The 48,100-nt window shown below is 55.8% G+C and carries 52 protein-coding genes and 1 pseudogene; 29 read left to right on the top strand and 24 right to left on the bottom strand.

Annotated elements, in window-relative coordinates; genetic code table 11:
- Together R6U90_RS10080 and R6U90_RS10075 are read left to right on the top strand one after the other, a co-directional pair.
- On the top strand, window positions 1-389 hold a 389-nt coding region (locus R6U90_RS10080; RefSeq protein WP_410352562.1), incomplete at its 5' end, for a porin.
- A gap of 412 nt (window positions 390-801) precedes the next feature.
- Window positions 802-1,842 (top strand): class I fructose-bisphosphate aldolase, encoded by a 1,041-nt coding sequence (locus R6U90_RS10075; protein ID WP_410352561.1) that lies wholly within the window; start codon window positions 802-804, stop codon window positions 1,840-1,842.
- Between the two features lie 95 nt (window positions 1,843-1,937).
- Here the strand turns inward: R6U90_RS10075 and R6U90_RS10070 are convergent, their stop codons facing one another.
- Entirely contained in the window at window positions 1,938-2,249 is a 312-nt protein-coding gene (locus tag R6U90_RS10070; RefSeq protein WP_410352560.1) for an FHA domain-containing protein, read from the bottom strand.
- 644 nt (window positions 2,250-2,893) lie between these two features.
- On the opposite strand from R6U90_RS10070, the gene R6U90_RS10065 reads away from it, so the two are divergent.
- The 7 genes from R6U90_RS10065 (at window position 2,894) to R6U90_RS10035 (ending at window position 9,247) form a co-directional block, all read left to right on the top strand.
- Window positions 2,894-3,586 (top strand): TonB family protein, encoded by a 693-nt coding sequence (locus R6U90_RS10065; RefSeq protein ID WP_410352559.1) that lies wholly within the window; start codon window positions 2,894-2,896, stop codon window positions 3,584-3,586.
- A gap of 5 nt (window positions 3,587-3,591) precedes the next feature.
- On the top strand, window positions 3,592-4,308 hold the full coding sequence (locus R6U90_RS10060) for a MotA/TolQ/ExbB proton channel family protein (RefSeq protein WP_410352558.1): 717 nt from the start codon (window positions 3,592-3,594) through the stop codon (window positions 4,306-4,308).
- Entirely contained in the window at window positions 4,308-4,718 is a 411-nt protein-coding gene (locus R6U90_RS10055) for an ExbD/TolR family protein (protein ID WP_410352557.1), read from the top strand. Before R6U90_RS10060 ends, R6U90_RS10055 begins: the two co-directional genes overlap by 1 nt.
- A gap of 74 nt (window positions 4,719-4,792) precedes the next feature.
- Window positions 4,793-4,903 (top strand): hemin uptake protein HemP, encoded by a 111-nt coding sequence (gene hemP, locus R6U90_RS10050; protein WP_410352556.1) that lies wholly within the window; start codon window positions 4,793-4,795, stop codon window positions 4,901-4,903.
- 117 nt (window positions 4,904-5,020) lie between these two features.
- Window positions 5,021-7,261 carry a TonB-dependent receptor family protein gene (locus R6U90_RS10045; RefSeq protein ID WP_410352555.1) on the top strand — a complete coding sequence of 747 codons (2,241 nt, stop codon included), beginning with the start codon at window positions 5,021-5,023 and terminating at the stop codon, window positions 7,259-7,261.
- Between the two features lie 241 nt (window positions 7,262-7,502).
- Window positions 7,503-8,909: an SLC13 family permease gene (locus R6U90_RS10040; protein WP_410352554.1), complete on the top strand. Its 1,407-nt coding sequence runs from the start codon at window positions 7,503-7,505 to the stop codon at window positions 8,907-8,909.
- Window positions 8,910-8,941: 32 nt separating this feature from the next.
- Window positions 8,942-9,247, top strand: a complete 306-nt coding sequence (locus tag R6U90_RS10035; RefSeq protein WP_410352553.1) for a hypothetical protein — start codon at window positions 8,942-8,944, stop codon at window positions 9,245-9,247.
- Window positions 9,248-9,296: 49 nt separating this feature from the next.
- On the opposite strand, the gene R6U90_RS10030 is transcribed toward R6U90_RS10035, so the two are convergent.
- The 4 genes from R6U90_RS10030 to R6U90_RS10015 form a co-directional block, all read right to left on the bottom strand.
- On the bottom strand, window positions 9,297-9,875 hold the full coding sequence (locus R6U90_RS10030) for a YceI family protein (protein ID WP_410352552.1): 579 nt from the start codon (window positions 9,873-9,875) through the stop codon (window positions 9,297-9,299).
- Window positions 9,876-9,888: 13 nt separating this feature from the next.
- The gene (locus R6U90_RS10025) at window positions 9,889-10,440 is read right to left on the bottom strand and encodes a cytochrome b (RefSeq protein WP_410352551.1); all 552 of its coding nucleotides are present in this window, start codon (window positions 10,438-10,440) and stop codon (window positions 9,889-9,891) included.
- A gap of 207 nt (window positions 10,441-10,647) precedes the next feature.
- Window positions 10,648-11,511 carry an MBL fold metallo-hydrolase gene (locus R6U90_RS10020; RefSeq protein ID WP_410352550.1) on the bottom strand — a complete coding sequence of 288 codons (864 nt, stop codon included), beginning with the start codon at window positions 11,509-11,511 and terminating at the stop codon, window positions 10,648-10,650.
- Window positions 11,512-11,796: 285 nt separating this feature from the next.
- Window positions 11,797-12,000 (bottom strand): cold-shock protein, encoded by a 204-nt coding sequence (locus R6U90_RS10015; RefSeq protein WP_322563992.1) that lies wholly within the window; start codon window positions 11,998-12,000, stop codon window positions 11,797-11,799.
- A 313-nt stretch (window positions 12,001-12,313) separates the two neighbouring features.
- Here R6U90_RS10015 and R6U90_RS10010 point away from each other — a divergent pair, with 313 nt between their 5' ends.
- From R6U90_RS10010 to htpX, 3 genes are all read left to right on the top strand, one after another.
- Window positions 12,314-13,174: a tetratricopeptide repeat protein gene (locus R6U90_RS10010; protein ID WP_410352549.1), complete on the top strand. Its 861-nt coding sequence runs from the start codon at window positions 12,314-12,316 to the stop codon at window positions 13,172-13,174.
- 430 nt (window positions 13,175-13,604) lie between these two features.
- Window positions 13,605-15,686: an elongation factor G gene (gene fusA / locus R6U90_RS10005; protein WP_410352548.1), complete on the top strand. Its 2,082-nt coding sequence runs from the start codon at window positions 13,605-13,607 to the stop codon at window positions 15,684-15,686.
- 845 nt (window positions 15,687-16,531) lie between these two features.
- A complete protein-coding gene (htpX, locus tag R6U90_RS10000) occupies window positions 16,532-17,416 on the top strand; it encodes a protease HtpX (protein WP_410352547.1) in 885 nt (294 codons plus the stop codon).
- A gap of 277 nt (window positions 17,417-17,693) precedes the next feature.
- Here htpX and R6U90_RS09995 read toward each other — a convergent pair.
- Window positions 17,694-18,035, bottom strand: a pseudogene (locus R6U90_RS09995) (Rrf2 family transcriptional regulator).
- Window positions 18,036-18,323: 288 nt separating this feature from the next.
- On the opposite strand from R6U90_RS09995, the gene R6U90_RS09990 reads away from it, so the two are divergent.
- Complete coding sequence (locus tag R6U90_RS09990) at window positions 18,324-18,944, top strand: cation transporter (protein WP_410352546.1); 621 nt, start codon at window positions 18,324-18,326, stop codon at window positions 18,942-18,944.
- A 261-nt stretch (window positions 18,945-19,205) separates the two neighbouring features.
- Here R6U90_RS09990 and R6U90_RS09985 read toward each other — a convergent pair whose 3' ends face one another.
- Entirely contained in the window at window positions 19,206-19,637 is a 432-nt protein-coding gene (locus tag R6U90_RS09985) for a Spy/CpxP family protein refolding chaperone (RefSeq protein ID WP_410352545.1), read from the bottom strand.
- A gap of 168 nt (window positions 19,638-19,805) precedes the next feature.
- On the opposite strand from R6U90_RS09985, the gene R6U90_RS09980 reads away from it, so the two are divergent.
- Together R6U90_RS09980 and R6U90_RS09975 are read left to right on the top strand one after the other, a co-directional pair.
- A complete protein-coding gene (locus R6U90_RS09980; RefSeq protein WP_410352544.1) occupies window positions 19,806-20,519 on the top strand; it encodes a response regulator in 714 nt (237 codons plus the stop codon).
- The gene (locus tag R6U90_RS09975) at window positions 20,519-21,889 is read left to right on the top strand and encodes an ATP-binding protein (protein WP_410352543.1); all 1,371 of its coding nucleotides are present in this window, start codon (window positions 20,519-20,521) and stop codon (window positions 21,887-21,889) included. Before R6U90_RS09980 ends, R6U90_RS09975 begins: the two co-directional genes overlap by 1 nt.
- Before the next feature lie 32 nt (window positions 21,890-21,921).
- Here the strand turns inward: R6U90_RS09975 and R6U90_RS09970 are convergent, their stop codons facing one another.
- The 6 genes from R6U90_RS09970 to R6U90_RS09945 all read right to left on the bottom strand — a co-directional run bounded on the left by R6U90_RS09970 (window position 21,922) and on the right by R6U90_RS09945 (window position 25,616).
- Window positions 21,922-22,431 (bottom strand): GlcG/HbpS family heme-binding protein, encoded by a 510-nt coding sequence (locus R6U90_RS09970; RefSeq protein WP_410352542.1) that lies wholly within the window; start codon window positions 22,429-22,431, stop codon window positions 21,922-21,924.
- 138 nt (window positions 22,432-22,569) lie between these two features.
- On the bottom strand, window positions 22,570-23,103 hold the full coding sequence (locus R6U90_RS09965) for a TlpA family protein disulfide reductase (RefSeq protein WP_410352541.1): 534 nt from the start codon (window positions 23,101-23,103) through the stop codon (window positions 22,570-22,572).
- Window positions 23,085-23,588 (bottom strand): hypothetical protein, encoded by a 504-nt coding sequence (locus R6U90_RS09960; protein ID WP_410352540.1) that lies wholly within the window; start codon window positions 23,586-23,588, stop codon window positions 23,085-23,087. The genes R6U90_RS09965 and R6U90_RS09960 overlap by 19 nt, the downstream gene beginning before the upstream one ends.
- Window positions 23,589-23,732: 144 nt before the next feature.
- On the bottom strand, window positions 23,733-24,542 hold the full coding sequence (locus R6U90_RS09955) for an alpha/beta hydrolase (protein ID WP_410352539.1): 810 nt from the start codon (window positions 24,540-24,542) through the stop codon (window positions 23,733-23,735).
- 64 nt (window positions 24,543-24,606) lie between these two features.
- A complete protein-coding gene (locus tag R6U90_RS09950) occupies window positions 24,607-25,266 on the bottom strand; it encodes a TetR family transcriptional regulator (RefSeq protein ID WP_410352538.1) in 660 nt (219 codons plus the stop codon).
- 146 nt (window positions 25,267-25,412) lie between these two features.
- A complete protein-coding gene (locus R6U90_RS09945; RefSeq protein ID WP_410352537.1) occupies window positions 25,413-25,616 on the bottom strand; it encodes a cold-shock protein in 204 nt (67 codons plus the stop codon).
- A gap of 420 nt (window positions 25,617-26,036) precedes the next feature.
- On the opposite strand from R6U90_RS09945, the gene R6U90_RS09940 reads away from it, so the two are divergent.
- The 3 genes from R6U90_RS09940 (at window position 26,037) to R6U90_RS09930 (ending at window position 27,899) form a co-directional block, all read left to right on the top strand.
- A complete protein-coding gene (locus tag R6U90_RS09940; RefSeq protein ID WP_410352536.1) occupies window positions 26,037-27,299 on the top strand; it encodes a DEAD/DEAH box helicase in 1,263 nt (420 codons plus the stop codon).
- Window positions 27,300-27,311: 12 nt separating this feature from the next.
- Window positions 27,312-27,584 (top strand): RNA-binding protein, encoded by a 273-nt coding sequence (locus tag R6U90_RS09935; protein WP_310692684.1) that lies wholly within the window; start codon window positions 27,312-27,314, stop codon window positions 27,582-27,584.
- Between the two features lie 66 nt (window positions 27,585-27,650).
- A complete protein-coding gene (locus R6U90_RS09930) occupies window positions 27,651-27,899 on the top strand; it encodes a hypothetical protein (RefSeq protein WP_410352535.1) in 249 nt (82 codons plus the stop codon).
- Between the two features lie 68 nt (window positions 27,900-27,967).
- On the opposite strand, the gene R6U90_RS09925 is transcribed toward R6U90_RS09930, so the two are convergent.
- Window positions 27,968-28,174, bottom strand: a complete 207-nt coding sequence (locus R6U90_RS09925) for a dodecin (protein ID WP_410352534.1) — start codon at window positions 28,172-28,174, stop codon at window positions 27,968-27,970.
- Window positions 28,175-28,257: 83 nt separating this feature from the next.
- Between R6U90_RS09925 and R6U90_RS09920 the strand changes: the two genes are divergently transcribed.
- Together R6U90_RS09920 and R6U90_RS09915 are read left to right on the top strand one after the other, a co-directional pair.
- Complete coding sequence (locus R6U90_RS09920) at window positions 28,258-29,169, top strand: carbamate kinase (protein WP_410352533.1); 912 nt, start codon at window positions 28,258-28,260, stop codon at window positions 29,167-29,169.
- A gap of 265 nt (window positions 29,170-29,434) precedes the next feature.
- Window positions 29,435-29,872, top strand: a complete 438-nt coding sequence (locus R6U90_RS09915) for a rhodanese-like domain-containing protein (protein WP_410352532.1) — start codon at window positions 29,435-29,437, stop codon at window positions 29,870-29,872.
- A 43-nt stretch (window positions 29,873-29,915) separates the two neighbouring features.
- Here the strand turns inward: R6U90_RS09915 and R6U90_RS09910 are convergent, their stop codons facing one another.
- Complete coding sequence (locus R6U90_RS09910) at window positions 29,916-30,341, bottom strand: rhodanese-like domain-containing protein (protein ID WP_410352531.1); 426 nt, start codon at window positions 30,339-30,341, stop codon at window positions 29,916-29,918.
- Window positions 30,342-30,535: 194 nt separating this feature from the next.
- Here R6U90_RS09910 and R6U90_RS09905 point away from each other — a divergent pair, with 194 nt between their 5' ends.
- Complete coding sequence (locus R6U90_RS09905; RefSeq protein ID WP_410352530.1) at window positions 30,536-30,925, top strand: hypothetical protein; 390 nt, start codon at window positions 30,536-30,538, stop codon at window positions 30,923-30,925.
- Window positions 30,926-31,099: 174 nt separating this feature from the next.
- On the opposite strand, the gene R6U90_RS09900 is transcribed toward R6U90_RS09905, so the two are convergent.
- Window positions 31,100-31,747 (bottom strand): 2OG-Fe(II) oxygenase, encoded by a 648-nt coding sequence (locus R6U90_RS09900; protein ID WP_410352529.1) that lies wholly within the window; start codon window positions 31,745-31,747, stop codon window positions 31,100-31,102.
- A gap of 247 nt (window positions 31,748-31,994) precedes the next feature.
- Here R6U90_RS09900 and R6U90_RS09895 point away from each other — a divergent pair, with 247 nt between their 5' ends.
- Window positions 31,995-32,762, top strand: coding sequence for an EAL domain-containing protein (locus tag R6U90_RS09895; protein WP_410352528.1), 768 nt, complete (start codon window positions 31,995-31,997; stop codon window positions 32,760-32,762).
- 19 nt (window positions 32,763-32,781) lie between these two features.
- Here the strand turns inward: R6U90_RS09895 and R6U90_RS09890 are convergent, their stop codons facing one another.
- Both R6U90_RS09890 and R6U90_RS09885 read right to left on the bottom strand, forming a co-directional pair.
- Window positions 32,782-35,829, bottom strand: a complete 3,048-nt coding sequence (locus R6U90_RS09890) for an efflux RND transporter permease subunit (protein WP_410352527.1) — start codon at window positions 35,827-35,829, stop codon at window positions 32,782-32,784.
- Complete coding sequence (locus tag R6U90_RS09885; protein ID WP_410352526.1) at window positions 35,826-36,929, bottom strand: efflux RND transporter periplasmic adaptor subunit; 1,104 nt, start codon at window positions 36,927-36,929, stop codon at window positions 35,826-35,828. The genes R6U90_RS09890 and R6U90_RS09885 overlap by 4 nt, the downstream gene beginning before the upstream one ends.
- 269 nt (window positions 36,930-37,198) lie before the next feature.
- Between R6U90_RS09885 and R6U90_RS09880 the strand changes: the two genes are divergently transcribed.
- Complete coding sequence (locus tag R6U90_RS09880; RefSeq protein ID WP_410352525.1) at window positions 37,199-38,731, top strand: diguanylate cyclase domain-containing protein; 1,533 nt, start codon at window positions 37,199-37,201, stop codon at window positions 38,729-38,731.
- Between the two features lie 93 nt (window positions 38,732-38,824).
- Here R6U90_RS09880 and R6U90_RS09875 read toward each other — a convergent pair whose 3' ends face one another.
- The 3 genes from R6U90_RS09875 to R6U90_RS09865 are packed head-to-tail and all read right to left on the bottom strand — an operon-like array spanning window position 38,825 to window position 40,684.
- The gene (locus R6U90_RS09875; protein ID WP_410352524.1) at window positions 38,825-39,082 is read right to left on the bottom strand and encodes a glutaredoxin family protein; all 258 of its coding nucleotides are present in this window, start codon (window positions 39,080-39,082) and stop codon (window positions 38,825-38,827) included.
- Between the two features lie 5 nt (window positions 39,083-39,087).
- Entirely contained in the window at window positions 39,088-39,963 is an 876-nt protein-coding gene (locus R6U90_RS09870; RefSeq protein WP_410352523.1) for a PP2C family protein-serine/threonine phosphatase, read from the bottom strand.
- Window positions 39,938-40,684 (bottom strand): protein kinase domain-containing protein, encoded by a 747-nt coding sequence (locus R6U90_RS09865; RefSeq protein ID WP_410352522.1) that lies wholly within the window; start codon window positions 40,682-40,684, stop codon window positions 39,938-39,940. Before R6U90_RS09865 ends, R6U90_RS09870 begins: the two co-directional genes overlap by 26 nt.
- Window positions 40,685-40,924: 240 nt before the next feature.
- Here R6U90_RS09865 and R6U90_RS09860 point away from each other — a divergent pair, with 240 nt between their 5' ends.
- The 5 genes from R6U90_RS09860 (at window position 40,925) to R6U90_RS09840 (ending at window position 44,532) form a co-directional block, all read left to right on the top strand.
- Complete coding sequence (locus tag R6U90_RS09860) at window positions 40,925-41,131, top strand: cold-shock protein (RefSeq protein WP_410352521.1); 207 nt, start codon at window positions 40,925-40,927, stop codon at window positions 41,129-41,131.
- Window positions 41,131-41,508 carry a hypothetical protein gene (locus tag R6U90_RS09855; RefSeq protein WP_410352520.1) on the top strand — a complete coding sequence of 126 codons (378 nt, stop codon included), beginning with the start codon at window positions 41,131-41,133 and terminating at the stop codon, window positions 41,506-41,508. Before R6U90_RS09860 ends, R6U90_RS09855 begins: the two co-directional genes overlap by 1 nt.
- A gap of 97 nt (window positions 41,509-41,605) precedes the next feature.
- Window positions 41,606-42,367, top strand: coding sequence for a DUF1207 domain-containing protein (locus tag R6U90_RS09850; RefSeq protein ID WP_410352519.1), 762 nt, complete (start codon window positions 41,606-41,608; stop codon window positions 42,365-42,367).
- Between the two features lie 129 nt (window positions 42,368-42,496).
- Window positions 42,497-43,693, top strand: coding sequence for an NnrS family protein (locus R6U90_RS09845; RefSeq protein ID WP_410352518.1), 1,197 nt, complete (start codon window positions 42,497-42,499; stop codon window positions 43,691-43,693).
- A gap of 47 nt (window positions 43,694-43,740) precedes the next feature.
- Window positions 43,741-44,532 (top strand): dienelactone hydrolase family protein, encoded by a 792-nt coding sequence (locus R6U90_RS09840; RefSeq protein WP_410352517.1) that lies wholly within the window; start codon window positions 43,741-43,743, stop codon window positions 44,530-44,532.
- Window positions 44,533-44,627: 95 nt separating this feature from the next.
- On the opposite strand, the gene R6U90_RS09835 is transcribed toward R6U90_RS09840, so the two are convergent.
- The 3 genes from R6U90_RS09835 to R6U90_RS09825 all read right to left on the bottom strand — a co-directional run bounded on the left by R6U90_RS09835 (window position 44,628) and on the right by R6U90_RS09825 (window position 47,675).
- Window positions 44,628-45,941, bottom strand: a complete 1,314-nt coding sequence (locus R6U90_RS09835) for a redoxin domain-containing protein (RefSeq protein WP_410352516.1) — start codon at window positions 45,939-45,941, stop codon at window positions 44,628-44,630.
- A 96-nt stretch (window positions 45,942-46,037) separates the two neighbouring features.
- The gene (locus tag R6U90_RS09830) at window positions 46,038-46,535 is read right to left on the bottom strand and encodes a DUF2452 domain-containing protein (protein WP_410352515.1); all 498 of its coding nucleotides are present in this window, start codon (window positions 46,533-46,535) and stop codon (window positions 46,038-46,040) included.
- Between the two features lie 99 nt (window positions 46,536-46,634).
- Complete coding sequence (locus R6U90_RS09825) at window positions 46,635-47,675, bottom strand: phosphate/phosphite/phosphonate ABC transporter substrate-binding protein (RefSeq protein WP_410352514.1); 1,041 nt, start codon at window positions 47,673-47,675, stop codon at window positions 46,635-46,637.
- 235 nt (window positions 47,676-47,910) lie between these two features.
- On the opposite strand from R6U90_RS09825, the gene R6U90_RS09820 reads away from it, so the two are divergent.
- The coding region (locus tag R6U90_RS09820) for a hypothetical protein (protein ID WP_410352513.1) at window positions 47,911-48,100 on the top strand (190 nt) is incomplete at its 3' end.

Below are 48,100 nucleotides of genomic sequence, written 5' to 3'. Positions count from 1 at the left end.
ACAACCTGCGTCTGACAGCTACCTACACCCTGGATCAACTGCAGTTCGGTGCCATCTACGAGTCCACCGACAGTGATGACACGACTTACGACCGGGACGCATACGGGGTGAATGCCAAATACCGCTTCGACGAGGCGCTGGATATGCGCGTGCAGTATCTTGTCGCGGACGATCACAGCGGGCAGGCCGACTCCGGCGCCCAGCACCTGGCGCTGGGGGTATTCAACCAGCTGGACAAGGCAACCCAGATCTATGCTGCCTATACTCTGACCGACAATGACGCCAACGCCAACTATCAGGGGATCGACGGCGGTCACGGTGACGAGTTGACCACCGACGCGGGCGGCAGCCCCTCGGCCATCTCCGTCGGTGCGGTTTACAAATTCTGAGGTAAACCTTTTAACCGTCGCACGACAGGGCGGATCGGCCTTTCCAGGCTGATCCGCTTTTTTTATTGCATCGCGCTCTGAGCGCTGCGGCTGGTCGCCCTGCCGGGGTAATAAACTGAAATTATAAAAACAGCGATAATCCTGCATTTTCAGTAATGGCTTATTCCCCTGTGCTTAATACCGGATTGTGAGCTCCCTTATTATGCGAACTTGCGTTGCTTTCATGTGCACTGTGAATGCGATTATCCGGCACCCGTGTCTGGCATAAACAATATTTTTTAGCTGTGAGCGATTTTGTGCGCTAGCTTTAGGGGCAAGAAAAATCTGCACGTTACTGTCCCCGACGGTCATCACTGAAACGTTGGTTTCCGGGGATGAAAATGAACGTCAAATAATCAGAGGAGGTCGTACAATGGATTACGCTGCACTGAAGCAGACTGCCCGTGCCATGGTGGCACCCGGACAGGGCATTCTGGCGATGGATGAAAGCAATCCAACCTGTGGCAAACGGCTGCAGGCTGTTGGCGTGGACAATACCGGGGCCAATCGGGTTGCGTATCGAGATCTGCTGCTCGGTACTCCCGGACTGGGCGAGTACATCAGCGGCGCGATTTTGTACGACGAGACCATTCGCCAGAATAATCCGCAGGGGCGCGCCTTTACTGAACTGATGCAGGAGCAGGACATTATTCCCGGCATCAAGGTCGACACCGGGGCCAAGGAGCTGGCGCTGCATCCGGGTGAGAAGGTCACCGAAGGGCTGGATGGTCTGCGCGAACGGCTGGAAGAATATCGGGACATGGGCGCGCGTTTCTGCAAGTGGCGTGCGGTGATTACGATTGATATGAACAAAGGCTTGCCGAGCCGGGCCTGTATGCAAGCCAATGCCCATGCATTGGCACGTTACGCTGCCTTGTGTCAGGAAGCTTCACTGGTGCCGATTGTGGAGCCCGAAGTATTGCTCGACGGCGACCATTCCCTTGAGGATAGTTTTGCCATCACCCGGGAGACCCAGCACACGGTCTTTGAACAGCTTTACCGGCAAAATATATTCTTCGAGGGCATGGTGCTCAAACCCAGTATGGTGATCAGCGGCAAGGAACACGCGCAACAGGCGGGTATCCAGGAAGTGGCCGAGCGCACACTGGAATGTCTGCAACAGACCGTCCCGGCAGCGGTGACGGGGATTGCCTTTCTCTCCGGCGGGCAGAGCGATGAGCAGGCCACGCAGCATCTGAATACCATGAACCGACTGGCCGAGAACCTGTCACTACCCTGGCAGCTGACATTTTCCTATGCGCGCGCTCTGCAGCATCAGGCGCTGACTACCTGGAAGGGCAGTGCGGACCAGATCGGCGCGGCCCGCAAAGCCTTGCTGCATCGGGCCAGGCTCAATGCGCTGGCCAGTAAAGGCGAATATAAGGATGAGATGGAGCAGCAGGAGGCTGCCTGATTTGACTGGTTGAGTTTTTCTCAGGGCTGGCCGGGCGAAGTTGATCCCATCGCCTGGCTTTTTTTATGCTCGTCGGGCTAATGGCATGTTATCTGTCAGACGAGGGTTCTGACCTGATCCGATTCGGGATCCAGGCGAAGCTGATGCTTGCCGATTTTCAGTACATCTCCGGGTTGCAGAACTTTTTTGCGAACCTTCTTGCCATTGACGTAGGTACCGTTGGTACTGCCCAGATCCTCGACGTGCGTGGCATTGAAGTATGTCACGATGCGGGCGTGATGCTTGCTAATCGTTTTATCATCGAGGTGCAGGCTGTTGTCCTCGGCACGGCCGATGGTGAGTGTGCCGGCGGCGAGTTCGCACACCGTGATCTGCTGGCTGTCATGTAATACCGCGATTCTGGTCATAGCTCTGAATCCTGTTCCGCTATATTCCTGTCAGGTCGTTTCCCATTGGTAATTCTCAAATCGCTTTGCTGCCGGGGTCCCATCAGATGTCATGAAACACCGCTTCTTCTGACCTATTATCCGCTTTTCGCAATAAAAGAAAATCAGGGTAATTACCTAGATCAAAACGGGGATACCTGATTGGTGAGTCGGCACGGATAGCGAAGAAGATAAGTATCTGAGCATTCAGCTCAATATTTCGGCAGCAGTCTGGTTTGTCACAACAGTCTGTTTCGACTTCTATATGCCAGACCCCCTGCAAAATGACTTACCGGAATTCGATACGTCACAGCGAATGGCCTGCCTGTTTGCTGCAGAGTGAGCAGTGAAGTGGATATCGAATGGGTCGGCAAGCTGACAACAACCCGAATGAGCTGATCGGCGAACAAAATTCTGACCAATAGCGGGATGGATTTCCACCGGGGTGGCGGTGCTTGTCTTCTGTCTGTTTAGCAGATTTTGCCACTGCTCACCCGCGGATTCGTCCGGCGAAGTGGGATTTTTAATATCTAATTGACAACGATTCTCATTAGCATTACGATTCATATCCAGTTGCCGGCCAGATGCCAGGTGCAGAAGTTTTACTCAATGGAGGCCGTTGGTGCATGGGGATAACAGGAGCAGGTCATTGGGGAGCCCGGTGTCGGGAGCGTCTCCTGTGTCGTCCTGTCAAGGTCCTGTTACTGGGGGCAAGTCTGGTCGCTCACGTGGGGGGACTGGCCTGGATGCTGGGAACCAGCGAAGCGGAAATCTCGCCGGTCAGCAGCAGCACCCGCACCATGCAGGTAACGCTGGTAGAGCGCAAATCGGCGCCTGAATCAAGGCCTGAACCGGAACCGGAACCGGAACCGCAAACGGAGCCGGAATCAGAACCGGAACCGCAAACGAAGCCAGAATCAGAACCGCAAACGGAGCCGGAATCAGAACCGGAACCGCAAGCGGAGCCGGTCGAGTCCGAAGCAAAAGAGCCACTTGCGGAGTCGGTCCAGGAGGCAGATGAACCGGAGCCGGTTACCAGTGAGCCGGTCTTTGAGGCGGACTACCTGAACAACCGCCCGCCGGCTTACCCTCGCGCCTCACTGCGCCAGGGCGAGCAGGGGAATGTCCGGCTGCGGGTTCGTGTGGGACCTGATGGCGAACCGCAGGAAGTGAAACTGGCCCGTTCCAGTGGTTCAGCCCGGCTGGACCGGGCGGCCCTGGAGGCGGTTAAACGCTGGCGTTTTGAGCCGGCGCGACGTGGTGGGACAGCGGTGGCGGCATGGGTCGTTGTGCCCATCACATTCAAACTGGAGAGCTGAGGTTTATGTCACTGGATTATGTTTTTGCACAGGGCGATGCGGTTCTGATCGCTGTGTTTTTGATACTGGTATTGATGTCCGTGGCGACCTGGTACCTGATTCTGGCGGGCATCGTGCTGGTTCGGGGTCAGCGCCAGGCCAATCGCCGTTTCCTGAACAGGTTCTGGGATGCCCGCGATGTGGCCGGGGCGGAACAGATCGCCGAACAGTCGCGCAGCCCACTCGCCCGGATCGCGGTTGCGGGCATTACTGGTCTGCGCCATTACCGCGAGCGGGAGCACGTCCGGCTTGGCGATGCCTGCAGCACCGATGAGTTTCTGGGGCGCACCCTTCGCAATGCCATGAACAGTGAAAACGCTCGCCTGCAATCGGGACTGACGCTGCTGGCCTCCATCGGCAGTACCGCGCCGTTTGTCGGTCTGTTCGGTACAGTGTGGGGGATCTATCACGCCCTGCTGGATATCGCGGCACAGGGATCGGCCAGCATGGAAGTGGTGGCCGGTCCACTGGGCGAAGCCCTGATTGCTACCGCCGCTGGTCTGGCCGCGGCGATTCCCGCCGTGCTGGCCTATAACGCCCGGGTCCGGGCCAACCGGGTATTGATGGATGAGCAGGACGCTTTTGCCCACGATCTGCATGCCTTTTTGATGACCGGGGCGGGCATTTCCCGCCAGCTGACGTTGAACACGCCGCCGTTGCGTGTGGCGGCGGAGGGGGCCTGATGGCCTTCGGCGGATTCGGCCAGTCGAGCGAACAGCCGATGGCGGAGATCAATATGATCCCGCTGGTGGATGTCATGCTGGTATTGCTGGTGGTATTCATTATCACCGCGCCGGTGATCACCCACGCGGTCAGGGTGGAGTTGCCGACAGCCTCTTCGGCACCGAGCGAGCAGGATGAGGAAACCGTGATCGTCAGCATCAAGGCAGATGGTCAGTTGATCTGGAAAGAGCAGGCGGTCTCCTGGGAGCAGTTTGTTAATCGGCTTCAGAGATTGAGTGGATCACAATCGGAGCTGCATTTGCAGGCGGATCGCACCGCTATCTACGAGCGGATTGCCAGGGTCATGGCTGCGGCGCGCCGTCACGGAATTGAAAAAATCGGTTTTGTCACCGAGCCGGAGTCCGGATAACAGGCATGAACGAGAAACGACAAACAAACCGCAACATATCAACTCGTACAGAGAGTGAAGCAGGCGTTCACCTGGTGAGCAGCGAAGTGCTGTTGCCGGCAGGTCGTACGCTGCATATTGAGCATCGGGGCGAAATTTACATGCTGCGCAAAACCCGCAGCGGCAAACTGATACTCACCAAATAACAGGATTCAAGAATTTAAAACGCAACATCCAACATTCACTTACCGCCAGCCAGCTGTGTACCTGTCAGTACCAGTCAGCCAGCCCGAAACAAGTCGTTCAATCAATGGGAGACTGACATGCACACTAAACAATCTTGTGATCTTGAACATCGCTCACGACGGTTCGCACCGCTGGCCGCCGCGGTGGCGATTGCCCTGACCCCGGCCCTGCCGGTATCCGCGATGGAAAGCGCCACGGCATCCTCACGAGTTCTGGAACGGGTGACCGTGGTCGGCAGCCAGCAGGGCGCGGATGCAATCGCCGGATCGGCGCATTTCATCAGCGAGGAGGAGCTGGAAAAACACGAATACAGCGATATCAACCGCATCCTGCGCGAGGTGCCAGGCGTCAACCTGCAGGAAGAAGAAGGTTACGGCCTGCGCCCGAACATCGGTATGCGCGGTACCGGCGTGGATCGCAGCGCCCGGATTACGCTGATGGAAGACGGCATACTGGCCGCACCCGCAGCCTATGCCGCACCTTCCGCCTATTATTTCCCCAGCGCGGGACGTATGGAATCGGTGGAAGTGCGCAAAGGTTCCAGTTCCATCAAATACGGTCCCAATACCACCGGTGGAGCGTTGAATCTGATTAGCCGCTCCATCCCGAACCAGTTTGATGGCCAGGTTGATGTCAGCCAGGGCAGTGACACTACCCGCCGCACGCATGTGCACATGGGGGACAGCGGCGACCAGTTCGGCTGGGTGGCGGAAACCTTCCAGTATAGCTCGGACGGCTTCAAGAATCTGGATAATGGCGGTGATACCGGTTTCGATACCGAGGATTACCTGACCAAATTTCGCGTCAACACTGGCGCTGATGCCAGTACCTATCAGGAACTGGAACTCAAGCTGGGCGCCTATGATGAGGTCTCCAACGAAACCTACCTGGGATTGACGCAGGCGGATTTTGATGCGACGCCGTATCGCCGGTATGCCGCCTCGCAGCGGGATCAGATGAATGCGGATCAGCAGCAGTACAGCCTGCGCCACTTCGCCGAGCTGTCCCCGACCATGGACGTAACTAGTACCCTGTACCGCCAGGACTTCGCGCGTAACTGGTACAAGCTGGACAAGGTCAACGGTAACAGTATCAGCGGGGTTCTGGACGATCCAAATAGCTTCTCCGCTGAAATGGCCGTTATCAAAGGCGGCGACAGCGCGGATGATTATCTGGCGGTCAAGGCCAACAATCGCGAATACTATTCACAGGGTATCCAGTCGGTACTGGGTATGTCGTTCGAGCAGGGCGGCGCGCGGCACGATATCGAGTACGGCCTGCGTTATCATGAGGATGAAGTCGACCGTTTTCAGCATGTCGATCAGTACAAGATGGATAACGGCACGCTGGTACTGACTACCGCCGGTGCACCGGGCTCCGAGAGCAACCGGGTCTCTACTGCCCAGGCGCTCGCGGCATTTGTGCAGGATACGATCACCTTTGATAAATGGACCCTGCAGCCGGGTTTGCGTTACGAATCTATCGACACCGAACGCAAGGATTACGGTACCAGCGATCCCAACCGCACCGGTAGCAGTCTGACTGTGACTGAACATTCGGTGGATGTCTGGATTCCGGGGCTGGGCGCGACTTATCAGTACAGTGACCGGGTCAGCCTGCTGGCCGGCGTGCACCGCGGCTTTACCCCGCCGTCACCCGGTTCTGATACCGACCCCGAAAAGAGCGTCAACTTTGAAGCCGGGATGCGCTATAACGACGGCGTCATGCGTGCTGAAGCGATTGCCTTTTATAACGACTACAGCAATCTGCTGGGTACCTGTACCGCTTCCAGCGGAGGGGGCTGTACCATCGGTGATCAGTTCCAGGCCGGAGAAGTCACTGTGCAGGGTCTGGAAGCATCTCTAAGTCGCGATCTCGTGGCCAACAGCGACAAGGCCTATGCACTGCCTGTCCGGTTCAGTTACACGTATACCGATGCCACCTTCGATAACGGCTTCTCCAGCAGTTTTGATGAATGGGGTACGGTGGAGCCAGGTGATGAGACACCCTATCTGCCGCAGCATCAGTTGTCCGCCGGTATCGGCGTGGAACACGCCAGCTGGAGCATGGATCTGGCAGCCAAGTACATGGGCGAGATGCGGACCGTGGCTGGCCAGGGCAGTATCCCGGCGGATGAGAAAGTCGACTCCCATGTAGTGTTCGATCTCGGCGGTGATTACCGCTTTGCCGAAAACAGCAAAGTCTATCTGAGCGTCGAGAATTTGCTGGATGAAACCTATGCCGTGGCCCGGCGTCCGGCCGGTGTTCGTCCTGGCAAGCCGCGGAGCTTTATGCTGGGGCTGAAGCACGACTTCTGACCGCTTTTCTACTCCTCTGCCATTGGTAGTGACCCACCCGTATCCGTTCTGGATGCGGGTTTTTTTATGTCTGCGCAGGCGGGACGATTGCCGGCTTCAGGGCGTTTGAGTATGGTAGCTGTCAGAGCTCATCCTGGCTGGGTCACGGCCAAAACAGGGGGATATCGTGCGACAGAAGGAAATCGGCTTTAGCCGAAGGCAAAAGATTGGACTGGCTCTCGGTCCTCTATTGTTTGTCATAATGCTCCTGATACCAACCCCGGAGGGCATGTCGCCTGAAGGACAAAAAGCCGCGGCAGTGACCCTGTTAATGGCCACTCTGTGGATTACCGAAGCGATTCCGATACCGGCTACCGCCCTGATCCCGATTGCATTATTTCCTTTGCTGGGGGTGATGCCGACCGCCAAAGTGACGGCCTCCTACGCCAATCATCTGATTTATCTGTTTATGGGCGGGTTTTTGATTGCCATGGCAATCGAGCGCTGGGGGCTGCACAAGCGGATTGCCCTGCAAACCATTCGACTTGTTGGTACTACGCCGAGCCGGGTATTGCTGGGCTTTATGCTGGCGACCGCTTTTCTGTCCTGCTGGATCAGCAATACCGCCACCGCCATGTTAATGGTGACCATCGGTATGGCGGTATTGCGTCAATTGTCTCCGGAACAGCCGGCGGAGGATGAGCCCCTGACACCGAGCTGGTTCGGAGTTTCACTGATGCTGGGCATCGCCTATGCCGCCTCCATCGGCGGGGTCGCGACCCTGATCGGCACGCCACCGAATGCGATTCTCGCCGGGGTGGTGGAAAAACAGTATGGCTACAGCATCGGCTTTGCTGAATGGATGCTGTTCGCTGCGCCTTTGTCGGTTGTGATGTTGTTTATTACCTGGTGGTTCCTGACCCGCGTCGCCTTTCGTCAAACCATGGCCGAAGGATTAAGTGGGGGACGCAATGTCATTCGCCAACAACTGGATGAGCTCGGGCCCATGAGCAAGCAGGAAAAACGGGTGCTGATCGTGTTCGGTTTCGTGGTGGCCGTCTGGTTGTTCCGTGGTCTGTTGACCGACATTCCGGCATTGAGCGAGATTACTGACTCCAGTGTGGCGATCCTCGGAGCACTGTTGTTGTTTGTGATTCCCGCGGACATTAAAAAAGGGCAGTTTCTGCTCGACTGGAAGACGGCAGTACGCATTCCCTGGGATATCATCATTCTATTCGGGGGCGGCTTTGCCCTGGCCAGCGGCTTTGCGGACAGCGGCCTGACCGAATGGCTGGGCGGGCAGCTAATACTGTTGCAAGATGCGAATATGGTTGTCTTGATCCTGGCCGTGGTGCTGCTGGTTATTTTTATGACCGAAGTCACTTCCAATACCGCGACCGCCTCGCTGTTATTACCGGTAATGTCCGGCTTTGCCCTGGCGGCCGAGATTGCACCGTTGGCATTGATGGCTGCCGCCGCACTGGCGGCTTCCTTTGCTTTTATGTTGCCCGTAGCGACGCCACCCAATGCGATTGTGTTCGCCAGTCGCCAGGTCACCATTCCGCAAATGGCACGGGCAGGTGTATTACTGAATCTGATCGGTGCCGTGCTGATTACCGGTTTTATTTCACTGGTATTGCCATCAGTGTTGCAGCTGAGTGTTAACTGATATGCTGTCTTTCTATGTAGAGGAATAGTCCCATGAAAGCATTACTAATTCGCCCTGAAAATCAATCTATTGAACCGGTCGATATCAGCTGTTATGAGGATATCGTCAACCTGATCGGATATGAAACTATTGCTAATGACGAGGTCGATGCCGACGGTGATCGCCTGTTTTTTGATGAGGAGTGTTTTCTGCGTGGCAGCGAAGGTCGGTTCCAGGTCGACAGCCTGATTCCTGTCTCCGGCAAAGGCGTGGTTATCGGGTCAGAGGAAGACGGTTCCGGTTTGCGTGATGTAACTCTTTCTCTGGACGAACTGACAGGCCGAACCCGGTTTCTATAATGCAGCGGAGAGTGTCAAAGAACCGGGCCGGCGCCTGCGGTTAACAGAATTACTGACGAATCCCTTCAATCGACAGTTCCAGCTCGGCATAGGTCGAGGCCGGACCCAGGTCATAATCGATGTTGAAGTCTTTCAGCTTGATGGTCGTGGTGCCGGCAAAACCGCGGCGATAACCGCCCCAGGGGTCCTCGCCATGGCCAACATGTTTTACGTCGATGGTCACGTTGCGGGTGACGTCCTTTATAGTCAGGTCGCCTTGCAGGGTTGCGGTGCCGTCACCATGATCTTCGAAAGCCGTGCTGACGAAGCGGGCCTCGGGATATTTGCTGACATGGAAGAAATCTTCGCCGCGCAGATGTTTGTCTCGTTCGGCATGATTGGAGTCGATGCTGCTCATGTCGATAGTAATATTGACCTTCGACTTGTCAGGATTGGCTTCGTCATAGGTAAAACCGCCGTCAAAATCATTGAAGCGACCGTACAGCCAGCTGTAGCCCAGGTGCTGAATGCGGAACTGAATAAAGGCATGCTGCCCTTCGGTGTCGATCTTGTACTCGGCAGCCATGAGTGGACCACTGGCAAGCAATAACAGGCCGCTCAGAAATGAAAAAAGGCGTTTACGTAACATGGTGAACTCCTTGTTAGTTGTTTTGAGTGAAACGTAACATGCGGCGCAAGGTAGCGTCGCGGTCGATATAGTGGTGCTTGAGCGCCGCCAGAGTGTGACCGCTGCTCAGAATAATCAGCCCCCAGGCCAGCCAAAAATGGATCAGGCCGGCTATATCTTCCTGGTCGGGCAAATCATGCACGGTGGCGGGGACGGAAAACCAGTCAAATACCACGATTGGTTTGCCTTTGGCCGTGGAAATCAGGTAACCGCTGATCAGTACCGCAAACATAAACAGGTAGAGCAGCAAGTGCATGCCGCCGGCCAGGCGTTTTTCCACTGGTGCGCCGAGCGGTTCGGGCCGGGGATTGCCCAGCCGCCAGATCAGCCGTAGCAGGACCAGCGCAAACAGCAGGAGACCGACCGACTTGTGGATTGCCGGTGCCTCGGTATACCAGCTGTCATAGTAGGTCAGTTCCACCATCCATAAACCCAGCGCAAACAGACCGACGATAACCAATGCTGTCAGCCAGTGAAAAATTATGGCAACGGGTCCGTAATCGGTTGTCGTGTTACCAGGGCGCATGAGTTTCTATAGTTCCTGTCTGTTGAATGAAAGGTAGCAGGTCAACGAACCAATTTGTCCCTGTGTTGTTGTTTGTTCAGGTATTCCGAATGTCTGAACATGTTATTCAAAAGGTTGCTTCGCTAGCAATGACAGAAAATAGAGAGCGTCTTGCAAGAAACAACGTGACGAAACAATCTCACTCAGGACTGATATTCGCAAGGCTTATTAAAAAGTGGCGGCCTCCACCTGTAAATAGACCCGCGGCACATCCCGTGGCAGTTTTTCGTCCATCCCCGGATACGTCCCGGCAAAGTCGGCCAGTCGTACGCGGGCCAGCGGCACAGTTTCATAGGTGGCAAGATTGGCGTTATAGCCTTCTTCGACGGCCTGCCACAGTGCGGTCAACAGTGCATGCAGTTGTTCAATCCCATGCACATTCGTGACGCGGCCGTGTCCAGGTATGACTGTTTGGGGCTGCAATTGTTCGAGCTCTTGCAGCAGCGTGATCCACTGCTGCAGGTTTGAATTGTTGGTCGAGGGCATGCGATCGGAATAGATGACATCGCCGCTGATCAGCACTCTGTCATCGGGCAGCCAGAGCAACAGGTCTCCCGGTGAGTGGCTGTTACCGGAAGGAAACAGCACGATCTGTTTGTTACCCAGTTGCAGCTCCCGGCGCGAATCAATGGCGGTATCCGGCGGGATGATTCTGGAGTTACCGGTAGCGCCGTCAGTCATACGCTTGAAGTTGCTAACCCAGTTTTCTCCCTGTGATTTTATCTGGTTGATAACCGTTTGGGTGGCATAGATGTTTTCCACACTCTCTTCGAATGCCGCGTTGCCCAGCCAGTGATCACCATGGGCATGAGTATTGAGAATCCAGCGCACCGGCTGGTTAGTGACCCCGGCAATCGCTGTTTTCAAGGCTTCGCCTATCTCGGTGGGGCTGCCGGTATCCACCACCAGCACCCCATCATCGGTAACGATAAAGGCACTGTTTGAATTCCAGCTACGATTTTGCGCACCGGGCAATTCTCTGGTCGGCGGGATAACCGCGTAAATGCCGGTGGCGAGCTGTTCAGGTTGCATCGAAAAGTCGGGTTCCGCCTGCACGATGGCGGTCCAAAATACAAAGAAGCTGGTTACAGTCCGAAGGAAAAGCCGGGTCATGGCAACAGGTCCTTGCGTCGGTGTCCGGTCAGTTAACACTGTCGGACTATTCAGGCTCATTCTATCAAGCTGCCGTTGGCGGGCAAGCGCGGGAAATGTGTACTGGGTGGAATTTCGTGGAGTATTGAGAGACATTTTCAAACGACAAAAAGAAACGGCAGCCCTGGGGCTGCCGTTTCAATGTGCGGATTGTAGAAATCCGGCTCAGGCGGCGGTAACGCGGGCTGCCTGTGGGCCTTTGGGGCCCTGTTCGACTTCAAAACTGACCTGTTGGCCTTCAGCCAGGGTCCGGAAGCCATCACCGACAATCGCGGAGAAATGGACAAAGACGTCTTTGCCGCCGTCTTCCGGGGTGATAAAGCCGAAACCCTTGGATTCGTTAAACCACTTAACGGTACCGTTAGTCATGGAAAATACCTCAATCTTTCTATATGTAAATAATGGTCGTGCAAATCATTTGAGGCAGAATTCAGGAAAAATCGGGAAGGTACAACGAGGTCGCGCCGGTATTTCTTGAAGAACCTTAATAATATGCAGTTAGTAACACGGCACCTTTCGGAACCATGACTTCTTTCGAAGCAAGACCATCATACCCCGTTTTAACACCACACAACAACAAAAAATTTGATTCCGGCCGGCGCGACGAACGCCGGAATTGAACCCGGGTGAGGGATGTGTTTCAGTAGATGGCCCGATTCCTGCAAAGACAGTGTTACAGACGATGAGCGAGAGGCCAGATTCCCCCTGTATCCTGAGTGCCGACAGCAAGAATTTTGACTCGAGGGTACTGGAAAACTCCCATCAGGGCCCGGTTCTGGTCAACTTCTGCTCGAGCACGGCGACGATTTGTTCGAGTCTCTCGCCGGTGCTGGAGAAGATCATTCATGTCTGCCAGGGGCGTGCCTTGCTGGTCAATATCGACGTGGAAGCCGATGAGACGCTTGCCCGAAATTACGGGGTTATCAGCGTTCCGACTCTGAAGCTCTTCCATCGTGGCGAGGTGGTGGCCTCCCGTCACGGCTACCAGCCGGAAGAGGCCGTGCGCCGGCTACTCGATCAATACATGGCCCGGGAGTCGGATCTGGCCCTGGCCGATGCAGTGGATATGTATGTTCGCGGCGAGCAGCAGGCTGCCTATACGGCTATCGCCGAAGCGGTTGCCTGCGATCCGGACAACCCGCGTCTGCCGCTGACCCTGTGTAAACTGCTCAGGCACGAACAACGTTACGCAGAGGCACTGAAGGTCCTCAACAGCCTGCCGGATTATCATGCCGGGCATCCCGAAATTCGCCGCCTGCACGATCAGCTGACATTTTTTGTCGAGTACGATCCCGAACGGGACCGTGCCAGCCTGGAGGCACGGCTGAGCGGGGACCCCGGCGCGCTGGAAACGCGCCGGCAACTGGTGGCACACCACGTAGTGAGTGAAGACTACGCCGCTGCGCTCCAGCAACTGGCGCTCATTATCGAACAGGCTCCGGGGTTTGAGGGAGGATATGCCTCGTTGGCCATGCGACGCCTGTTCAACCTGCTGGGCGAGCAACACCCGCTTGTTCTGGAATATCGGCGCTACGTGCGGTGATTGGTCCCCGGTTCGTTGTGCTTCGGGATACCGGCACAATCACAGCCGCCAGCTTTATCACCCTGATGGCCTCCCGCCCGGGATTTTCCGGGCACTTTCATCGTGACCTGTCCGGCGGTGAGGATTCCAATTTATAACTATCCCTGTTTGAGAGCGGTTTGTGGGCCACTTGAAGCGGCTAAATCCGGCCCCATATCGGCTCGACAGCGCCAAACTGGCCTGGGGCGGTCCGCCGCACGGCTGATTTTCCGTAAAATCGTCCTTCCAGCCCCCGATTGTCATGCACATTTTTTGTCACTTTGGGTATAATGCGCGGCTTATTTTGCCGCCAGCGCCGCACAGGCAGTCTCCTGGTGGTGGTCCAGGCTTATTACCATCACACACCGGCCCGGCTCAGTGACGGGCAATTGAATGAATTGCAGGTAGAAACATGAATGATTTGAGCAAGTACAGAAACATCGGCATCTTTGCGCACGTGGACGCCGGCAAGACCACCACCACCGAACGTATCCTGAAGTTAACCGGCAAGATCCACAAGCTGGGGGAGGTCCATGATGGTGCCTCCACCATGGACTTCATGGACCAGGAATCCGAGCGCGGCATCACTATCCAGTCTGCGGCCACTACCTGCGCCTGGAAAGATCATCGCCTGAACATTATCGATACGCCCGGACACGTTGACTTTACCATCGAAGTTTACCGTTCTCTGAAAGTGCTGGACGGCGGTGTCGGCGTATTCTGTGGCTCCGGCGGCGTCGAGCCGCAGTCGGAAACCAACTGGCGGTATGCCAACGACTCGGCTGTAGCGCGTCTGATTTTTGTCAACAAGCTGGATCGCGTTGGCGCCGATTTTTACCGGGTTGTGGCCCAGGTTGAAAAAATTCTGGCGGCCACGCCGCTGGTTATGGTGCTGCCGATCGGTATCGAGGAAAACTTCACGGGCCTGATCGACCTGCTGACCCGCAAGGCCTGGATCTGGGACGATACCGGGCTGCCGGAAAATTATGAAGTCCAGGATGTCCCGGATGACATGGTCGACCAGGTAGAGGAATGGCGTGAGAAGCTTATCGAGACCGCCGTTGAGCAGGACGATGATCTGATGGAAAAATACCTGGAAGGCGAAGAGCCATCAGTCGAGGACATCAAACGTTGTATCCGCAAAGGCACTATCGCTCTGGACTTTTTCCCGACCTATTGCGGTTCGGCCTTCAAGAACAAGGGCATGCAGCTGATTCTGGATGCGGTCGTGGACTATCTTCCGGATCCGACCGAAGTGCCGCCACAGCCGGAAGTGGATCTCGAAGGGAATGAAACCGGCGAGTTCGCGATTGTCGATACTGACGAGCCGTTCCGCGCGCTGGCCTTCAAGATTATGGATGACCGTTACGGGGCTTTGACCTTCACCCGTATTTATTCGGGCAAGATCAAAAAAGGCGACACTGTACTGAACACTGCCACCGGCAAAAATGAGCGTATCGGCCGTATTGTGGAAATGAGCGCAGACGATCGTGAAGAGCGTGATTCTGCCCAGGCTGGCGACATCGTCGCATTGATCGGTCTCAAGCACACCCAGACCGGTCATACCCTGTGTGATACCAACAAGCCGGCAACTCTGGAACCAATGGTATTCCCCGAACCAGTGATATCCCTTGCGGTCGCGCCAAAAGACAAGGCGGCTGCCGAGAAGATGGGCATCGCTATCGGCAAGATGGTGGCTGAGGATCCCTCGTTCCGCGTCGAAACCGACGAAGACAGTGGAGAGACAATTCTCAAGGGCATGGGCGAGCTGCATCTGGATATCAAGGTGGACATCCTCAAACGCACCCATGGTGTTGAAGTGGTTGTCGGCAAGCCGCAGGTGGCCTATCGCGAAACCATTACCCAGAAGATCGAAGATAGCTACACGCACAAGAAACAGACCGGTGGTTCGGGGCAGTTCGCCAAGATCGACTACACCATTGAGCCTGGCGAACCGGGCAGCGGGTTCGAGTTTGAATCCATCGTCACCGGCGGTAACGTGCCGCGTGAATTCTGGCCCGCCGTGCAAAAGGGCTTCCAAAAGAGCCTGGATAAAGGTGTGTTGGCCGGATACCCCTGCCTGGACTTCAAGGTGACCCTGGTCGACGGTGGCTATCACCCGGTGGATTCCTCTGCGGTGGCCTATGAACTGGCGGCGGCTGCAGCCTATCGTCAGTCCATGCCCAAGGCCGGACCGCAGTTGATGGAGCCGGTGATGAAGGTCGATGTATTTTCACCGGAAGACAACGTCGGTGATGTGATCGGCGACCTTAACCGTCGTCGTGGCATGATCAAGTCTCAGGAGCCGGGCCCGACCGGTGTGCGCGTGAAAGCCGACTGCCCGCTGAGCGAAATGTTCGGCTACATCGGCGATCTGCGGACCATGACCTCCGGCCGTGGCCAGTTTTCCATGGAGTTCTCCCACTACATGCCATGCCCGGCCAATGTGGCGGAAGAAGTCATCAAGGAAGCAAAGGAACGTAACGCCAAGTAAAACGGGTGTGTTATCAGCAAAAAAGGGGTCTTTTGACCCCTTTTTTGTGTCTGCAAGATTCGGCTCAATGGCGACAGGTTTGCTCTGGAACGGAGTCTGAGCAACGAACTCGATATTATCGCCAGAATAGCTGAATCAAGTTAACCAGACCGGTCACCACGTCGTGAGGCGTGGTCTGTTTTGGAGGTTGTTTATGAGCCGGTTAACCGCCAATTGAATAGATGACCCCGGTACCGGGGTTCGATGAATTGAATGATATCGATAATCAGAACCGTATCCTGGCGACTGGGTTAAACGCACTGTATGAAACCACCGTTGAGAATTATGGCCTGGAAACAGGGGCCGGATTCTGATCATATTGTTGCCACCTACGGGTATTCGCTTCGAAACAGAAAGGAGCTCTGGGCGATACCTGCCTGTGCCCGGCATGAAGAATCCAGACATCTTTATGAACTGTTGAGCAAGGGATGTGACAGTTGAGCGAGAAACCGGGGACGGTGGGGTCCGCTAATTTCGTGCGGCTGCTTTTTCTTAAAATTTGATGCGCTGTTTATATAATGGAAGATGAAGGGCAAGACACCTCGTATTTCCTCGTCAGGGGCTTCAGCAAAGTGATTAAACCGTTTTTCGGGTCGGCCAGTTCCGCAGTACCCTGCATTATTTGGATATCTATCCCTGGCGTCATTTCGGCTTCCCCGAATTACGTCGATAGTGGTTCTGACTGGCAGGTTTAACGCTGACTTGAAAGCGGTGCCGGCGCCACTATATTACCCTGGTCGAAAACCTTTTCGTCGTCCGGCGGTCCAAACCGGCGATATAATATTGTTTTATACGAGGGTACGAGCATGAAGCGAATTGGTCTTTTTCTGATGACCAATCTGGCGATTATTGTGGTTCTGAGTATTACCCTGCGTCTGCTGGGAGTCGAACGGATTCTCGATGAACAGGGTGTGGGCCTGGACTACCAGTCGCTACTCATTTTTGCCGCTATATTTGGTTTTGGCGGTTCCTTGATTTCTCTGGCCATATCCAAGTGGACCGCCAAACGCCTGACCGGCGCACAAGTTATCGATCAGCCACGCAATGCGACCGAGCAGTGGTTGGTAGAGACTGTCCGTGAACAGTCCCGGCGCGCCGGTATAGGCACGCCGGACGTGGCGATTTATCAATCCGGGGATATTAATGCTTTTGCCACCGGTGCCCGGCGCGATAGTGCTCTGGTGGCGGTCAGCACCGGTTTGCTGAACAGTATGAGTCGTGATGAGGCCGAGGCCGTGCTGGCGCATGAGGTCAGTCATGTCGCCAATGGAGACATGATCACCCTGGCGTTGATCCAGGGAGTGGTTAACACCTTCGTGATTTTCCTCTCCCGGGTTATCGGGCATCTGGTCGATCGGATGGTGTTCAAGGTGGAGCGGGGGCACGGTCCTGCGTTCTGGATCACAGCCATCGTGGCCGAGATCATTCTGGGCATTCTGGCGAGTATTATCGTCATGTGGTTCAGTCGCCAACGTGAATTCCGGGCCGATGCCGGCGGTGCGCAACTGGCCGGGCGTCAGAAGATGGTTCATGCCCTGGAGGCATTACAGCGCAGTGTCGATCGACCTCATCTGCCAGACCAGCTGGCGGCATTCGGGATTTCGGGCAAAATCGGGCGGGGATTTTCGCGTCTGTTCATGTCCCATCCCCCGCTGGCTGAACGTATTGCCGTGCTGAAGGCAGGCCAGTAAGCCACCGGTTGGTAATGAAACGGAGCAACTTTTGCTTGAGTGTGTTACTCGCCTTGAGTGGCGGGTAACATCCTGGAATATTTCATGGAGCAGGAGATGGACCCGGATTGAGCGGGTGATAATGCTGTTGTCCCGTTACTTGCATAGGGGACCTGTTTTTCAGCATCTGATCCAGCTGCATCATATCTTTCAGGCTGATATCGATACAGGGATTAGATTTGCCCGAGTGCTTGTTGAGAACCCTTCACGCGGGATACCCTGCTGTGGTGATATTTGCTCATGGGCTGCTTGCCGTCATATTTCTGGACAACAGGTTGACCAGTTTTTCCTGCTTGTTAGCAACCAGGTCCGCAAGGGTATAGCGACCCAGCTGATCACAAAAGGCCTGTTGCGCCTCGTCCAGCGCCTGATTCAGGATACAGTCCGGCAGAAGCGGACACGGTGGCTCGGCACAATTGATCAGGGAGGTCTGGCCTTCCAGGCGACGAACCAGTATGCCAACATTGATCTTTTACGTATTGCAAGCCAGGCGGATGCCGCCGGCTTTACCCCGGTAAGTGCTAATCATCTCGCTGGCCACCAGTTCATTGAACACTTTCAGAAGGTGATTGCGCGACATGTCAAAAGCACGGGCGATTTCGTTGATGGGAATGGTCCGCCCGGGGGGGGCAGGATCAGATAAATCAATATGCGCAGGGCAAAATCGGTAAACCGTTTCAGGTGCATGACACTACATCACCGGCGTATTTCTATAGTATTGAACTTACTACATAAAATCGGGAATGTCACATAGCGACAACCGGCGCTTCTGCAGGTAAAATTATTCCGATGTTCTGATGTGATTAACAGTTTTTCGTTTTACCGGGACACGACTCGACGAGAAAGACCTTAAAGAATTGGAATGTTTATGAGCGGATGTTGTGACAGTGGCTGCGCGGTACAACCGGTGCAACAGCGCCAGCGTCATACCTTATGGGCAGTATTGGCAATCAATGCGGTGATGTTTGCTGTCATTGTGATAGCGGCACTGTATGCCCGTTCCAGTGCCTTGCTCGCAGATAGCCTGGATAATCTCGGGGATGCGCTGACTTACGCACTGAGTCTCTATGCCGTATCACGTGGAGGGACGGCCAAAGCCCGGGTAGCGCTGTTCAAAGGGGGGCTGATCCTGCTCGCGGCCGGTTTGGTGGCTGGCCAGATAGTGTACCGGTTGATTGAGCCCGGAGTACCTGTGTTCGAGTTGATGGGGGCCTTCAGTCTGCTTGCCCTGTTGGCCAACAGTCTGTGTCTGTATCTGTTGTGGCGCCACCGGCATGAGGACGTGAACATGAGCTCGGTGTGGGAGTGTTCGCGTAATGATATCGCTGCCAATATTTCGGTGTTTCTGGCCGCCGGCGGAGTATGGCTGACCGGCTCGGGCTGGCCTGATATCCTGGTCGCCTCCGCACTGGTAGCTCTTTTGCTACGCTCTGCCTTGCGGGTCATTCGTTCTGCCTTGCACGAGCTGCGGTACAGTACATCGCAGTGAAGAAGACCGGTGAGTACCGATCCGGCGAATTGTTTCAGAAAAACTTGTCGGTTTTCCCGGCTCCCTGTATTACTCTGCTGGAACAGGTGTCCATTGACCCGTGCCATCTCAACGTATGTATGAAACCGGTATGCAATGAAATTCGATAAGACCGGGTTATTCGGCAGAGAAAATCGAGGGCAAAAAAAAGCGGGTCAGAATTGACCCGCAAAAGCACACTCAATGGGGAGAGCATGAAGGAGAGCATGAACAAGAAACGGGTCAGCCCCGGTAATAACGATGATGCATCAATTGAAACTTCGCCTGTTGGCGCGGTGTTATCTGCCGGTAGATTTTTTTCATCATGTCAGCCCGCTTGTGTGCCATATCCGCAGACAGATTGGATTGTTTTTTAATCAGCTGTTTGACCTGAACGGCAGCATAATCATCACGGCTGGCGGCGTTGTACAGTTTGCGGCGAACGTCCCGCAGTGCTCTGTGTTGTTCCTGAAGCTCGCCACGTTGCTGTGTAAAAATATGACGGATCTGTTTCCGTTGGGCCGGACCCAGTTCCAGCTTTTCCATTAGTCGAGGCAGGCATGTTTTGTCGCCTTCGCCACACTGCTCGCCCCCGGCGGCCAGAGCCAGCGTACTGCCGCCGGCCAGCAAGCTGATGGCGAGCATGGTCTGCACTGCAAAAGGTTTTATTTTCAAAACCGGTTCCTCATGGGTTAAGCCTCTGCGGACGGGCGCTGTGCCGTCATCCGATGTGCAGAGTATGGACAGGTTGACTGCAAGCTTGGGTCACGGGGGTGTAAAGGTGTGTAAAGGCCGGTAAATCCCGCGCTCTGGGGGCGGGTCTGTGGCAACATAACCCCTGGTATGACTAACGAAACGACGGCACACATGAACCAGGTTCTGATCATCGATGATGATACCGAGTTGACCGAGATGTTGAGCGACTATTTGCGTGCCGAGGATTTTTCCGTGCAAGCCGTGCACGACGGGGAAACCGGAGTCGGAGCGGCGCTGTCGGGGCATCACGATGTGGTAGTGCTGGATGTCATGTTGCCCCGACTCAGTGGTGTCGAGGTCCTGCGCCAGATTCGCCAGCACTCGCAAATTCCGGTATTGATGCTGACCGCCAAGGGCGACGACGTGGATCGCATTGTCGGTCTGGAGCTGGGGGCCGACGATTATCTGCCCAAGCCCTGTAATCCGCGCGAACTGGTGGCGCGGTTGCGGGCCATTCTGCGGCGCTCCGTCGCCACGGGCGCGAGCGGCGGGGTCGACGAGCGGGTGGTGGGGCGCATCAGCCTGCAACCGGGCCGGCGGGTGGCCTGCTGGGACGGGCAGCTTCTTGATTTGACCAGCACCGAATTCAATATCCTCGAAACACTCATGCGCCATGCCGGCCAGGTGGTGAGCAAGGCGGACCTGTCCAACGAGGCGCTCGGCCGCGAACTGGAGCGCTACGACCGCGGGCTGGATATGCATGTCAGCAACCTGCGACGCAAGCTGGGCACCCTTGCCGACGGTCGTTCTCCCATTCAGACAGTACGTGGTATCGGTTACCAGCTGTTGCAGGACGACTGATGGGCCGTCTGTTCTGGAAAATTTTTCTGGGCTTCTGGTTGACGCTGGTGTTGATCGCCATCGGTGTGGGGCTGGCCGTGCATATTTATAATCAAAACCGGATCGAGGCGATTACCGATCTGGCGGCCGGGCCGCGGGCCAGTTTCGTGGTCAATGCCACGGCGCTGGCGCTGGCTCAGGGCGGCCCGGAATCGGTTGAATCCCTGTTTCGCAGCTGGCCGGGGGAGCGTTTGCCACTGGTGTTGATCGTCGATGAAGCGGGCCGGGATATCTTTAATCGCCCGGTGCCCGGTGTAGCGCTGGAGCGGGCCCGCGAGCAGTTGCGCGGGACGCAGAGGCTTTCCGGCGTGCGCCGGGTGCTGGGCCATAATGGCCATGAATATGTCATTTTTATCCCCCGTCCCGGTCCCGAAGGCCTGCCACAGACGCCGTCGCGCCAGATGTCCCTGGGGTTCCAGCTGGTGGCGGCGTTGATCGCCAGTTTGCTGTTCAGTGCGGTCCTGGCCTGGTATCTGACCCGCCCGGTGCGTCATCTGCAGTCGGCCGCCCACCGGTTGGCCCGCGGGGAGCTGGCAACCCGGGTGATGCCTCATATCGGCCGGCGTCGCGACGAGATTGCCGATCTGGGGCGCGATTTTGACCATATGGCGGCCCATCTTCAGGCCCTGGTATCGGCCCAGCAGCGGCTATTGCACGATGTTTCGCATGAGCTGCGCTCGCCGTTAGCCCGGCTGCAGGTGGCGGTCGGGCTGGGTCGTCAGCAGCCGGAACGTCTGGCTGGTATGCTGGAGCGTATCGAACGGGAGACTGGCCGGCTGGACGAACTGGTCGGGGAGTTGCTGACGCTCTCCCGCCTCGAAGCCCATGTGGACAAGGAACGGGAGGAAATGCTGGATCTGTCCGCACTGCTGGAGGAGGTAGTGGAGGATGCCCGCTTCGAGGCCGGGGCGAGCGGGCGCGAGGTCAGCCTGTCACTGCAGGGCGAGGCACAGATCAGGGGCAAGCCGGAGCTGTTACGCCGGGCCTTTGAAAATGTCATTCGCAATGCCGTGCGTTATACCGCGCCGCAAACCGGGGTTGACGTGACGGCCTCGAGACAGGCGGATCGCTTTGTGATCCGGGTGTGCGATCAGGGGCCGGGCGTGACGCCGGCAGCGCTGGAGCGGATTTTCGAACCGTTCGTGCGGGCCGACGGCGAAACCACCGGCGGGCGTGAAGGTTACGGACTGGGGCTGGCCATTGCCAGGCGGGCGGTGATAGCCCATGGCGGCACGGTGGAGGCGAAGAATCGTGAGGCGGGTGGCCTGTGTATCGAGCTTGCCCTGCCGCTGTCGAATAACGCGGGCCAGGGGAAACCTCTGACGGCATGAGACGATGGCCTCACGCCGTCAGTGCGTGCGGTTTACATGCCTTCCATTTGCAAATCCATTTCCACGGCCGCCAGGCCGGCTTCGGCGCATTTTTCATCGATCTCGCCGGAGGGCGCGCCGCTGACGCCGATACCGCCCATAATGCTGCCGCCGACGTTGATCGGGATGCCGCCGGCACTGATCACCAGGCCGTCGATCTTGGGTACTGAATAGGCCCCTTCGAAACGCCCTTCCATCTGGGACAGCGGGCTGTTGAAGGCCATCGCGGTATGGGCTTTCTGCTTGCTGATGGGGATGGTAATGTCCATAGCCAGATCGTCGCGCAGGACGGCCTGGATATTACCGCCACGATCGACCACGGTGACGGCGATCTGTACGCCTTCCTGGCGGCACTGTTCGATAGTCGCCTCGGCGATTTTGAGCGCAGTGTGCATCTTCAGCTGCTTGATATTGATGGTCATCTCTTCGGCCTGCACGGCAGCCGGTGTCAGCAGGGACATCCCTAACAGAGTGGCAAACAGGGGTTTGATGTTCAGTTTCATGGATACAACTCCTCGTCGCTTTTTGGATTGTGAGTGAATGATTATTGGTGCGTACGTAGTAATACTGTAGACCATCGACAGCCCAAATAGTGCGACAAAATTCGGGTTAATTACCGGTGTGTAAATGTGTTTTTTTGGTCAGGGCGCCTTGATCAGAGAACGGAGAAAAGCCAGGTATTGCGGTTCGTCCCAGGGACGTCCGCCGATGGCCTGATACTGTACCCGGCCCCGGGCATCCACCAGATAGGTGGCAGGCAGACCGCGCGGCTCCCAGGCCTCGGTCTGCTGACCGTCCCGATCCATCAGGGGACGAATCGTCGGCGCGTGGGCGGCAAGAAATTGGAAGACCGTGTCTTCATCCTCGGCGGTGTTGACCAGTGCGATTTTCAGGCCCGTGTCCTGCAGTTTGTTCCACATGCGCTGGATGGCGGGCATTTCCTTGCGACAGGGACCGCACCAGCTGGCCCAGAAGTGGACGAATACCACCGACCCCTGTTCTGCCTCGAGCGAATACGGCTCGCCGTCCAGATCACGCAAGGTCAGTGAGGGTGCCGGGTAAGGATCGAGTTTGATGATTCCTTTGGGCAGAGCGGATTCCGCTGCCGGGCTTGTTACTGTCCATAACAGGGCCGACAGCAGTGCCAGCCCGCGGATCATGGATGGTCGGCACATCGGAGATTCTCCAGTTTGACTTCGATCGGCGTCCCCTCGCGTTGCTCACCGGTATCGAAACGGGCGCTGAGGGTGAATGGCTGAGCCTCGCGCGGCAAAATGATGTTACCGCCTTCGCGTTCGTCAGGCAGAAAGTTCAGTTGTTCCGGCAGCAGTGTCCAGCGGAAGGTTGATTGATGGGCCAGGGGAATATCCATCTTCTGCCAGCGTGCTTTCCAGTACCGGCGATCGCGGCGAATCAGGGAGCCATCCGCATTGGTGAACTGCCAGTGTTCGAGATTCAGCCAGATGATGTCGCGGCTTTTGTTCTCGATAAACACGGTAATAAAACATTGTTCGCGCAACAGGTCGATCATCGTATCGGAAAAGCCTCGGCCTTCGTAAAAGGCGGCGATCTGTTGCGGTGTGCGGGGAGTGAGATCCACCACCAGCTGATCGGATTCATAATCCGGTTTGGCCTGTATCACCAGGGGCACCAACAGCAACAGTAGCAGGAGACCGGGCCTGGTTGTTCTGCCGGGATTCCCTTCAAGCCTGCATGAAAGCATCGAGAGTTATCCGCATGATGTTTGTCGTGCGCAGGACAATAGCATGGTAAAGATTACCCGGTACAGACAGACATACCGCTTTCAGTGGCGGGCCAGAAACGCCTGCAGTCCGCGTGTGTAGGTGCGGTAATCATTCAGCTGGGCATCGTTATGGCCGCCGTTAAGAGCCAGCCACTGGCTGGGCGACGGAGCGAGTCTGTACAGTTCACGTCCCTGTTCGTAGGGGGCGATCTCGTCTTCTCTGGCGTGCACGATCAGCACCGGACAGTCCAGGCTCGCAATGCGCTGGCGGTTATCAAACTGATAACGGCTTAACCAGCGAACCGGTAACCAGCCGTAATGCACTGCAGCCAGGTCGGGAATCGAAGTAAACGCCGATTCGATAATCACGGCGCGGGGACTATGTTGTTCGGCCAGATACAGTGCTACTGCGGCGCCCAGCGAACGGCCGCTGAGAATAATCTGTGCGGGCGGCAACTGGCGTTGTTCGCGCAGATAGCGCCAGGCCGCCTCGGCATCAGCATACAGGCCCCGTTCTGATGGTTTGCCCTCGCTTTGCCCGTAACCTCGATAATCGATGATCAGGCTCTGGTAACCCAGCTGGTGGAACAGGCGCAATGTCTGCAGGCGATGACTGATATTTCCGGCATTGCCATGAAAAAACAGAATTGTTCCCTGCGGCTGCGGATGTTCCACCCACCAGCCGTGCAGACGCACGCCATCGCGGGTTTGCAGATCAACATCCTCGTAGGCCAGATCGATGTCCCCCGGCGTGCGCACCAGCTGGCGCGAGGGCAGCTCGGGTAAAAATAAAAGATGTGGCTGATAGAAATAGACCGCGATCACCAGCAACAGATAGCTGCCGGCGAAGGCCGTCAGCAATGGGGTCATAGTGCGCCACATGTCGAAACCGGGGCCGGGTGGTTGTGACGCCGGGCTCGCGAAGTCACCGGACTCAGGTGCCTGATTGTGTGCGGGTATCGGCTGTGGTGGTTTGGGTTTTTCGCCGGCCAAAGCCGGGTAGCCAGGCCTGAACGCGCGCCATGCCTTTTTCGCAGCGATCGACCAGTCCCAGACGCCGGTGCAGGAAGCGACGGGTCTTGCTCTGGCCGGCGGAACTGTCACTCATCCAGTACAAAAAAGTTTGCAGATAGAGACTGGTCAGGCCCGCTTCCTCGATAATTCGCCGCAGGTGAGTACTGTCCTGCAAAGCCGCTTCGCGGATCCACTGCACCGTGCGGCTGACGCGCAACAGTCCCTGTAATTGCAGATGCAGATGCCCGGGCTCCAGTTTATAAAGCAGCATGTCGCGGGAGACCGTCTTGTATTCGGCCAGGCTGTCGAGCCAGCGCATGATCAGCAGATGCAGTCGTTCGTGCAGGGTCAGCTCACTGTAGCCCGGCGCCCGGGTCGCTTTTAGCATGGCCCGATCAGCACGGTCATACCAGGCTTCGACCAGATCATCCTTCTGCGCAAAATGGCGATGGATCTCGTGCAGGGGAATGTCCAGTTCCTTCGCCACTTCATGTAAATGGAGTTTTTCCCAGGAGCGCTCGTTGGCCAGACGCATGGCGGTATCAAGAAGACTATCGGCGTCAACAGCTTGTTTTGTCATCGGGGTGTCTCCGTGAAAACCTGTCTCAAGCATAGCCAATAATGGGGGTGGCTTTCAAAGGCGGACGGGTTAAATGACACACCCCGTCAGGGCGGGATGTGTGACTGACAGTCAGGTCAGTGAATGGGGCGTAGTGACGGGCGGATTTACTGGGGGACGACGTTGGTTGCCTGTGGGCCTTTGGGGCCATCCTCTACATCAAAGCTGACACTTTGACCTTCGGCGAGGGTTTTGAAGCCGCTGCCCTGAATAGACCGAAAATGAACGAAGACATCGCCTTCGCCGTTATCCTGGGCGATGAAACCATAGCCCTTGCGATCATTGAACCACTTTACTTTACCTGTAGCCATTACAATTACCCTTCAAATACGGAACTGGAGTTGGCTGCAGATTCTTCAGACGGAACTATTTGGGGTTCCGGGGAACCGACCAAAATTCACCGCTGCGTTGTCTGCAGCTCATTTGAATGTACGACACTTTGTGTGCGAGTGCCACTGCGAGATGCAGAAATATTCGATTTAACCGGCAGAGAAAGCGTATTCTGTGGTATGATACTTATATAGTTTGTCTGACTTCCCTCCGATTTACGATATTTTCGACCCGGCGGGATCAGGATTCGGCGCCCCCCGACGGGTGGCGCCGATCTCAAACCCGCCGTGGCATGACCTCTTCGGGCCATTCCCCGCATACGTAATCTCGATCCTGTCACACTTCTTTATTCTGCCGGGCTCGATTTTTGGCATATATCTCTAATTTATAAGGCGAATTCCATGTCTTTTTCCAATCTCGGCCTCAATGCCGAGCTGTTGTCTGCTATTGCGGATCAGGGCTATAGCGCTCCGACCGACATTCAAACCCGTGCGATTCCGACGATCCTGGCCGGCCACGATATTCTTGCCGGCGCCCAGACCGGTACCGGCAAAACGGCGGCCTTCACTTTGCCCCTGTTGCAACGCCTGAGCGCGGCCAAACCGGCATCCCGGCACATCCGTGTGCTGATGGTGGCCCCGACCCGTGAACTGGCCCAGCAGGTGGCCGACAGCGTGCGGACCTACGGCCGTCATTTGCCGCTTCGCAGTGCGGTGGTTTACGGTGGTATGCCCATCGGTAAACAGATCAAGCAATTGAAAGAGGGGGTGGATCTCCTGATCGCCACGCCCGGGCGTCTGCTGGATCTGGTCAATCGTCGTTCCGTTGATCTCTCCCGCGTGGAGTCAGTGGTACTCGATGAGGCCGATCGCATGCTGGACATGGGCTTTTTGCCGGCCATCGAGCAGGTTTTCAAGCTGATCCCGGCCGAACGCCAGACCCTGTTACTGTCGGCCACATTCTCTGACGCGATCAAGAAAATGTCCGCCCGTTTTCTCAATAAACCGGAATATATCCAGGTGGCCGAAGCCAACAGCGCCTCACTGAATATCGACCAGTCCTTCTACTGGGTAGACAGTCCGCGCAAGCGCGAATTGCTCTCGCATATGATCGACGGCGGCGACTGGCAACAGTTGCTGGTCTTCACCCGCACCAAGCGCGGCGCGGATCGGCTGGCCAAGCAACTGCAGGCCGATGGCGTCTCCGCCACCGCGATCCACGGCGACAAAACCCAGAATGCCCGCACCCGGGCGTTGCGTGACTTCAAACATAACAAGGTGACCGCCCTGATTGCCACCGATGTGGCGGCACGCGGACTGGATATCGATCATCTGCCGCTGGTGATTAATTTCGATTTGCCGGATAACCCGGAAGATTATCTGCATCGTATCGGACGTACCGGTCGTGGTGGCAAATCGGGTACGGCTATCTCTCTGGTCGGTTCCGATGAACGTGGTCGGGTGTCCTCTATTCAACGCCTGCTCAAGACCAAAATTCCGGGCAAGACCATGACCGGTTTTGAACCGGCCGGCGGCGTGCGTGAAATCCGCGATGAGACCCGCCCGCGCGGCAAACCGCCTGTAGGCGCCAAACGGGGTGGTCCGGCACAGCCGAATCGTAACAAGCGTCGCTCCAGCGGCAGGGCGCAGAATCGTTACACCTGAACGGGAGGGATTATGAAAACCCTATTCGTCACCAATTTAACCCCCGACACGCAGGAAGGCGATGTACAACAGCTGTTTGGCGAGTTTGGTACTGTAAGAGGGGTTAAAGTAGCCATGGATGTGTTCAGCGGCAATTGCCGCGGCCACGCCACGGTGGACATGGAAGGCCACGAGGCCCGGGCTGCCATGGCCGGGTTGAATGGACGTGATTACAAGGGAAATTCACTGCGAGTCAGTGAAGAACGTAAACGCTTTAATAAAGGCAAGGGGCGAGGTCGTCGTTAGGCGGCGGAGTCCATCAGGCCGCGATGATGCGGCCTGCGAACCACCGAGGTAAAGCAGATGGATACAATGAATACAGTCGATCTGTCGGATAGCCGTTATCTGGTCAAAGCCGTGGAGAAAACGGCCGCGCCGGATGGTTGCGACGGTAATAACTGGTATCGCTATGTGCTGGAGCGCAATGGCTCCACGCTGGTTGGACAAAGACGGGGTACTCTGAACCAGGTAACCCGTTACGCTGAGGAACTGGCCGATGATGTCAATTCCCGCAGCGGCGGCAAAGGTCCTTCACAGTGGTCATCACGCAACAAGAAATAATCCTGCTCTGATATCCCCCCTGAGCAGGCAAACAGCCGGCGCGCAGCGCAAACTGCGCGCCTGTCTGCTTAATCCAGTCTGAATCCTACCTTTAGCTTGATCTGATAATGGCCGATCTTGCCCTCCACGATATGGCCGCGGGTTTCTACAACTTCAAACCAGTCCAGGTTATGCAGGCTTTTTCCAGCCTTCGCGATCGCATTTTGAATGGCATCGTCACTGCTCTTGCTGGATGAGCCGACCAGTTCGATGATTTTGTAAACATGCTCCGACATTGACATCTCCTGTGATACTTGTCCTGTAGGGAACATAGCAGTAGTGTTGTCAGAAGAAAACCAATGATGTAACAGGTTTGAGCATGAAATTACTGGTGGCTATAGGCGGCAACGCGCTGGTCAGTTCAGACAAGGAAAGCGGTGGACAGATCGACCAGGCAAAGATCGAGGCGGTAGCCGCGAGTCTGGTCGCGCTGGAAGACGAACATTCACTACTCATCACCCACGGCAACGGACCGCAGGTGGGCTGGCTGGCGATGCAGGAAATCGAGGCCAATATGTCGCTGGATTTGCTCGATGCCCAGAGCGAGGGACTGATTGGCTATCGCCTGGCCCAGGCCATGGATCATTGTCGCCAGAGGGAATGCAGTCTCAGTTTGCTGACCCGGGTGGTTGTGGATGCCGATGATCCCGCCTTCAGTCATCCGGTCAAACCGGTCGGACCAGTGCTGGAGGAGTCCCGTGCGCAGCGGCTGGCCAGTCAGCAGGGCTGGCAATTTGCCGAAGTCGCCGGTGGCCGGCGCCGGGTAGTGGCTTCACCTCAACCAGTCAGAATCGTGGAAAGCGATGCGATTGGTCAATTAATGAGCGCAGGTTATAGTGTCATCTGTGCCGGCGGGGGCGGTATTCCGGTTCTGGAACAGCAGGCTGAGTCCCGGGGTATCAGCGCCGTGATCGACAAGGATTACACCAGTGCCTTGCTGGCCGCTGAATTGAAACTGGACGCCCTGTTATTGTTGACCAATGTTGAAGCGTTGTATGACAACTGGAACAAACCCTCTGCACGTGCGGTGCGCCTTGCCGGTTGCGACAATTTGCGAGAACTGGGACTGCATGAAGGATCCATGGGTCCCAAGGTGGAAGCCGCCTGCCGTTTTGTTCGCGGCGGCGGTGGTTTCGCGGCTATTGGTCGTCTGAACGAGGCACAGGCCATTCTCGAACAACGACGCGGGTCACGAATTGTTGCCGAGAATATCCCGATAAAGTGGTGGTAATGCATCAAATTGGCGCGCGGATCTGTGCGAGTTCGGAGTTTACCCATGCGGTTTAAATTCTTTATCTCACCAGTATCGTGTACCGGTCCTGGTAAGCGGCGTTCAGGGAGTATCAACTGACGTGGTGATTCTTTAATTGGTATTTACGGCGTTGTGACCGGGTTAATGGGTTAAAAGTCTATTGCCGCTGCGATACAAACCCGGACCGACAGGCTTTTTGATATAACACGCAAGCCCAGCCCCATCATTGCAACAGGTAAAAACGATGACAGAAGCAGAATTGACCGTCGAAGAATTGTCTCCGCCACAAGCCTGGCAACTGATACAGGATGAGCCACGGACTCTGCTGGTGGATGTGCGATCGCATATGGAATTCTTGTTTATCGGTCACCCGGTCGGAGCAATCAATATTCCATGGATCGATGAGCCGGACTGGACAGTGAATCCGGACTTCGTGCGCGAATTACGCCAGTTACTGCTGGGGGGACTGCCGCACGATGAATCCGGCAGCCAGGCCGTGCCGGTTGTATTGATTTGTCGCAGCGGGCGTCGCTCACGTGAAGCCGGAGAATCACTTTTGCGGGAAGGATTTATACGGATCTATAACGTCAGTGACGGGTTCGAAGGCGAGCTGGATGAGCAGCATCATCGCAGTACGCTGGGTGGGTGGCGTTTTGCCGGCCTGCCCTGGGAGCAATGTTGAATACCGGAGATTGTTATCTCCGGTATTTCCCGGGTCTGGCGGTTCAAACGTAACGGGCTTCGCTTGTTACCGGTTTCTCGGCCTTGGTCCAGGCGGTGAAGCCACCGTCCAGACTGAGGACATTATTGAAACCCATCATCTGAAGAACAGCCGCGGCCATGGCGGAACGGCCGCCGGTGGCGCAATACAAAACCACCTGACGATCCCGGGCATTAATCAGTTCCGGATCATGTTTGGGATAACCCGGATCGGCCGCGGCTTCGAGAATCCCGCGCGGGACAAGGCGTGCTCCGGGTAAATGGCCCTGTTCATGTTCGGAGGATTCGCGCACATCCACCAGAAACATGTCTTCCTTGTTTTCCATCTTGTGGTGCAGTTCGTCTACGGAGCATTCCTGGATACAGGACTTGGCCGCCTTGACGAAATCCATCAGGCCAACGGGCTCTTCGGGTTTAAAAGTATTATACATCGTCTCTCCTGCGCGTTAAGTCAACAACATTCCCCTGCCATTGGTAAGTGAAATGGACAGGTGATCATGGTTATTATTGTAATGATTGAGATGAGTATTCCAAGTCATTAAAGCCACAGTTAGACGGGATGTTGGTCCAGTCGTGGTGCTGTCCATGCCGACAAAACCCGGCTAAATGTGTAGCATGGTCAATTATGAATAAAACCATTGTGTATTCGATCATAGAATCGCCCGGTCATCCAGATTTTTCCTCCCTTTACCGGGAGTTTGGCTGGAAGCAGATTCGCATTGATTCCATGCGAAAAGCTATCAGTCAGCTGCGCAGGCAGCCTCCCGATGTCGTAGTGGCCGAATTTTTCTACGGCTACGGCAATAATTACGCCGGGATCAATATCAGCAACCTGGATGTGTTTTTACACAGCCTGCTGAAGTATGCGCCCCAGGCGAAGATAATCGTCATGGTGGAGAAGGCCGAGCGACCTTATGTGGCCAGACTGGCCGACCTGTTCGCGCTGGCGGCAATTCTGGTCCAGCCGGTCAGTGAGGGACAAATGCGTGACACGCTGGATAAACTGGCAACATAAAGCACGTTGTTGTAGTGACACTTCGATATAGTGCTTCGGGTTTCGGCAGGTGTGTTACCGATAACATCCAATCCATCCGGCAGAGGATCATCGTCCCTGGTTGTTCAGTGACTTCAGCGCCAGTGGCTTTTTCGGTAATGTCTTGCGCATCCGCTGGTGAGGATCGCTCAGATTCTAGCCCGCCAGCATATCGTCTCTTTGACGGTACCAGCCGGTGATGCTGTAACGCTCGCGACTGGCGGGCAGGACTTCGTGATAGAAACACTCGCTCAAAAAGGTGACCAGGCGACCTGAACAGGGATAGATGTCGCGGTAGTGGTCCGGATTGTCGTTATCTATATAAAGCCGCAGAGCCCCGCCGTCGCTGATTCGCCAGTCCGGGTTCAGGTACAGAATACAACTGACTCGTCGTGTGTCCACGCCCCGGAACTGATCTTTGTGCCGTCGATAGCGTGTGCCTGGGGGATAGATCGCCATATGGCCTTCGAAGTTGAACAGTCCGAGTAACAGGTCCCGGTTGAGCTGCAGGCGCAATTTCTCGAGTGCGGAGAGATACACTGCCTGGTAGGGACTACACATCGCCTGCTCAAGCCATAGCACCTTGTCATTGCGAATCCACGGTTTCAGTTTCCAGTTCTTTCCCCGGCCCACACCCGCATGACGAAAACAGCCTCCTTGCCAGGCTTCATACATTTCGTTATGAAGTTTGTTAATTTCCCATGAGGTCAAATAATCATCGGTGATTGCATAACCCTTGTCGGACAGCTGCTCCGCAATCTGCGATTCAGTGCATATAGAATGAGATAAATACTGAAGATTCATGAGGTCTCTGCCAGCATGGTCCGATCGCGACTGCCTGGGTCCGGGGCCACGAACATAGCACCGGATGGCAAGCAACAGTAAAACGGACAGGGGGTCACAGGGGTGTCGCGGCGTATTATTAGCCCATAAACCAGAGCTGTCTACTCTATTCTCAGGTGATCGTTCTACCACAGGCTGGTAGGAGCGTTGGCGGTCAGTAGCGCTGGGCTAATTAAAGTCACTCACATCGTTGCCGCTAGAGTTAGCTATGTCTCACATAAAACAACCCCCTTCCTGTGGCCAGTGTGCCAATGGCGAGAGTCTCGGGTTCAAATTCAGCTTTGCCTTTCAGCCGATTGTCGATCTGGCGCAGCGCCGAATTGTGTCCTACGAGGCCCTGGTCCGGGGGCCGCAAGGCGAACCGGCTTCCTGGGTGCTGGATCAGGTCAACGACAGCAACCGTTACCGTTTCGATCAGACCTGTCGGGTGAAGGCCGTCAAGCTGGCCAGTGAGCTGGATCTGAAAGTAAATCTGAATATCAATTTTTTTCCCAACGCAGTGTATCAACCGGAAGTCTGTATCCGAACGACGCTGGAGGCGGCAAAAGCCTACAACTTTCCCACGGATCAGATTGTGTTCGAGATCACGGAGGGGGAGAAGGTCGAGGATCATCAGCATTTGATCGATATCGTCAACGAATACCATCGGCTGGGTTTCAGTATGGCGATTGACGATTTCGGGGCCGGTTATTCCGGGTTGAACCTGCTGGCCGAATACCAGCCCGACATCATCAAGCTGGATCGACAGATCATTTCCGCCATCCACCAGCAACCTCCCAGGCAGGCGATTGTGGAGGGCATCGTGCACACCTGCGGCAAGCTGGGGATTGAACTGGTGGCCGAAGGGGTGGAAGAGATCGAGGAGATCCGCTGGTTAAGCAAAGCCGGTATCCGGTTGTTCCAGGGCTTCTGGTTTGCCCGGCCCGCCTTTCGCGAACTGGTGACCATCGAAGCGGCGAAGTACGACCAGATCTAGCGCCTTTTCAATATGCCTTTCAGCTCGCTTTGCTATGCGCCGAGTGATCGCGTGCCAGAAGCATGTAAACCGCGGGCAGGATAAATAGCGTAAACACGGTACCGATCCCCAGCCCGGCAGCCACAGTCATACCGATATGACTGCGACTGACCGCGCCCGGGCCGGTGGCGATCAGCAGGGGCACCATGGCGACAATCAGCGCGATGGAGGTCATGATGATAGGGCGCAGGCGGATAGTCGCGGCCTGTTCCACGGCCTCGCGCCGACTCAGGCCTTCTTTGATCTGCAGCTTGTTGGCAAACTCGACGATCAGGATACCGTTTTTGGCGACCACACCGATCAGGGTGATTAACCCGACCCAGGTGTAAATATTCATTGAGGCATCGGCAACACCGAGCATGATAAAGATCAGGGCGCCGGCGGTGGAGACTGGCACGGAGACCAGGATAATGAGTGGATCACGCCAGCTTTCGAACTGGGCAGCCAGTACCAGGTAGATCACCAGCATAGCCAGGAAGAATGTCAGCATCAGGCTGCCGCCTTCCGTAGCGTACTGGCGCGACTCGCCCAGATAATCGTAATCAAAGCCCCGGGGTAACAATTCGCTGGCCTGGGATTCGAGATAATCCAGGGCCTGGCCCATAGTGACTCCCGGGGCCAGGTTACCCTGGATGACCAGTGAGTTGAGTTGCTGGAACTGGGTGCGGCTCGAGGGTTCGACCGTGCGCTCCAGACTGGCGATGCTCGACAGAGGGACCTGCTCGCCGCTGGCGGTCGACAGGTAATAATCCTTGAGCATTTCGGCATCCAGGCGGAACTCGCGCTCCACCTGGGGGATAACCCGGTAACTGCGACCTTCCATGCTGAAGCGGTTGACGTAACCGCCGCCCAGCAGGGTACCGAGATTGCGACCGATATCGCGCATGCTGATCCCCAGATCGGCAGCGCGGTCGCGATCGATCTGAATACTGATTGTGGGACGATCCAGTTCGATTGATTTCATCAGAAACAGAAAATTGCCGCTTTGCATACCCCGACCAATGATCTGATCGGCCAGATTGACCATCTCGTCATAACCCCGGTCGGAGGTCAGCACAAACTGGACTGGTAGGCCGCGACTGGCACCGGGGATACTGGGACGCGGGAACACCCCGATCTGATAACCGGCAACCTGGTTGAGCTTTGCGTTAAGTTGCGGCTTGATTTGCATTTGCGAGCGTTCGCGCTGATCCTGGGGCGCCATCTTGAAGCCGCCGAACACCGAGTCCTGGGTACGGCCGAGAATAAAGAAACTGTCGGTGTATTCGGGGAAGGTCTCGAAAATCCCCTGAATCTGATTCGAATAGGCCTTGTGATAATCCAGTGTGGCGGTGCGTGGGCCTGTGCCATTGAAAAACAGGATGCTCTGATCCTCGGTCGGCGCCAGCTCTTGCTTGCTTTCGGTAAACATGAAGATGTTTGAGGCGAAGATGACCGCCCCTACCAGGATAGAGATCCAGACAGTATCCAGTGAGCTATGCAATAGTCGTTGATAGTGGCTGGAGAGCCAGTTAAAGAATTTTTCCACCTGTTGCTCGAATTGGCCCTCCTTGCCGTGGGGTTTGAGAACGGCGGCGGATAAGACGGGTGATAATGTCAGGGCAATAACCCCGGAGATCAGCACCGCGCCGCTGAGGGTAAAGGCGAATTCGGTAAACAGGGTGCCGGTCAGTCCGCTCTGAAACCCGATGGGCGCATACACCGCCAGCAAGGTAGTAGTCATGGCGATGATCGGCACGGCCAGTTCCCGGGCACCCTTGAGCGCGGCGTCCCGTTTTTTCTCGCCTTCTTCAATGTGGCGATGAATGTTTTCCACCACGATGATGGCGTCATCCACCACCAGGCCAATAGCCAGTACCATCGATAGCAGCGTCAGCAGGTTGAGCGAATAGCCCAGCGCCAGCATGACAAAGGCGGCGCCGATCAGTGACAGGGGCACGGCCACCGCCGGGATGATCGCGGCCCGGAACGATCCCAGTGTCAGGTAGATCACCACAAGCACGATCAGCACGGCCTCGGCGATGGTTTTATAGACCTCCTTGATGGAGTTTTTGATGAACTGGCTGGCGTCATAGGGAATCTTGACATCGATACCCTCGGGCAATTGCTGGCGCAGTTGCGGGATCAGGTTATTGACCCGATCGGCGACATCAATCGGGTTAGCGCCGGGGGTCGGTTCCACCGCGATGAAAGCGGCCGGAATCCCCTTGTACCAGGCGGTCGAGTCGTAATTTTCCGCCCCCAGTTCGGTGCGGGCGATGTCCTGTAGCCGCACCAGCACCCCGTTATCACTGCGCACCACCAGCTGGCGAAAATCCTCGGGTTCGCTGACATCGGTGGTGGCGGTCAGGTTCATGGCCACGTACTTGCCCTTGGTGGAACCGATGCCCGCGAGGTAGTTGTTGGTGCGCAACACTTCGGCGACCTGTTCGGCGCTGATGCCATGGGCTGCCATGCGATCCGGGTCCAGCCAGATGCGCATGGCGAACTGTTCACCGAACAGGCGCGCCTTGGCGACCCCGGCCAGCGCCTGGATCTGTGGCTGGGTGACCCTCAGCACATAATCGGTGATATGCGAGCGGGGCAAGGTATCACTGAAGAAAGCTACATACATCAGGGCTGTCGAATCACCGGTACTTGAATCGATGACCGGATCTTCGACTTCCGATGGCAGTACATTGCGCTTGCTGGCTACCTTGGCCTGTATTTCCGAGACGGCGGCATTGGGGTCGTAGTCCAGCTCCATATAGACTTCGATGGTTGATTGTCCCTGAGTGCTGGTCGAGGTGATGTAGTCGATGCCGTTGGCTTCGGCCACGGCCTGTTGCAGAGGAGTGGTCACAAAACCCTTGACCAGCTCGGAACTGGCGCCGGGATAAACTGTGGTAATAGTTACCACGGTATTTTTCATTTCCGGATACTGGCGCACATCCAGTATGCCCAGTGAGCGCAGCCCAATCAGTAGAATCAGCAGGCTGACGACCGTCGCGAGAACCGGACGGTGAATAAAAATATCGGTGAATTTCATTCGGTGTCGACCCTGTCGTCGTCCAGCTCTACGCTATTGTCGATCTTGACTTTCATGCCATCGCGTAGTTTAACCAGTCCGGCGCGGACGATCTTCTGTCCGACCTCGATGTCGCCGACAATGGCAACATTTCCTTCACGTACTTCGCCGGTTTCAATTTGCTGGCGTTTGACAATGGTTTCATCCTGATCATTTTGATCAATCAGGTAGATGAAATCGCCATAGGTGTTGTAACTGACCGCGGTGCGTGGAACCGTGCGGATGGTTTTATCTTCCGCTTCCAGGGTTTTGACCCTGGCGAACATCCCCGGCTGCAGCCGGCCTTCGGGGTTGGCCAGCGTGGCGCGCAGTTTGATGGTGCGGGTGCCGGCATCCACGCCCGAGTCGATGGCACTGATTTTTCCGCTGAAAGATTCATCCGGAAAGGCGTCAACCCGCACGCGAATTTCCTGGCCGGTGCTCAGGCGCGGCAGGTAACGTTCCGGCAGGGTATAATCCACGAAAATCGGATCCAGCGCCTGCAGCGAGACGATGGGTTGGCCCGGTTCCAGATACTGGCCGAGATTGACCTGTCGAATTCCCAGCCGACCGCTGAATGGTGCGCGAATGGCCTTGCGCCGGATGGTGGCTTCCTGCTGTTTGACGCGGGCGGTGGCGGCATCAAACGACGCGCGGGCCTCATCGTATTCGGATTGGGACATGACCTGGCGTCGCAGCAGATCCTCGGCGCGTTTGAACTTGATCTCCGCCAGACGGCGCTCGGCACGCAGGGCATCCAGGGCGGCCTGGTTGACGGCGTCATCCAGTTGCAGTAGCACGTTGCCCTGTTGGATATAGCTGCCGGATTCAAACTGAATTTCGCTGATCTGCCCGGCAACCTCGGTGGTTACGGCTGTGCCATTAATGGCCACCAGGCTGCCCACGGAATTGAGCATCGGGCGCCAGCGTTCTTCACGTACTTCGGCAGAGGCAATGGTGGCCGGTGGCCGGGGCTGGGACATCATCGCGTCCTGCTGGATGTTTTGCCAGTATTTGATACCAAAAATGGCGGCCAGGAACAGAACCAGGATCAGTCCGACCAGAATTAAACGTTTACGCATAATGACATTCCAGGGGAATCGGGCAAGTGCCCGGTATAAAACTTGACAGGCGCACCATACTAATGGGGTGGGGGAGGGATCGCAATTGTTGACGAAATCATATCATCCGTCCTCTCAGTAGCGGTTCGAAGCCGGTTCCCGAAGTTTTTCTGTCCGGATGGACAGAAAAAACAGTTTTTCAGGGTTTCCCCTGATACCGGAATGGGCATCAGCACTGCACAATATTCAATCGCTAACCCGCCCGGCACAACCACGACAGCAGAAATAGTATGGGGATTTCCGATTTGATCAGCAACAACCCGCAACTTCGGCCTATTAGCCGGTTGTACCTGTTGATCCTGGTAGTCTGGTTCCTGTTCGTCGCCGTGTTGATCGGCTTTATTCTCGACAGCGAGTTCAACAAGCAGCGGCAACAGTTTCAACGCAGTGGCGATGCCTTTTACGATCAGCTGGGCAGCAAGGTGGAGATTAACGAGGCGGTGATCGAGGGCTTTGTCAGTCTTCTGGCGAGCCGGTCTCAGCACGAATGGAAACAGGTGCGCCGTTATGTCCGTCGTATGAGCAAACTTTATCCGCATATTCACACGTTTAAAGTGGCGCGACACGTCCGGCGGAATGAAGCCCCCGAATTTGAGGCGGAGATGCGTCGCAGTATCGATCGCAATTTTCGCATTGCGAGCTTTGATCTCAACGAACATCGTCAGCAGAATAATATGGCACGTAAAAACCATCATTACCCTGTGGTTTTTATGGGGCCGATGCAGGCGCATGATCGCGTGATACTGGGGCGGGACCTGGGATCGGTCGACACGTTTCATGAGGCCTTGAAACGATCCGATAAAATGAACTCACCGGTTGCCAGCCTGCCCTTTACACTGTTCGAAGGGCCCCGAAGTTTTTCATTGCAGCGCGCAATGGGAAATACGAATAAAGAAAAGCCACGGCAATATGCAATTCTGGTTATCAGCACCAAAGCGTTGCTGCCAGCCATGTTGCTGAAACAGGATGATTTGATGGTACGTTTGTCCCATCTCGCCCCGGGTAAGGCCGAGGCAAATAAAGATCTGTATTACAAGCCGGCCAGAACAGCGGGAACACTGGAGACATGGTTGTTTCCCCGTCTGCAATACCAACGGCAAATCGATAATTCCGGCCAGCCGTTTGTTATGACACTGGAACGACAATTTCACTTTGCTGATATGAACTTTGTTTTGATCTCCGCGATTCTGGTGGTGGCTGCGGTCTCGTTCTGGAGTGTGCTGATGTTTTCGCGACTGCATCACCGCAATGAGATGGGACGCTTGCAATACGAGAATCAGCTTTATCATCTGGCCAATAATGATTCGCTGACCGGGCTGGCCAATCGTAATTTTCTGCTGGAACGGTTGCGCCAGGTACTGGCCAGGGCAAAACGCAATCGAACACGTTTTGCGCTGGTATTTCTGGATATGAATAATTTCAAAATGGTCAATGACGATTTTGGCCATGCTGCGGGAGACAGGCTTCTACATGATATTGCGGTACGCTTTAAAACCTGCATGCGTGAGGAAGACACTGTTTGTCGTTACCAGGGAGATGAATTTGTTGTTTTGATCGAGGAGATCAACCACCGGGAGGAAACAGAACAGATCCGGGCGAAGTTGCTGGAATGTCTGGGTTCGCCATTCGATGTAAACGGTACCGAACTCCGGGCCAGCGTCAGTATCGGGATTTCGCTGTTCCCGGACGACGGAGAGGATATCGAAACCCTGTTACATGTAGCGGATCAGAAGATGTATTGCGACAAGAAAGGACTCGCTTGAGACGGAATCTTAGCGAAGAAGTCGTTTATCGATGGCTTTTGGACTGATAGCGCCAGGACTCCCCGGCCGGCAAATGACCGAAAACCAGGAGAGTCACTTTTCCACCAGCCCGTCCAGCTGGCCCTCCATGTGCATTTCGGTCAGTTCGGTGAAGCCACCGATCCATTTACCATCAATAGTCAACTGCGGCACAGAGCGAGCATGTCCGGTGATCTCGAGCATTTCCCTGAGTTTGTCCCTGTCCTGATCCACGCGTGCCTCGTCGAAGGGGATACGCCACTTTGTCAGAAGATTCTTGGTGTTATCGCATACCGGACAGGTGCCGGTGCTGTAAATCGTAATACGTGCCATATTAATCAGATGCCTCCTGCTGAACAGATTAGAGGGCGATAGAGAATAAAACTCAAATCATCCGGGTGACAGGGTTGTTCGGTATTCTTGCCTGCCATACGCTGCTGCGCGAGTTTCACCAGGCGGACGGCTGCAGCCGACAAGGTCCCTTTACGGATTATCGCTATAATCTCTTCATAATAGAGATTGTCGAACAGACCATCACTGGCCAGTAACAGAGTATCACGGGGCGCCAGTTTGACGAGCGAACCCATGGAGATATTCATGTCCTCGGCACCCACAACATTGGAGATCAGGTGGCGCTGGGCATGAGAGATCGCTTCTTTTTCATCCAGCAGTCCGGCTTCTACCGCATAGCCGACCGGTGAATGGGAGACGGTGAACAGTTTTTGTTTGCCGCGCTGGCCGGTGACCACAATCATCGAATCGCCCACATGATAGGGGCGTAGCTGATTATTACGGATCTCGACCAGGGCCAATGTAGTGGCACTGCCGCTGCCGTTTTCAATGATCTGTTGATTGGCCTGGTCAAATCCCTGCAGGATTGCCTCACGTGGCGTGGCATCCATACGTTGCAATGACCACGACAGGCTTTTCACCGCGATCTCCGAGGCGGTGGCACCGGCCGGTTGACCGCCCAGACCGTCTGCGACCATCAGTACACTACTGTCGGCATCGAGTTCCACCAGTCCCAGGCTGTCCTCGTTGAGCGTCTCCTTGTTCGGGGCGCGATGGGAATAAAAAACGGCCTGTCCACTGCCAACAAGCCGCGTTCGCGGTTCATCAAAGTCCTGTTTGCTGAAAAACTGTGTGGTTATCAGAGTCCGCCCCTTGAATACTTGATTATCCTGCCGGTTACTGGCTCCAGCGCATGGTTTCAAGATGCTGGCGCAGTTGTCCGGCCGATTTGAATTTTTTCAGAATCAGTCCGCGTTTGAGACCGTTGATGATGGTTTTGATCTCCGGTGGCTGGCGGGCGTAATGTTTTTGCCCGCCGAGTGCCTCGTAGAAGACGTGAATCATGTCTACCGTATCCATACGGATGTGTTCGCGGGTCGGCGCGCCCAGATGAAACAGGTCCACCAGTTTCAGATCGAAGCGCAGGCCAAAGCTCTGGACAATGATATTGTCAGAGTGCAGATCACCATGATATTCCCCCATGGCGTGGATGCATTCCATGCCCGAGGCAAGCGCATGTAGCAGGTGCACGGCCTCAAAGGGGGTAAGTCGTTTGCCGGAGTGGCGCAGGATAAACTGGCTGAGCAGATCGCCCTCGACATACTCCGAGATCAACAGGGTCACAGGTTCGCCCTGGACGGTGATACTGTCCTGGTGACTGTACTGGATAACGATCGGGCAGTGGCGTAGCTTGTGCAACTTGGTAGCATAAAAGTGGGTGTTTTTGTCGCGCAGGTTGCGCTGCGGAAAAAACAGTTTGGCGGTGCGCTCGATACCGGTACTCACTTCTCGGATCAGGTAAACCTCGCCCTCCCAGCCGGCGCCCAGTTGTCGGATCACCTCATACTTGCGCGCCAGCACCCGACCGGGAACCAGGTTGAAGGCGTCAATATTCCGGGTTTTTTTTGCGGGCTTTGCGGCCATGTAGGGGTAAGTCTCTGTTTTTATTTCCTGTTACAGGGTTTATATATTAAGGATCGTTAATAATCCAGCCTTTTGAGGCACAAGGGCAGAAAATTCTTATCAGTATATTTATTCGAGAAATAGTTGGTCTATACTTGAAATCAAGCTTTGTCCGGAGGGGAGGGGAAGCGTCCGCAAGCCGGCATTTTCCCGCAAAGCTGATAAAAAACAGCAGTAAACAAGAACAGAGATTGGAGGAAAATGGTGAACGGTACTGTAAAGTGGTTTAACAATTCCAAGGGTTTCGGCTTCATTCAGACCGAAGAGGGGGAGGAAGACGTCTTCGTTCATTATTCCGCCATTAGCGCGGATGGCTACAAGACACTCAAGGAAGGCCAGACGGTCTCATTCGATGCAGAGCGAGGGCCAAAGGGTCTGCATGCCACCAATGTCGTGCCTGCTTCCTGATGCTGGCAGGGGCTTTTGGCGCGCAAACACGTGTCGAACTCAATGGACAGCCGGTCGAGGTGTACCTGTCCAGAGCTGCGGAGCAGGCGCTGGCAGCGCGTCAAGAACCCTTGCTGGCCGAAATGGAGCTCTATTTCAGTTGTCTTATCCGTTACAAAGTACGATTTCAGGAACCGACGGACAGCAGTGGCATAAGGATAAATGACAAGCTGCAATTGCGCGTTCCCCCGGTGATGACCACCCGTTGTGACAACGACTATGCCGGTGATGAGCCTCCGCTGACTGCATTTCCAATCGAAAAACCGGCGGCCTTCACGCCGCACTGGCTGCAGATCGACTATCGTCGGGGACAGTGGCAAGGAGAATTCGGTTACTAGGTCAATTATGTCACGCCACCTGTTGTCGCAGTTTGTCTCGCTTGTTCTGTTATCAAGTGGTCTGTTACCGTATTCCGCTTCGGCAAGGGAAGTGTCCTTGCTTCCGGAATACCAGCTGTATCCGGTGAACCTGGCCGATCCGCGCCGTATTCAATTTTCCCTGAAGACGCTCTATTTTGATCAAACCACGATCGATCAAACCGGCGAACATCGGTTTGATCTCAAGCTGGGGGGGCGACTCGGTTTACTGCATTTGTCCGATCCCGAAGGCAATAGTGATCTGGGCTGGTTGCTGAGCCTGGATGCCGGCTTTCATGGCCAGTTCGATATCGATGCCAGTCAGGATAATATTGGCTGGGATGGTATTTATGCCCTGGTGCTCTCTTACCGACCGAGTCATCAGCTGGCATTTAAAATTGGCGGCTATCATATTTCCAGCCATGTCGGCGATGAATTTATCGAGCGGACCGGTCGCACCCGGATCAATTACACGCGCGAGGAGCTGCAGGCGGGGATGAACCTGGTCCTGGACAACCGCTGGCAATGGTATGTTGAAGCTGGCCGTGCCCACGATATGCGCAGCAAGGAACTGCAAGAACCCTGGCGGGCGCAAACCGGCCTGCAATATCAGCAGCCGGGCCCTGTGCGAGATATAAGCTGGTATGCCGCTCTGGATATTGGCGCGACTGAAGAACGTGACTGGCAAAAAGATTTCAGTGTTCAGTTGGGTTGGCAGATACCAACCGAAACACGTGTGTGGCGCGTCGGCTTCGAAGCCTATGACGGCAAGGCTCAGCTGGGCGAGTTCTTCCAGGATGATGAGCGTTATATCGGTGTGGGTTTGTGGCTGGATATCTGAGCCAGTTGTTATGTAGCCTTGATACGCATTAATGGCAGTGGCGTTGACGTTCGGTCACAATCGGCACTCCGGTTCCTCTTTGCTTTTCGGCAGTACGGGTTTTGCAACCAAGCGTGACAGGAGTGCGCCATGTCCCTGAATCGTGATGATCGTCATTCGAAACAAAATCCCCGTTTTGCCCTGTGGCAACTCGGCTTTCGGCCGTTTTTCCTGCTGGCCGGGTTGTCGGCGGTTATCCTGATGGCTTGCTGGTTATTGATCTACTTTCAACGCATTGATGCCCCATATTTCGCCAACCCGAGTTTCTGGCATAGCCATGAGCTGTTATTCGGTTATACCACGGCGGTCATTGCGGGATTTCTGCTGACTGCCGTACGCAACTGGACCGGGTTGCCAACCCTGACGGGTATACCCTTGATGTTGCTGGCATTGCTCTGGCTGGCCGGCCGCCTGGCCATTGCCTCGGCCGTGCTGCTTCCGGCACCACTGGTGCTGATTGTGGATGTGGCCTTTTTGCCGGTTCTGGCGCTGGCGATTGCCGTGCCGTTATGGCGCAGCCGGCAAATGCCGAATCTGCTGATTTTTGTCAGCCTGCTGGGTTTGATGACGCTGGCCAATCTATTGACCCACCTGAATCACTCGCAGATCGGGCCGTTGGCCGGATCAGGCATTCAGATGATGGTTTTTCTGATCATGATCCTCATCGCCGTGATGGCCGGGCGGGTGGTGCCGTTTTTCACCGAACGGGGTATCGGCGGAATCACGCTCAAACAAAATCCCTGGCTGGAACGGCTGGGTGTGCTCTCACTGATCGCGTATGCACTGATGGCCTGGTGGCAACCGGAGAGTCCCGTCGGCATCTGGCTGGCGGCGCTGGCATTCGTACTCAATGCGCTGCGTTGGTGGCACTGGCACCATCCGGGATTGTGGCGGGTTCCCATGTTGTGGGTCCTGCATCTGGCCTATCTGTGGCTGATACTGAGTCTGTTGTTCGCCGTGCTGGCCGATATGGACTGGATTCCGGCGATCGTTGAGGTCCACGCCTTTACGCTGGGGACGCTGGGATTGATCACTCTGGGCATGATGACCCGTGTCAGTCAGGGCCACAGCGGGCGCACCATTAGTGCATCGCGGCTGACGACGATCGCGTTTATCTGTCTCCTGCTGGCGGCCATCATCCGGGTCGTCGGTGGCATCGTGGGAGGAAGTGGTTATAGTGACAGCATTGTGGCCTCTGCCGCATTCTGGCTGGTTGCGTTTGGCCTGTTTGTGATTGAGTATATGCCAATATTGATCAAACCCCGGGTTGATGGTCAACCGGCTTAGAGTAATGAATCAAAACCAATAATCCTGAATAATTTAAGGAGTGGAGAATGAAACGGAACCGCATTTGGCTGACAGGTCTGTTGTTACTGGTTGTCTCGGGTGCCCAGGCCGCCCTGCAAACCGAAACCGTCACCTATCGCGATAATGGCACCGAAATGAAAGGGTATTTTGCCTACGATGACAGCATCGAGGGCGAACGTCCCGGGGTGCTGGTCGTGCATGAATGGTGGGGCCACAATGAATATCCTCGCGAGCGGGCCCGCATGCTGGCCAAAGAAGGATATGTGGCCTTTGCTCTGGATATGTACGGTGAAGGCAAAACCGCCGATCATCCCGATACAGCCGGCAAGTTTGCCGGTGAAGTACGCAAGAACATGGATGTGGCCGAATCCCGTTTCCTTGCTGCCCTGGAGCAGCTGAAAAACCATCCCATGACCGAGGATGATGACATTGCCGCAATTGGTTACTGCTTCGGCGGTGGTGTGGTGCTGGAAATGGCCCGTCGCGGTGTCGACATCGACGGGGTTGCCAGCTTTCATGGTAGCCTGGGAACGGATAACCCGGCCAAACCGGGCGATGTGAAGACCCGTATTCGAGTCTATAACGGCGCGGCGGATCCGTTCGTCAAACCCGAAGCGATCGAGGCTTTCAAACAGGAGATGGACGCCGCCGGCGCAGATTACCGGTTTATTAACTATCCCGGTGCCAAACACAGCTTCACCAATCCCGGCGCGGATGAAAATGGTGAAAAGTTCGGTTTGCCGCTGGCCTATGACAAGGAAGCCGATCAGAAATCCTGGGCGGATATGCTGGAGTTTTTTGACGAAATCTTTGACTGAAGCCTGTTCTGTAAAGGCGGTTTGATAAGCGGTCCGCCAATGCACGCCAATCACTTGTGGATTTAAATTTGCGTGTATTGGCGTTTATTTGCGGACTACTGTCTCTTTTTTCCTGATGACGACGCAGTCGTGTTTCTGATCAATTGCTTGAGAGTTTCGATAACCTGCGGCGTGTCCCACTCGATTGCCGCATTTACTCCGTAACGAATCCTGCCGTTGGCATCAATGATATAGGTCGATGGGAAAGCGATCACCCGCCAGCGGGCGGCCTCGGTGCCGTCGTGATCGATCAGCACTGGAAAATTCACTTCCACCTCCCGCAGGAAGTCTTTCACCTCATCGGTCTGCTGGGCGTAGTTGACCGAGATCAGTTCAAACGGTTCATCGGCCATTTTTTCGCGCAGTCGATTCAGGGAAGGAATCTCTTCCACGCAGGGCGGGCACCAGGTGGCCCAGAAATTGATGACCCGTACTTTGCCGGTGTAATCACGCAAGGTATGGTGTTCGCCGTTGGCATCTTTCAGATCCAGTAGGGGCGGCGACCAGTTGCCACGAAACGGCTTGAGATCAATATCCAGGCCCAGCGAAGTCTTTTCGGCTGGGGTTTCCTCCGGCAGTGGGGCAACTTTGTGTGGTGTGGGCAGTTTTTTCAGCAATGTAATGGCCCTCACAATACGCTGCGGAGCCTGTTGCAAGTGTTCAAGTGTCGCTTCAGCCTGATCTTCTTTATAGAACAGAGACGTGGCGCCAGGCATCAGCTGGACGAAGACCGGGCTGCCGCCAGTGCGCAAGGCAGCCAGCAGATCGTCAAGCTGACCGCGATTGCCGTTGCGCGCGCTTTGCAGAATCATCAGCGGCATATTGCTGGCATAGGTTTCCGGAATATAGCGGGGCGGCAGACCCAGTGAGGGGATGCCCTGATAGGCATTGGGCGAGAACATAATGGCCCCGAGCAGGTTGTTATCACCCGGATGGTTTTGCTGCCACGCTCGCATTCCGCGCAGGGAGAAAATGGCGCCATAGGAATTGGTAATCAGCACCACCGGTTTGCCGGTTTGCTGCTGTGCCTGCTCGATCACGCGGGCGACCAGTTCCGGATCAACCTGGCGAATACTGGCCGAGCCGCGCGGTAAAAACAGACTCTCCAGCAGATCGACCTGCCAGGACTCGACTCCATGCTGTTGCAGTGTCCGGGCCACCTGATGGTGTCGTTTCACGAACCCGTACCCCGGCGGGAACCACAGCGCCAGAGCGCTACCCTCGGCGGGATAATGGTTCAGTTCCAGTTCCTGGTTTTCAACGTTGATCGTCATACGCGGCGGTTCGTCTGCCAGCGGATAACCGGGTATTGATAACAGCAACAGCACGAACAGCTTTACATGCAGCGATACGGATGTTTTCTTGATCACTTTCAGGCTCAGTTCAGGGTAGTTTCAGGGGATAGCTAAACAGCTAACGATCTGACTTGTTATAGACAGACCGGTGATTTCCCGGTCTGTTCCGGGTCAGAGTCCGTGACCTTCCAGCAGACGTTTGACCAGCTCGCGGGTCTCATCGCCCTCGTCGTCGTTAACCGTAGCCATGTCGGTCCAGGCCATGTCGGCTTCCAGCCGGTAGGAGCCGATATACTCGTTGGGTGGCTGGCCCTGCCAGTCATCGGGTGACAGCATGGAAAACCAGGTTTGCCCGTTGGGCTTGCGATACAGGTGATAGATGTGCCCCGGCTGGCGCTGGAAGTTACAGGCGGCCTGATGCAGCTCCTGGTCCTTTTGCGTGTCCTCGAGGATCTGACGCGCCTCATCCTGCAGATGCCGGATTTGATCGGCAATCACCTTGAGCTTGGAGCTGACCCGGGTATTGAGCATTTTATCGGCCTCGCTGATCTGTTTGGCCAGATCGACCAGCTCGAACGCCGGGGCAAGGCGGCTCACCGGATAAGGGGCGGAGCGATCTGCGCCTTGATGCAGTTCGCCGGAATATTTTTTGGTGTCGTCATTTGCCATGAGGGAAGTGTGTTGTTTGAAACCGACCTTATTGTAACAGGTTGGGATGGCGCGGCAAAAAAGCCCGATCAGATTTCGGGTTAAAGGGCAGACAGCCTTTCAAGAACGGGAGGGTCTTTGTGGAGGTGAAAACAGGCGGACCCCTAACCAGACCAGCAGGGTGAGCACCAGCGTGATCAACAGGCTTTGACGATGCTGTTCCAGCCACAGATTGGCCACATTCAGCTGGCGTTCAACCACATGTCGACTCAGGCTTTTGCTCAGTAACGGTCGTACGGCATGGTAATTGTCGGCCGGTTGCCAGCCAGCATAGTGACCGGCCTCCAGTGCGGCATGTCCTTCGGGCAGAGTCAGCAGGCTTTGTTCTACGGCCTGGCGCAGTTCGACCGGCGTATCGGGCAGGACACCCAGCGGCCATTGCGGATAGAGGCGGCCGGTGTAACGAAAGGGAAAGCCGGGCGTTTCACTCGCTTCGAGGATTTTGACCGCAGGCAGTGAAATACGTCCCTGATTCAGGAAGCGATCGAAATCCCGCGCGGCCATGGCGCCGGCCGGATACTCCCCGCGCATGACCGCATCCAGTACCGCCTCGCTGTGACCGGCGAATTTTATCCCGGAGAGGGCATGCTCGAGATCCTGTCCGAGGCGTTCCATTTCCAGCCGCACCAGTTGCCAGCTGCTGTAATCCTGCGCAGTGGTGGTGACAAACGGGGTCCGGGCCAGATCGGCGGGCTCCTGGATCGAGCGGTTGTCAGCGCGGGTGAAAATGACCACCGCGGCATGGGCGTATTGCCGGGCGCCGTCGCGTTGGCGGCGGGTCAAAAGCCGGATCAGGCCCGTTTGTTGCTCGAGCTGAACGAAGGAGGCCGGATGGGTGAGGACAAAGTCGAATTTGCCCCGGCGGGCATCGTCTTCCAGCTCGCCCAGGTTCTGGTAGGGCAATACCTGAAAGCGGTGCCCCGGTATTTGCTGACCCAGATAGTCGGCGCTCGGCTGCCAGCGTTGCATGCCAGTGGCGAAGCCCTCGGGGCTGAACACCCCGATTTTGACCAGTGCAGCCTGGGCCGGCTGGAGGCATAACACCCCGGCCATCAGCATCAGGCTAGCCGTGCGGGTAAAGCTGGACAGGGTGTATGGCATGAACTTGATTATAATCCACCGCTCGCTCCCACAAGCGTATGGCACGCCAATCTGTGACCGGTGTCTCCCGGATTTTAATCATTAAAATCAGTCGCCTGGAGTAATTGCTCGAAACGGCCAGTAGAACTGTGACGGGGCTCTCAAGTTTGCGGCGGGAAGTGTCGATAAATCAATCTGCACTATTCGGTTATCACAATAAATTCAAAGGAACCGCGTCTGCGGCGATACAGGCTGTATGTCCCGACATTCTATTTCGCTGCAGCAGGGTCGCGTGGTTCACGCCGGATTTTTACTGTTACTGCTGCTGGTACTCGGGCTGGGTATCGCTGCGCAGCGTGCGCTCCATGCCCAGCAGGAAGCCCTCCTGTTGCAGCAACAAACTGCCCGGGCGGAGCGCATCGCCCGGCTGTTGCCGCAACAGCCGG

Source organism: Thiohalophilus sp., from assembly GCF_046483665.1.
In the GTDB taxonomy this organism is placed as follows: Bacteria; Pseudomonadota; Gammaproteobacteria; order UBA6429; family Thiohalophilaceae; genus Thiohalophilus.
Note: the sequence above shows the minus strand (reverse complement) of the source record. Positions and strands in the feature narration are given on the sequence as shown.

Excerpts from the sequence above, each read along its gene's own strand:
- fusA (WP_410352548.1), top strand. The coding sequence starts at position 13,605 with ATGAATGATTTGAGCAAGTACAGAAACATCGGCATCTTTGCGCACGTG.
- R6U90_RS10040 (WP_410352554.1), top strand. The coding sequence starts at position 7,503 with ATGCTCCTGATACCAACCCCGGAGGGCATGTCGCCTGAAGGACAAAAA.
- R6U90_RS09830 (WP_410352515.1), bottom strand. The coding sequence starts at position 46,535 with ATGGCAAATGACGACACCAAAAAATATTCCGGCGAACTGCATCAAGGC.
- R6U90_RS10065 (WP_410352559.1), top strand. The coding sequence starts at position 2,894 with ATGGGGATAACAGGAGCAGGTCATTGGGGAGCCCGGTGTCGGGAGCGT.
- R6U90_RS10020 (WP_410352550.1), bottom strand. The coding sequence starts at position 11,511 with ATGCAACCTGAACAGCTCGCCACCGGCATTTACGCGGTTATCCCGCCG.
- R6U90_RS09925 (WP_410352534.1), bottom strand. The coding sequence starts at position 28,174 with ATGTCGGAGCATGTTTACAAAATCATCGAACTGGTCGGCTCATCCAGC.
- R6U90_RS09930 (WP_410352535.1), top strand. The coding sequence starts at position 27,651 with ATGAATACAGTCGATCTGTCGGATAGCCGTTATCTGGTCAAAGCCGTG.
- R6U90_RS09955 (WP_410352539.1), bottom strand. The coding sequence starts at position 24,542 with ATGACCCCATTGCTGACGGCCTTCGCCGGCAGCTATCTGTTGCTGGTG.
- R6U90_RS10045 (WP_410352555.1), top strand. The coding sequence starts at position 5,021 with ATGCACACTAAACAATCTTGTGATCTTGAACATCGCTCACGACGGTTC.
- R6U90_RS10015 (WP_322563992.1), bottom strand. The coding sequence starts at position 12,000 with ATGACTAACGGTACCGTTAAGTGGTTTAACGAATCCAAGGGTTTCGGC.
- R6U90_RS09915 (WP_410352532.1), top strand. The coding sequence starts at position 29,435 with ATGACAGAAGCAGAATTGACCGTCGAAGAATTGTCTCCGCCACAAGCC.
- R6U90_RS10060 (WP_410352558.1), top strand. The coding sequence starts at position 3,592 with ATGTCACTGGATTATGTTTTTGCACAGGGCGATGCGGTTCTGATCGCT.
- R6U90_RS10055 (WP_410352557.1), top strand. The coding sequence starts at position 4,308 with ATGGCCTTCGGCGGATTCGGCCAGTCGAGCGAACAGCCGATGGCGGAG.
- R6U90_RS09935 (WP_310692684.1), top strand. The coding sequence starts at position 27,312 with ATGAAAACCCTATTCGTCACCAATTTAACCCCCGACACGCAGGAAGGC.
- R6U90_RS09880 (WP_410352525.1), top strand. The coding sequence starts at position 37,199 with ATGGGGATTTCCGATTTGATCAGCAACAACCCGCAACTTCGGCCTATT.
- R6U90_RS10075 (WP_410352561.1), top strand. The coding sequence starts at position 802 with ATGGATTACGCTGCACTGAAGCAGACTGCCCGTGCCATGGTGGCACCC.
- R6U90_RS09950 (WP_410352538.1), bottom strand. The coding sequence starts at position 25,266 with ATGACAAAACAAGCTGTTGACGCCGATAGTCTTCTTGATACCGCCATG.
- R6U90_RS09845 (WP_410352518.1), top strand. The coding sequence starts at position 42,497 with ATGTCCCTGAATCGTGATGATCGTCATTCGAAACAAAATCCCCGTTTT.
- R6U90_RS09825 (WP_410352514.1), bottom strand. The coding sequence starts at position 47,675 with ATGCCATACACCCTGTCCAGCTTTACCCGCACGGCTAGCCTGATGCTG.
- R6U90_RS09975 (WP_410352543.1), top strand. The coding sequence starts at position 20,519 with ATGGGCCGTCTGTTCTGGAAAATTTTTCTGGGCTTCTGGTTGACGCTG.
- R6U90_RS09840 (WP_410352517.1), top strand. The coding sequence starts at position 43,741 with ATGAAACGGAACCGCATTTGGCTGACAGGTCTGTTGTTACTGGTTGTC.
- R6U90_RS09940 (WP_410352536.1), top strand. The coding sequence starts at position 26,037 with ATGTCTTTTTCCAATCTCGGCCTCAATGCCGAGCTGTTGTCTGCTATT.
- R6U90_RS09945 (WP_410352537.1), bottom strand. The coding sequence starts at position 25,616 with ATGGCTACAGGTAAAGTAAAGTGGTTCAATGATCGCAAGGGCTATGGT.
- R6U90_RS09900 (WP_410352529.1), bottom strand. The coding sequence starts at position 31,747 with ATGAATCTTCAGTATTTATCTCATTCTATATGCACTGAATCGCAGATT.
- R6U90_RS10030 (WP_410352552.1), bottom strand. The coding sequence starts at position 9,875 with ATGTTACGTAAACGCCTTTTTTCATTTCTGAGCGGCCTGTTATTGCTT.
- R6U90_RS10025 (WP_410352551.1), bottom strand. The coding sequence starts at position 10,440 with ATGCGCCCTGGTAACACGACAACCGATTACGGACCCGTTGCCATAATT.
- R6U90_RS09965 (WP_410352541.1), bottom strand. The coding sequence starts at position 23,103 with ATGTGCCGACCATCCATGATCCGCGGGCTGGCACTGCTGTCGGCCCTG.
- R6U90_RS10070 (WP_410352560.1), bottom strand. The coding sequence starts at position 2,249 with ATGACCAGAATCGCGGTATTACATGACAGCCAGCAGATCACGGTGTGC.
- R6U90_RS09865 (WP_410352522.1), bottom strand. The coding sequence starts at position 40,684 with ATGGCCGCAAAGCCCGCAAAAAAAACCCGGAATATTGACGCCTTCAAC.
- R6U90_RS09905 (WP_410352530.1), top strand. The coding sequence starts at position 30,536 with ATGAATAAAACCATTGTGTATTCGATCATAGAATCGCCCGGTCATCCA.
- R6U90_RS09890 (WP_410352527.1), bottom strand. The coding sequence starts at position 35,829 with ATGAAATTCACCGATATTTTTATTCACCGTCCGGTTCTCGCGACGGTC.
- R6U90_RS09990 (WP_410352546.1), top strand. The coding sequence starts at position 18,324 with ATGAGCGGATGTTGTGACAGTGGCTGCGCGGTACAACCGGTGCAACAG.
- htpX (WP_410352547.1), top strand. The coding sequence starts at position 16,532 with ATGAAGCGAATTGGTCTTTTTCTGATGACCAATCTGGCGATTATTGTG.
- R6U90_RS09885 (WP_410352526.1), bottom strand. The coding sequence starts at position 36,929 with ATGCGTAAACGTTTAATTCTGGTCGGACTGATCCTGGTTCTGTTCCTG.
- R6U90_RS09875 (WP_410352524.1), bottom strand. The coding sequence starts at position 39,082 with ATGGCACGTATTACGATTTACAGCACCGGCACCTGTCCGGTATGCGAT.
- R6U90_RS09910 (WP_410352531.1), bottom strand. The coding sequence starts at position 30,341 with ATGTATAATACTTTTAAACCCGAAGAGCCCGTTGGCCTGATGGATTTC.
- R6U90_RS09860 (WP_410352521.1), top strand. The coding sequence starts at position 40,925 with ATGGTGAACGGTACTGTAAAGTGGTTTAACAATTCCAAGGGTTTCGGC.
- R6U90_RS09920 (WP_410352533.1), top strand. The coding sequence starts at position 28,258 with ATGAAATTACTGGTGGCTATAGGCGGCAACGCGCTGGTCAGTTCAGAC.
- R6U90_RS09970 (WP_410352542.1), bottom strand. The coding sequence starts at position 22,431 with ATGAAACTGAACATCAAACCCCTGTTTGCCACTCTGTTAGGGATGTCC.
- R6U90_RS09895 (WP_410352528.1), top strand. The coding sequence starts at position 31,995 with ATGTCTCACATAAAACAACCCCCTTCCTGTGGCCAGTGTGCCAATGGC.
- R6U90_RS09980 (WP_410352544.1), top strand. The coding sequence starts at position 19,806 with ATGACTAACGAAACGACGGCACACATGAACCAGGTTCTGATCATCGAT.
- R6U90_RS10010 (WP_410352549.1), top strand. The coding sequence starts at position 12,314 with ATGAGCGAGAGGCCAGATTCCCCCTGTATCCTGAGTGCCGACAGCAAG.
- R6U90_RS09855 (WP_410352520.1), top strand. The coding sequence starts at position 41,131 with ATGCTGGCAGGGGCTTTTGGCGCGCAAACACGTGTCGAACTCAATGGA.
- R6U90_RS10035 (WP_410352553.1), top strand. The coding sequence starts at position 8,942 with ATGAAAGCATTACTAATTCGCCCTGAAAATCAATCTATTGAACCGGTC.